Here is a 53,003-nt window from a genome sequence, read left to right as displayed (position 1 = left end):
GTACTGCGCAGCGTCGAACGGCCCGTCTACGACACCCTCATGTCGGACCAGCTCGACACGGCCATCGAGCGGCAGGGCAAGGGCGATCTGGCCACGATGCTCGCCGGCGGCGACACCTGGACCGTCAGCGGCTGATCAAGGACGGCTCGGAAGGCCCACACCGAGGGGAGGGACGCCGGCCGGGCCGGGCCGCGCGAGTGGGTTCGTGAAGTGCGTCACAACGCCGTGGACGGACCTTGACCGCCGCTCGGGGACTCGGGCCGGCAACAGCCCACCCCTGGGGGCCGATCCGAGGGTGCGCCTTCGACGATCCGGGTGATACGCGAGCCCCGCCCGCCCCGGGCGGACTTAGGCTCCCCTTCCCTGTCGCCGGGGTCGGGTGGTAGTGGTGGTGGGGTTCTGCCCACACTTCGGAAGTCCCGCCATGAACCAGGACAACGCCACCGGCCTCACCCCCTTCACGATCGACCTGACGCTTGAGGAAGCCCGTCGCCGGGCCGAGGTCATGGCCGCGCTCGGGCCCGACTGGGATCCGGTGGCCGTGCTCCGCGGCGAGGAGGAGGCGTACGCGCTCCTCTACTCGGGCCTGGACACCGAGCAGCAGCGCACCTACGACCTGCTGGTGGCGGCCGGTGTCCTGCCGGGGGAGGGGCCCGGCCGTGCGGCTGCCCATTGACCCGCAGGCGGACCTGGCCCGCCGCGCCTGGGTGGCCTGCCCCGTCTGCGACGACGCCCGCCACTGCGCGACCTGCGCCGACCGGCGCAACTGCGGCGCCCACTGGCGCTTTCTGATCTCCAACAGCGGGCCGGTCGTCCACCTCCAGTGCCCGCGGTGCACCCACATGTGGTCACTGAACACCAGGCCAGGAGTCACCCGCCGTGACGACGGCACCCCTTCCTGACGCGACGGTCCCCGCTACCCGGCGTCGACGGTCTCCTCGGCCCTGACCGCCGCGTCGAACAGCATGGCGGCCGCCTCACGAGCGGTCGTCGCCGCCGACGGATCCCGGTCCATCCGCGCCGAAACCCCGGCGCCGTCGTACAGAAGGTGCAGCTGCCGCGCCAGACCTTCGAAGTCGGCGACGCCGGCCTCCCGGGCCAAGTCCGTGAACAGCGTTCTCACCCACAGTCGGTACCGGTCCGCGGCACACTGAACGGGACTGCCGGGCCGCGCCTCCGCGCTGGCCATGATGTGCGCACAGCCGTTGAACCCGGGCTCGGTGAACAACCGGCCCTGCGCGTCGAAGACCCCCAGCAGGCGCTCCCGTGGCGTGCGGAACCGGGTCAGGGTGCGCTCGATCCGCGCACGGGTCTCCGCGTGGCGGGCGTCCAGATATGCCCGCACCAGCTCCTCCTTGCTGCCGAACAGGTTGTAGAGCGACGCCTTGGCGACGCCGGCCGTCTGCACGACGCGGTCGATGCCGACGGTCTGCACGCCTTCGCGGTAGAACAGGTCGTCGGCGGCGGCCAGCAGGCGTTCACGCGCGGACGGCTTCGAGGCGTTGACCTTGTCGGGCACGGGCGTTTCCTTCGTTCCGCGGTGATGCGCGGGGCGGTCAGGCGGCTGTCATACCGCCGTCGACATCGAGGATGTGACCGGTGATGAACGCGGCGTCATCCGATGCGATGAACACGATCGCGTCGGCGAGCTCTTCCGAGAGGCCGAGGCGACCGAGCGGTACCCGTGTCACCATGTCCGCCTTGTTCTCCGGCGTGCCGGTGAACCGGTTCAGCATGCCGGTGTCCGTGGGGCCGGGAGCCACGGCGTTGACCCGGATTCCCGACGCGGCGACCTCCAGCGCCACCGACTTGGTGATGCCTTCGACGGCGTGCTTGCTGCCGACGTAGACGGCGGCCCCCGCGCCACCCTTGTGGCCGTAGGTCGAAGAGATGTTGATGATGCTGCCGCTGCCCTGCTCCCGCATGGCGCGGACTTCGTGCTTCATGCTGAGGATGACACCGAGGACGTTCGTCTCGAACGTCTCGTTGTAGGTCTCCGCGGTCTGGTCGGTGATCGGACCGAGCCGGCCTTCGGTGCCGGCGTTGTTCACCGCGACATCGAGACGGCCGAACCGTGTGACGGCCTCGTCGACCATGGCGCGGACGTCGTCCTCGTGGCGGACGTCGGTGTTGATGAACTCGGCCTCGGAACCGAGGGCGCGCAGTTCTTCGGTGAGTGTCTTGCCGGCCTCGTCGCGCCGGCCGGCGACGACCACGTTCGCGCTCTTCTCGGCGAAGGCGACAGCGGCGGCGCGGCCGATGCCGGTGAGTGCTCCGGTTATCAGAACGACTGGCTTGTCCATGAGCTTGGCTCCTGTATACGCGGTACGAGTCCATGCGCGGTACGGGGCAGGTGTCCCGTACGTCAGGTGTCCTGTACCCCAGGTGTCCCGTACCTCAGGTGTGCCGCACGGGTCAGACGGCTGTGCGTCCGCCGTCGACGGGGATCACGGCCCCGGTGATATAGCCCGCGGCCGGCGAGGCGAGGAACGCGATGACGTCCCCGATCTCCTCCGCCTCCGCAACGCGGGACAGGATCGTGGTCTCTCCCAGGGCCGTGAGCCGGTCCCTCGACGAGCCGCCGGTGTAGACCGGTCCGGGGGCGACGGTGTTCACCCGCACCCCCTGCGGGCCGTACTCGGCGGCCCAGGATCGGGTCAGCGCGGCGAGCGCGGCCTTGGTGGCGCTGTAGGCGGCGCCGCCTGCCAGGCCGATCTGCCCGGCCATGCTGCCCAGGTTGATCACGGTGCCCCGGCCCCGCTCGGCCATCTTCGGCGCGAGGGCGGCCGTGAGGTAGTACGCGCTGCGTACGTTGGCGCCGAACAACTCGTCGTGCTTGTCGGGGGGCAGGTCGGCGGTGGGCCCGAACCAGGAGAACCCGGCGTTGTTGACGAGGACCTCGACGTCGCCCGCCGCGGCCGCCAGTTGCCTGACCGCGTGCACGTCGGTGAGGTCGGCGGCGAGGAACTCGGCGCTGCCACCGGCGCTCTCGATCTCCTTGACCACAGCGGCTCCGCGCGCGGCGTCGCGGCCGTGAACCAGGATCTTGAACCCGTCCCGGGCGAGCTTCAGCGCCGCGGCCCGGCCGATACCGGACGTCGCGCCCGTCACCAGGGCTGTGCGTGTCCCGGGCATGATCACCCCTCCTTCCCCTTGATCAGACCGGTCTGTCTTATGTCACTTTCCAGTGAAACAGCGGCATATCGGCTGGTCAAACCGGCATGATTCGCCCGGATGGTCAGGAGAGGTGTCGGTCGTCGTGGCCGATGACGGCGGTCACGCGAACCTCGACACGCATCTTCGGGGCACCGAGGGCCGATACGCCGATCTCGGTCCAGATGGGCGCGCGATCGCCCATGCGCTTGCGGAACTGGTCCACCATGACGCGGTTGTGGACCTCTCCGATGAAGTCGGCGGACTCGGGTATGTGGTACGAGTCCACGGCGATGACGTCACGCCATGTGGCACCGGCCGAGGCGAGGGTTCGCTCGACGTTCTCGAATGCCTGAATGATCTCGTCCTCCAGGGCCTCGGGGAAGTTCCAGTCGTCGTCCCACCCTCCCTGGCCCGAGGTCTCGACGCGATCGCCGGTCCGAACGGCCTGGTGGTAGTGCATGGTGGTCAGTTGCGTCTCGCCGTATCCGGGCGTGGCGAAGAACTCCGGCTTGCCCATGGTGTGTCCCTTTCTTCACTTCACGTGTGAAGTGAACGTAGCACGCTTCACTTCACGCATGAAGTCACAACCGTTCGGTAGGGTGTCGTCATGGCCGCCCCCGCGAACCCGAACCCCGGCGAGGACGCCTCCGGCGAGGCGCTGTGGCTTACCGCGCACGAGAAGGAGGCATGGACAGGACTGGTCTCGCTGGTGCTGCTTCTGCCGGGACGGCTGGAGTCGCCGCTGCAGCAAGGGGCCGGCCTGACCCTCTTCGAGTACCTGACCCTCAGTCACATCTCGGAGGCCCCGGAGCGCCGCATACGGATGAGCGAGCTGGCCTACCTCGCCAGCGGCTCCCTCTCGCGGCTGTCCAACGTCGTCAAGCGGTTCGAACAGCGGGGCTGGGTGGAGCGTTCACCCGATCCCGACGACGGCCGGTACACCGTCGCCGCCCTCACCGATGCCGGGTATGACGTGGTCGTCGCCGCCGCGCCCACGCACGTGCGCTCGGTCCGGCAGTACGTGCTCGACCCGCTCACCGCCGCCGACCAGCAGGCACTCGCCCGGATCGCCGCCAAGCTGCGGGTGCGGCCGGACGACCTGGCCTAGGCCGCCGGCCTCCGGCCCCTCGCACCGTTTCCCTCAGCCCCGGTCCCGTCGCCGGTTACGGACCAAGCGGGGCGGTCATCACGAACCGACGCCCGCACGGCCGGGTGGCACCTGCCGTGCGGGCGCGGATGATCACTTCGTACGGTAGGCGTCGATGATCGTCTGGGAGAAGGTGTCACCCCTCCGGTCCGTGACGTCGGCCCGGAAGGAGACCGAGCCGCCGGCGGCCGGGTTGTCCACCCGTACCGCGCCCTTGTGTGTGACGAGCCGGCTCCACTTCTTGCCGCCGTCGTAGGAGACGGACACCTTCAGCGACGCGAGGTCGCGGCCGGCGGCCGATCCCTGGACGGTGACCGGCACGGACTGCCTGACGCCGGCGGCGGCCGTGGAGTCGAGGCCGAGGTCCGGGGCGTAACGGACCACGCTCGTCGGGACGGCGACGGCCTTTGCCGTGCGGGACGAGGTGAACTCGGCCTGCCAGGTGACGGTCGAGCTGACCGACGCGACGCCGGACGCGGCCCGGCCCACGGTGGTCACCAGGCGGTACCGCGCCTTGTCGGCGGGCAGTTGGAAGCGGGCGGCGTCCAGGACGTCGTCGACGGCCGCGTACTTCCGGCCGTTGCGGTAGAGCGTCGTGGACGCGGATTCCGCGTCGTACACGCTTCCGCCGCTGTGGCCCGCGCCGTCGGCGAAGGGCGTGATCGTGCCGGTCAGTGTGTCGCCGTCCCGGACCAGTCCCTGTCCCTGACCCGTGGCGAGCGCCGGCCCGAACACCCCGGTGTTGACGGTCTCGGTGTACTGGTCGCCCCCTCGGTACGTCCGGCCGGGGATCCGGTATTCGGCCCGGACCGTTCCCGAGTCGGCCGTGAGCTGCTGGGAGTGCGCGCCCCAGCGGTAGCCTCCCTGGAGGTACACCGTCCTCGTGTTCGGCAGGCCGGAGTAGAAACCGACCGCACCCGCCGGGATGTCCAGTGGGGTGGTCCAGTTCAGCCCCAGCGCCCCGGCGACCGACGAGCCCTGCCGTACGGTCAGCTCGGCCAGGTCCGCCGAGGTCACGTGCTGCGTGTGGCCGTTGTAGAAGGCGTCCTTGAGCGTGTCCGCGAGGTGGTATTCGCTGTCGCCGTTGGACCAGTGCGACACGAAGTACGAGGAGGATTCGCCCGGTGGCGGCGGGTCACCGAGCTGGGCGCTGCGAGTATTGGCCAGGTTCGTGCCCAGCCCGAACGCGCTGGTCGTCTCCGTTCCGTGCGCCTTCACCGTGCTGATCAGGAAGGAGGAGTAGCCCTTGGCGTCCGGGTCCGGCAACGACACGTCGATCGGCTTCGCCAGCCGGGCGTCGATCTCCACCGTCATGTCGCGGTCGACCGTCAGCTTCGGCGCGACGAGATAGTCCAGGCCGAATCCACTGGCGTCGTCCCTCGTGAAGGTCTTGCCCATGACGGCGTAGTCGCCGGCGGGCACGCGCACCGTGCTCGTGCCGTCGGCCCCCCGGATCAACTGGTAGTTGTCGTTGCCGATGCCGGTCAGCGTGGCGGCCCAGTCGAGGTAGCCGGGTATCGAGCCGTCGCGGCCGGTGGCTTTGAAGGTGAGGTCGTAGGACTCCGCCGCACGGTCGAGCCCCCCGACGCTGCGCACGGTCTGGCCGCCGCCGGTCGCGGTGACCGTGAGGCTGAAGGCGCCCGAGACGTCACCGCCGACGCGGGTGTCCGCCGTGACGACGACGGTGGAGGTTCCACCGGCCGGGACGGTGACCTGCTGGGTGCTGAGGGTGAACAGCCCCTCGGGAGCGGCGGCTCCCGCCGGGCCGGCGCCCTCGGCGGACAGGGCGAGCGTCACCGCCTGGTCGCCGTCGTTCCGGTAGGCGACCGTCCTGGTCATCGGCTCGTCGTCGGTGTGCGGCCAGAGCACGCGGCCGAAGTTCAGCGAGACCGGCTCCGCGACGACGGTCTGCTTCGTGGCCCGGGTCAGGTCGATCCGGCCGCTGCCCTGCTCGTACGCGCTGTACGCGCCGGGTTCAGCGGAACCGGCCAGCGCGGACTTGATCCGCGCACCGGTCCAGTCCGGATTCCGCTGGGCGAGCAGGGCGGCCGCGCCCGCGACATGCGGCGTGGCCATGGAGGTGCCGCTCATCGTCACGTACCCGGGGGCCGGATGCGGGTACCCCGGCAGGGTGCCCGCGGCCGATGCCGCCGTGATGTCCACGCCTGGCGCGGTCACATCGGGCTTGACGCCCCCGTCTTCGAGGCGCGGCCCCCGGGAGGAGAAGGACGCGAGCGCGTCCTTCTTGTCGACGGCGCCCACGGTCAGCGCGGACTCGGCGACGCCGGGGGAGCCGATGGTGGTGTCCCCAGGGCCGGAGTTGCCCGCGGCGACGACGAACAGCGCCCGGTCGGACAGCGCCTCGACGGCTTCTTCGAGCGGGTCGGTGCCCAGTGTGTCCGTGGCGCCGAGGGACATGTTCACGATGTCGGCGCCCTGTTCCACGGCCCACTCCATGCCGGCGATGATCTCGGAGTCGAGGCCGGAACCCGCGGAGTTGAGCACCTTGCCGATGACCAGGCCGGCACCCGGCGCCACGCCCTTGTAGGCGCCGCCGGAAGCCGCGCCGGTCCCCGCCGCGGTGGAGGCCACGTGTGTGCCGTGCCCGTGGTGGTCCTGGACGTCCGCCTCGGCCGTGAAGTTGCGCTGGGCGACGATCTTGCCGGCCACATCGGCGTGGCCGGTGTCGATGCCGGTGTCCAGGACGGCGATCTTCACCCCTGTCCCGTCGTAGCCCGCCTTCCACACGTCCGGTGCGCCGATCTGCGGCACGCTCACGTCCAGCGAGGCCGTCGCCACGCCGTCGAGCCGGATGGAGGCCACGCCCGGCGCCAGTTCACTCACTCCGGCGGAGGTGTCGGTCAGCGCGGACCACGCCCCGGCCGCCTCCTTCGGCCGCAGGACGAGCGCCTCGCCGTCCAGTGCGTCGAGATCCCGGACGGATGTGCTGGTGTTCGCGTGCAGTCGCGTCCGTGCGGCAGGGTTCTCCGCGGCGTACTCGACGATCACCGGCGTCCCGCCGTCCGCCAGGTCGTCGTACTCGGGACGGTTCAGCTCGGCCGCGTCGAACAGCGACAGGTCGAGGCGACCCGCCGCGATCAGCGGTTCGACGTCCGAGGGGATGACATAGCTGTGCCCGCCGGTCTCACTGATCTGGACGGGTATCGAGGCCCGGCCCTTGGCGGGCGCCACCCCGACAACGTTGCCATCCTTGTCGAGCAGCACCTGATCACCCGTGATCAGGACGATCTTCCGGGCCGCGGCGGACGCGGTCGCCGCAGTCGTCGCTGACGCCGCTGTCGTCGTCCGCACGGTGTCCGCGGCGGCTGACGGGGCGTTGGTGAGCCCCCCTGTCATCCCCGCCACAAGCGTCACGGCCGCGGCTACCGCGACCGCGCCAGGTCTGATACGTCTTCTTGTCGGCACTATCGTCCCTGTCTGCAGGCCCTCTGGGCGTGGGGTATCAACAGATGATCGATCGGCATGCGGGCGACAGCTTGTCCGTCGTGACGAGACCATGTCAATGGCGCCTGTGGGGTGGGACACCCGATGGCCGGCACGGCCAACTGCGGCGCCGGGCAACCCGGTTGACCGTGCGTGCACGGGCGACGCCCGCCCGCCCCCGTTATCAGCGAGGTGGCGGAGGGGCGGCGGCGTGCTGGGGGGAGTGCGCGAGCCGCAGGCGGGGAGCCGGTGGCATGGGCGCGGACGCTTCCGTACCCGGAACGGCGTGGAATGCCTCGACGACGTACGCGGCGAAGCGGCGGGAGGCCGTGAGCCGGGCGGTGCGCGGCGCGTCCTGGACGCCGCGGTGGGCCATGAGCATCAGGATCAGGTCGTCGACGACGAAGCCGGAGCGCATCTGGCCCGTCTCCTGGGCACGCCGGGTCAGTTCCGCGACCGCGCGCAGAATGGGCTCGCGGTCGGCGGCGAAGTCCATGGTCTCGGGGAATGCCGCCATGAAGGCGTCGGCGAATCCGCGGCTGTGGGCGTGGAGTTCGCAGATCTGCTCGACCAGGCTCCGGAATCCGTGCCACGGGTCCGAGTCCGCGAGGGCGTCGCGGACGATGGAGTGGCAGGCTCGCCGCTGCTCGGTGAAGGTCTCCACGATCAGGTCCCGCTTGGTCGGGAAGTGCCGGTACAGCGTGGCGGGGCCGACGCCTGCGTGCCGAGCGATCTCTCGCATGGGCGCGCTCAGGCCCTCCTCGCCGAACACCGCGCGGGCGGCGTCCAGGATCCGGGCACGGTTGTCGCGGGCGTCGGAGCGCACGGTGTGAGGCAAATGGTCGGTCATGGCTTCTCACTTTAGCCAAGCGGACGGGTGCGTCCGTTACGGTCCGATGACGGTGGCGCCGCCCCGCCCCCGCCCCGCCCCGGCACCGCACCGGTGATGCCTCGGCTGAGGGGGCCGGCTCGCCGCCCGCGGCCGACGCGGCCGTGCCCCGTCCGCACACCAGCCCGAGGAGCCACCATGAAAGCCGTTGTGATCAGGACGTTCGGAGACCCGGACGGCCTGGAGGTGGTCGACGTGCCTGTGCCCGTCCCCGCACCGGGGCAGGTACGGATCGCCACGGAGGCGATCGGGGTAGGCGGCGTCGACGCCGTGATCCGCCGGGGAGCGCTCGCCGCCCACGGCTTCCGGGAGGGCCATCTTCTCGGCAGCGAGGTCGCGGGACGCGTCACCGCGGTGGGAGAGGGCGTGGACGCCTCCTGGACAGGGCGGCGGGTGTGGGCGTTCACCGGCCTGTCCGGTGGCTACGCCGAGCAGGCCGTCGCCGCGGTCGACGACATCCTTCCGCTGCCCGACGGCCTGAGCGGCGCCGACGCGGTGACGCTCGGCGGCTCCGGCGTGGTCGCCCACTTCGCCCTGGACCACGCCCGTTTCGTGCCCGGTGAGACGGTCCTCGTGCGCGGTGCGGCGGGCAGCATCGGGATCACGGCGGTCCAGCTCGCGGCCAGGGGCGGCGCGGGCGCGGTGGCGGTCACCACCTCGTCGGCGGAGCGCGGCGGACGCCTGCGCGAGCTGGGCGCGACCCATGTCCTCGACCGCTCGGGCGAGGACGGCCTGGACGCGCCGCTGGGCTTCGACGTGGTGATCGATGTCGTGGGGGGTCCTCAGATTCCTCTTTTCCTGGACAGGCTGAACTCCAACGGGCGGTTCGTGGCCGTCGGCGTGGTCGGCGGGCAGCCACCGGCGGACTTCGGCATGCGGCTGATGGACGCTTTCCGCAAGTCGCTGTCGTTCGCCACCTTCAGCTCCGACACCGTGCCGGGCCCCGACCGGCAGGCTGTGCGGTCGTCCCAGTTCACCGCCGCCGCACATGGGGACCTGCGCACAGTCGTGCACGAGGTGCTGCCGCTCGACCAGGCGGCGTCGGCCCACCGCCGGATGGACGCGGGCGAGGTGTTCGGCAGGATTGTGCTGGCCCCCTGAACCTGGCGGGGACAGCGGGTGGTGCCTGCTGCTCGGCGCCGCCGCGACCGTGAGGGGCGCGGGTCCTGCTCTGAGCCCGGCCCACGGGGCGAGAGGGCTTACGGAGCGTCGCGGCGGCCGGTCCCGGCGAGGACTTTCTGCCGCCGTCGTACGAGGCCACCCGCCGGCACCGGAGCGAGCTGACACAAACTCATGAACGAACGGGAACGGCTCGGTTCAGGCTCCGGTGATGGTCCTGCCCGGCATCGGCTCCGCGAGTTCCGTCCGCCATTCGGGCGCGCCGAAGGAGTCCGCGAAGTACTGCGTCTCGTGGACCACACGCCCGTCGGCGAATTCCATCATGCTCACCGAATAGGCAGGCACGCCGTCGTATGTGATGACGCACTCGCTCATCCACAGATCCCCGCCGCCCACGATCCGGCGGACGGTGAAGTGCCGGCTGGCGGGGTGCCCGCCGCGTTGTGCCGAAATCGTCGCGCGGCCCCGGAACCGTTCGCCTGACTGGGGGTAGTCGAGAATCGCGTCCGCGGCGTAGATGGCGTGTTCCGCTTCGGTATCCCCGCGTTCCGATGCCTGCCAGTGTTCCTCGATCGCGGCCCTCGTCCGGATATCAGGATCCATCGCATTGTCCCTTCCGCAGGCGGCCGAATCGATGGCGCGGTGCCGAGCGGTATCTTCTACGCTGCTCGGCCTCGACCTTTCGTGACAGGCCCATCGGGTCCGCCTGATGGCCCGTCACGGAAAATCGAGGATAACCACGGTGCTCGGGGATCGCATAGGCGCCGCAGAGAAGACCTCGTTTGATGTGATTGTATGTCTTTCTTTCTGGGGCTTTTTCTCACTCTCGGATCTACCTACCTTATTCATGGGACACATCGCTTCGGTGTGCCGCCGTTCGGGAGGGAAATCCATGCTTGTCGTGCGAGCCTGTGCCATCGCCGCTTCCTCTGTCCTGTTCGCCGCCGCCACAGCCTCGGCGCTGGCCGCCAGCCACTTCGACGACGGCAGCTTCGAATACCCGAAGGTGGCGGCCAACACCTTCACCGAGTTGCCCGCGGGGCAGACGATCGGCCCGTGGCAGGTCACCAGAGGGACCGTCGACCTGATCGGCGCCGGGTTCTGGCAGGCGGCCGAGGGGGACCAGTCCGTCGACCTCAACGGCGGCGGTCCTGGCGGGGTGTCCCAGACCTTCACCACCGTCCCCGGCGCGACCTACACCGTCACCTACGCCCTGGCCGGCAACCCCGGAGGCGCGCCGACCCTCAAGACCGGCAGCGCCTTCATCGACGGGCAGAACTTCCAGGACTTCTCCTTCGACATCAGCGGCAAAACGTTCGCGAACATGAAGTATGTCAAGCGGCAGTTCACCTTCCAGGCCACCAACTCCACGACCACCGTGGCCTTCGCCAGCACATCGTCGAACAGCGCGTACGGGCCGGTCGTCGACGATGTCCGGGTCAAGCGCTGCGCCCCCTGCCCGGACTGCGGCAACGACTGACGGCTCGGCACGCGGGCCGGGCAGGAGCACGTGGCCGGCCGGGCCCAGCTCTGCCCGTCAGGGCCTGTCCGGTGGTTTCGCACTCCCGCGAAAGACCACGGACAGGTCCCGACGTCGTCTCCGGGTCCGTGGACCGCCCCGAGGCCGGCAAGCGCGTTGTCAACGCTCACGTGTGACGAGCAATCAGGAGCGCCCGGCAACCAGCCGCAGGCGCGCGGGGAGCAACATCGGCAGCTGTGGCACACCCTCGCTGACCTGCGGAAAAAGGTTGAGGATCGGAGCGCTTACCGTGATCCCGCGCATCCTTACGCCGACTTCACAGAATGGTTTGTGAACGTTCACGACTGTCGCCGCCGGACGAACGCGCATAGATTCCACGGCGACCTGGGAGTGTTCTCCGCCCATCGACCAGTCCGCGGACGACGCCGTCGTCGCTCCAGCGGCCGGTGGGCCGGTGCGCCCCATCAGATGACATGACCCTGAGAACGGATTGCCAGACACATGCGCCGTCACGGCTTACCCGCGGACATATCGATGAACTCCCCCTGGGACAGCCGCTTCGACGCGCCGGTGCCGCGGCATGCCGACCCCGGGGAGCCGAGCCGGGGCGGTGCCGCGTGATCGTCTCACTGGTGGGTGCCGACGGGGCCGGCAAGTCGACCGTCTCCCGACTCGCCACCGAGCGCCTGTGCGCGGGCGGTACGCGGGTCGAGCGGGTGGACCGATGGGACATCATCGACAACGCCGCCTACCCCGCGACCCTGTTCATGCGGCCCGATGTGCTCAACACCCGGCTCTGCGTCGCGGAGATGCCGAGTACGTCCCGGTTCCTCTTCCTGATGTGGTCCATCACCCAGGCGCTCCTGGGCCGTACGCCGGAGGCGGCTCGGCCGGACAAGGTCACACTGCTCGACGGATACTGGATGAAACACGCCGCCGGCGAGATCGTCTACGGCCTGGACAGATCATGGGTCGAAGGCGTTGTCTGCGGCCTCCCGCTCTCCGAACAGGTCATCTACCTGCGGGTCGACCCCAAGTGGGCCTGGGAGCGGAAGGCCGGGCGTGACCTCGTCCCGTACGAGTGCGGTATGGACCCGGAATGCTCGCAGGACAGCTTCCTGACTCACCAGAGCCGCATACTCGGGGTGCTCGACGACTGGGCCGAGCAGTTCGGATGGCTGACCGTCGACGCCGGGGAACCGCTCGACGAGGTGGTCGGCCGGGTCGTCTCCGCCGTGTCCGGGCTGTCCACACCGGACGAGCGGTGAACGCGCCGGTGGTGGCCCCGCCCTCCCGCCCGGACGCGAGAGCCCCGCGCTTCGTCATCGGGACCGGCCGGCAGCCCCGTCTCCGGCGGGCCGCACCCGACGGCCCTGACGGCCCCCACGGCCCCGACGACTTCGCCCCCTGACCCCGGGGCCGTGCGAAGGCCACCCGCGTCAGCGGCGGCGATCACACCTTCACCACCGCTCCACCCCGCTCGCCGGGCATATCCGCGACGACCCGGCGGACCCGGCGCCGACGCGTCCGTATCCGTCTCCGTCCGGCTTCCGGCCGGCGCGCCCCCCCGTGCCGAACGTGCACGTGCCCATCGGCATGCCGTATGACGAGTTCCCCAACGGTCCCCACACCTGCCGCGACGCCTGCCGCGACGCCTGCCGGGACGCCTGCCGTGACGTCTGACCGGGGCGAACCGGAATGCCCCCACTACTCTGATCAAGGAGACCCACCGCATGCGTTCCAACCGACTCGCCATCGTCGGCGCCGGCCCGAGTTGCACCTATGTGCTGGACCGACTCGCCGCGGCGGCGAAGGCGGCGGCCGGGCCGGTGCCCCTCGACATCCACATCTTCGACCGAACGGGGCGGTTCGGCGCCGGGCAGGTCCACAGTCCCGACCAGCCGGTCACCAGCGTCCTCAACCGGATCGCCGGGCAAGTGGCGTTCGCGGCGGACGAGAGCGTCGCCGGCGCCGGGCCGCTGCTGCCGCGGGAGGACCGCCCCACCCTGCACGAGTGGTGCCGCGCCCGGTACGAGGAGACCCGCGACCCCGTCTTCGACCTGGTTGCCGAGGACTCGCCCAGGCGTTACGTCCACGGCCTCGCCCTCGCCGACCGGTTCCAGCGGTATGCCGGAATGCTGAGGGACGTGCCCGGCGTGGAGGTCCACCTGCATCAGGAGGAGGTGACGGACCTTGAGGAACTGTCCGACGGCAGGCTCCGGGTGGTCCGCGGCGACGGCGAGGACGTCATCGACGCCGACCACGTCCTCATGCTGACCGGGCACTCCTCCAACGACCCGGCCCGATACCCCAGGCAGGCCAAATGGTCCCGGTTCGCCCAGAGCCACCAGGCTGTCTTCGTCCCCTCCGTCTATCCGCTGGAGAACGCCTTCGCGCCCGGCCAGGCAGGCCCCGGCACCACCGTCGGCTGTGCCGGGATGGGGCTCACCGGCATCGACGTCATCCTGCACCTGACCGAGGGCAGGGGAGGAGTCTTCACCGAGCGGCCGGACGGCACCCTGGCGTACCGGGCGTCCGGCCGGGAACCCGACTCCATCGTCATGTTCAGCCGTTCCGCGTTGTTCACCTTCACCCGCCCGTTCAACGCCAAGGAGCGCGACACGGAAGGGCTGGAACACCGGGGCGTCTTCCTCACCGAGGAGGCGGTGCGCCGGCTGCGCCGGTCCGCGGGCCGGCCCGTCGTCATCGGCGGCCACGAACAGCGACAGCTCGACTTCCGTGATCACGTCTTCCCCGTCATAGCCCTGGAAATGGCCCAGGTGTACTACGCCACCTTGCTCGGAGACGACTTCGGCCGCCGGCTTGAGGCGGCGGCCCGGCCCGAGTACGAGGCGTTCCTCGCGGACGGCGGCGGCGGCGCCGCGTCGGACACTTCCGTACAGCGCCTTCTCGCCCCGCTGGAAGCCATCGTCGGCCGAGCCGCCGAGACGCTCGACGCGGTCCTGTCCGGCACGCTCGGCCTCATCGAAGCCAAGGAGCGCGACCCGGGCGCGGAAGCGGCGCTGCGCCGTGTCCTGGAGGTGATCTTCGGCCCCGAGCAGGCCGGTGCCATCGCCGCGCGGTTCGACGACCCCGCGGGATTCGCGGACGCCGTCAGGGCCGGAGAATCCCCGTGGCGGCACCCGAAGAGCGTCGCCGGCCAGCGTTTCTCCTGGGACCGTCTGATCCGTCCGATCGACCGCGGTTCCTTCACCACACCCGAGGAGTACCGCGCGGCGATGCTCGACTTCCTCGACCTCGACCGCCGTTGGGCCGTCCAGGGCAACCTGTCCAACCCGGCGAAGGCGGCGGCCGACGGCGTCTGGCGCGACCTGCGGTACGTCATCGCGGCAGCGGTCGACTTCGGCGGACTGCACGCCGCGTCGCACCGTGACTTCCTCGACGTCTTCATGCGCCACCTGAACCGGCTGTGCAACGGGTCCGCGCTTGAGGTCATGGAGAAGGTCCGCGCTCTGATCCGGCACGGCATCGTCGACGTGTCGGCCGGTCCGGAGGCCGATGTGACGCCGGACGAGCGCGGCGGACGCTTCGTCGTGCGCGGCGGCATCACCGGCGCGGTGCTGCCCGTAGACGTCCTGGTCGACTCCCGTGTCCATCCCTTCGACGCCAAGAACGACGTCCTCCCGCTCTACCCGAACCTGCTGAGGCGCGGGCTCGTCCGCACGTGGCGCAACCCCGGCACCGACGGGCCGGACTTCGTCCCCGGCGGCCTCGACCTGACCGAGGACTTCCACCCCGTGCGCGGCGACGGCGGAGTGGAGAGACGGCTCACACTGCTCGGCTGGCCGAGCGAGGGCGTCATGTTCTTCCAGTACGGCGCGCTGCGCCCGAACCAGAACCACCACATCATGCGGGACATCCTGTGCTGGATGCGGGAGTTCTGGGGACACACCGCCAGCGGGACCGGGAGGACTCACCCGGAGGACACCACCTGGACGCGGGTGGAACGACTACGGCACTGGCTGGACGCGAATGCCCACCCGGAGCTGACGGGGGATGTACGGCTGTGGCGCATACTCAAGATCAGTGAGGAAGTCGGCGAGGTCGCCGAGGCGGTGCACGGCGCGACAGGGGCCAATCCGCGCAAGGGCGCGTCGCACACCTGGGACGACGTCCACAAGGAGCTGTGCGATGTCGCCGTGGCGAGCATGATCGCGCTCGCCACCTGCACGCCGGACCCCGCGAAGCTGTTCGACGAACGGCTCCAGCATCTTGTCGACCGTGTGACATCGTCCTGACCCCGTGCCGTGCGCCGATGACACCATGGATCCGGTTCGGCGGACCGCTGGTACGTTTTCACCATGAGCGGATACGGTCAGGGCAGTCCGGGGCAGGTCACGCTCTGCCTGGATTCGCCCCCACGCCTGGTGGACCTCGGCGTGGGGATCCATGGCGTCAGCTCGGACCGTGATGTGTTCGTCCTGCCCGGTCTGTGGCAACTGCATCTGTACCGGTACGCGGCCGATCTCATCGTCGACGGAGCGCCGTACGCCGTGCGGCCGGGCCGGGTGAGTCTCGTACCACCCGGCTCACCGGTCGAGTTCCGCTACCGGGGGCGCTCGGAGCATCTCTACGCGCACTTCGAACTCGCCGACGACGGCGAGCGGTTGACCGTTCCGGTCATGCAGGACGCCGGGGCCGGGGCGCCCGCGCTCAACAGCCGGCTGTCCCAGGCCGTCGCCGCTGCGGCGTACAGCCCGGTCCGCGCGGTCCCGGAGCTGTGGTCGGCACTGTGGCAGGTGGCCATGCTCGGACGGCGGCCCGGCACGGATCAGCCGCACGCGTCGGTCGCCGCCGCTGTGGCGTACATCGAGTCCCGGCTCCATGAGCCGCTGACCGTCCCGGAGGTGGCGCGCGCCGCGAACATCTCGCACAACCACCTCATCCGGCTGTTCCGGGCGGACCTGGGCAGCACGGTGGTCGCGTATGTCCGGCGGCGCAGAATGGACCGGGCACGGCATCTGCTGACGGAGTCGACGCTGGCGATCCCGGCCGTCGCGGCCGCCGTGGGGATGCCGGACCTCCAGGCGTTCAACAAGGCGTGCCGGCGTGAGCTGCACGCCTCGCCGCGCGCCGTCCGTGCCGGTGCGGCGTAACGCGCCCGCCGCACCGGCACAGGCGTTGTCAGGTACGGCCGGAGCCTTGGTAGAGGTCCAGCTCGCCGTCCAACTCGACGGCGAGCACGGTGGCCTGCTCGTCCAGGTCGGCGGAGCGCGGCGCGTCGATCCACAGCACACCGGGTACTTCGTGCAGCCCGCCGACGACACGGTGGCCCAGCTCCGTACCCGTACCGAGGACACGAACGCGTCGCACGGCGTTGCGTACACCCCGTACCGCCACCGACTCACGGGGGATGTCGAGGCAGACGAGGTAGAGGGTGCGGCGGTCCGCCGACAGAGTGCTGGGACCGTAGTGGTGCCCGGCGGGCAGTCCGGCCACCGTCCCGTACACCGCCCGGGAGTGCCGGCCGATCCAGGCGCCGAGCCCTTCGAGCCGCTCCACCTGCTCCGCCGGAATCGTGCCGTCCTCCCGTGGACCGACGCCGAGCAGCAGATTCCCGCCCATGCCGATCGTCTCGGTGAAGTAGCGCACCAACTGCCCCACCGATTTGTGCCGGTGGTCGTCACGCTGGAAGCCCCAGGAGTCATTGACCGTCAGACACAGCTCCCACGGTCCGTCCGGCGGGACGATGGGGACGCCCTGCTCGGGGGTCGCGTAATCCCCGTAACTGAGCATGCGGGCGTTGAGTACCGTCTCGGGGGCGAGCGAGAGGATCAGTTCGGAGAGTTCGCGCATCCCCCACTGCGTCTCGTCGCGCTCCCACTCCCCGTCGAACCACAGCAGGTCCGGCCGGTAGCGGCCGACGAGTTCAGCGACCTGGGCGTCGCGGTACGCGAGAAAGCGCGCCCACGCGTCCAGATCCTCGACCCCGTCCGCGGGAGCCACGAACCGGCTGGTGTTCAGCTCCTCCATTTCCGGGGCCGGGTCCGGGTGCCGCACGCTCGCGTAGTCGGGGTGATTCCAGTCCGAGTGCGAGTAGTACAGCCCGGCCTTGAGACCGTGCTCGCGCAGGGCGTCGGTGTATCCGGCGATGAGATCACGCCCCGCGGGGGTGTGCGCGGGCACATTCAGCCCGGACTCGGCGGTGTCCCACAGGGCCACTCCGTCATGGTGCCGGGCGGTCAGTACGGCATACCTCGCGCCCGCCCGTACGAACAGTTCCGCCCAGGACTCCGGGTCGTAACGGGAGGCGGTGAAACCGTCGAGCTGCCGCATATAGCGCTCGTGGGGCACCTGCCCCGTATAGAACGACCAGGACTCGGGCACTCCGTCCACGGCGTAGACGCCGTAGTGGATGAAGATGCCCAGCTTCGCGTCGGAGAACCACGGTTGCATCGGCATGCGGACGACGCTAGACCCAACCGTCCGCCGCGCGCGTTGTCCGCGGCCACCATCACTGGTCGATTCTCACCCTCCGTCGCCCGGCGGATCAGGAAGGGAACCGCGTGTTCCATCCCAGGGGCGCGTCAACGCGCCGTCGCACCGGCTCGGACGACGTTCGAGGTCACGTACACCTGACGACGCCGCCCGTCCCCCTTCCGGGTGTTACCCGGGCGGATTCGCGGTCCGGGAATCCGGCCGGGCGCATGATTTCCCTCCGGTCGCGTACCGCGGCCCTGAGGAAGGATGGTGGGCACGCCGATGAGTACGAATCGTCGAACGGTTCTGGGTGCGGCCTTGGCCGCGCCTTTGCTGGCCCAGCTCACGGGGACGGCATCCGCTGAAGCCAACGAGAAGTGGGGCACGATCTCCGAGGGCTGGGTCGAGGTCAGGTGGACCGGCCAGGTCCAGGCGGAGCTGGACCGGTTGGGAGCCGTGGTGGAGGCCGTGGCGCCGGCCGAGCTGGTCAGGGACTCCAACGGTTCAGGGGTGCGGTTCCCCGTCCGGTCGGGTACGGGCGATCCCTCGCTGAAGAGCCCGCCGAAGGCCGAGGGCGATGGTGTCCTCGACGGCGGGGTCGTGGTGCGCACGCCCCAGGGGCAGGCCCGGGCCGTCAATCTGCGGGGTGTGCTGAGGGACGGGGTGGCGTCGGGGGAGTGCGAGGTCAACGGCCTCGACGTCGGGCACCGCTCGGTGTTCCGGTGCGGTGTGTCCGAGGGACGGCTGACCACCACCGATGTGCCGGTGGGCCGGCCGCTGAAGGTCAGGATCGACGGCGTGCCGCTGCACCCCACCCCCGAGGCGCTGGAGGTGTACACCGCCACCTTCGGCACACCCGCCCTCACCGCTGACACGGTGCTGGCGCATGTGACCGCCGAAGGCGTGTACACCCCGCCGAAGTAACGATATCGGGGGCCTGCTCCGGCTCAGGGAGCGGGAGCAGGCCCCACCGGTCGGGCAGGACCGGGAATGGTGCCTCCGAAGCGGCGCTGGCGGCCGGCATACGTGGTGAGGGCCTCCCGTAGCCCCGCCAGGCCGAAGTCGGGCCAGGGGGTGGGGTCGAAGACCAGCTCGGCGTAGGCGAGATGCCAGGGCAGGAAGTTGCTGATGCGCTGCTCGCCGGAGGTACGGATCAGCAGATCGACGTCGGGAAGGCCGGGCGCGTACATGTTCCTGGCCAGGTCGGCGGGGCCGATGTCCTCGGGCCGGATCGTCCCCGCGGCCGCCTCGGCGGCCAGCGCGCGGGCGGCGTCGGTCAGTTCGTCCCGCCCGCCGTAGTCGACGCACAGGGTCAGCGACAGCACGTCGTTGTTCGACGTCAGGCTCTCCACCAGCGTCAGCGCGGAGGCGAGTGACGTATCGATACGGTCCCGCCGTCCGCACCAGCGCACCCGCACGCCCAGTTCGTGCAGCCACTCGGTGCCCCGGGCGATCCCGTCGGCCAGTGTGTCGAACAGGGCGGCCAGTTCCTCCTGGGAGCGGTCCCAGTTCTCGGTGGAGAACGCGTAGATGCTCACGTGCCGGACTCCGAGCCGCAGGGCGCCGTTGATCAGGCGCATCGCTGCCTGCCCGCCCGCCTGATGGCCCCGTGAGACCGGCAGGGACTGCCGGGTGGCCCACCGCCGGTTGCCGTCCATGATCACCGCGACATGCCCCGGCACCACATCCGCCACCGGCCAGGCCGGGCGGCGTTGCGCCGCACCGGTCGACGTCAGCGGTTCGATTCCGTCGACGAAGACCCGGGACCTCCGGAGCGTGACCTCGTCGAACTGCATCCACGCGCCCAGCAGCACCGTGTGCAGGAACGGCTCGTACGCGGGACTCACCAGCCCGGCCACCGGCATCGCCTGCTCCAGCAGGTCACGCCACCGCCCGAGCTGGATGTCCACCAACTCGTCCAGTTCAGCACGCCGTTCACCGCGCGGGAGGTCGCCGACCTCCAGTCCCAGCCGCCGCAGATCGGCGCGCGGCAGATAGCACCGGCCGGCGGCGAGGTCGGCCGGCAGGTCCTCGAAGTTGTCCACCAGCTGGCACACCTCACCCAGTGCCGAGGCCGACACCAGCGCCCCTGGTGCGCTCACATCCAGCAGCGACATCCACATCACGTTGGTCGTTCCCGAGATTCCCCGCAGATAGCGCCGCTGCTCCGCGAACGTCTCGAAGACGGGAGGGGCGGCGCAGTCGGCCCGCATGGTGTCGAGGAACTCCTCGACCAGCGCGTGGTCGATCTCCCACCGCCGCACCGTGTCCACGAACGCCCGCCGCAGCGGATGCTCGCTGCGCCCGGTGCGCAGCTCCTCCAGAGTCTCGGAACACCACCGGGCGAACCGTTCCTCGCGTACCTGCTGTGTTCCGCCCTCGTCGGCGATGCGGTCGCTGTGCACCGTGAAACCGTTCACGGCCAGGATGTGGGGACGGATCGCGGCGGGCAGCACTTCGGTCGCCTTCCACATCGGCGCCAGGAACCGCCTGATCTCAGCCGCGCACACCTCGTAGGACGCCCGCGTTTCGGGCGAATCGATGAACGGCGCCTCGTTACCTGACATTCCGTACCTCCCCTTCGATCGCGCCGCCGTGACGAGACGACGCCTCCCCCGCAGCGCGGCAGGTGGCGGCGCCTCCCCAAGCGGCGCCTCCTCACCCGCCCATGACCGGGCGCCGTCACCGTTACCAACGACACGTGGGGCGCGCGGTGCCGGTCCGTACGGCGACCACGGGACCGCGCTCCTCCTTCGCCCGTCCGCCGCCGGCCGTGGCTCAGGGCGCGACGGGCTGCCGGCGGCCGTCGTGGAAGATCATGCCGCTCTCCTTGATGAACGAGGTGACGAGGTGACGAGGTGGACGCGGGGCGTGCCGGAAGCCGGGCAGGTCGGGGAGTTCCTCGGCCGGGCGGCGGTACACGGCGTCGGTGTCGGGTACGGCGACGGTGGCGATCTCGGCGCCGCCGGCCGGTCTCAGCCGGTGAAGCCGGCGCCGGGGGGCGCGGCGGAGATGTGCGTGGACACCGCGAGCCGGCCGAAGCCCGCGCGGCCGTCCATTACGAGTCGGTGGACTGGTTTCTCCGTCGCGGCGGAAGGCTGATCCCTGCGGGAAGAGCCCCGCCCCGACAGGGAGCAGAGGGGTGGTCAGGCCGTGGAGTTGCGCCGTGTGGAATTCAGGGTGCTGGGGCCGGTCGAAGCCGTGGGTGCCGGCGAGCCGCTTCCGCTCGGCGGACCCAAGCCGCGCACTCTCCTGGCGGCCCTCCTGTTGGAGGTGAACACCGCGGTCACCGCCGACCGGCTCTGCGAGGTGTTGTGGGCCGGGAGTCCGCCGGCTTCCGCGCACGCGAACGTACGCAGCTACGCCGCCGGTCTGCGCAGGGTGCTCAACGCGGCCTCCGGCGGTGACCGGCTCAGCCACGGCCGTCAGGGATACCGTCTGCGGGCTCGGCCGGATGAACTGGATCTGCGGCTCTTCGACGACCTGGCCGCGCGCGGCCGGGCCGCCATGGCCGAAGGTGATCATTGGTCGGCGGCCCAGCGGCTGCGCGCCGCTCTGGGCTTGTGGCGAGGTGCCGCCTTTGACGGTCTGCCGCATCACTCCACGCTGCACGTGGAGGCGTCGCGGCTGGAGGAGTCCCGGATCTCCGCCTTCGAGGACCATGCCGCGGCCCGCATCGCCCTGGGTGAGTACGAGGAACTGGTCCCGGAGCTGCGGGCCCAGACAGTGACGCACCCGCTGCGCGAGCGGCTGTGGGGTCTGCTGATCACCGCTCAGTACCACTGTGGACGCGCGGGAGACGCGCTGCACTCGTACGCCCGTGCCCGTCGTACGCTCCGGGACGAACTCGGACTCGATCCCGGAAGCGAGCTGCGGCGGTTGCACCAGGCCGTACTCGCCCGCGACCTCTCCCGGGTGACAGGACCGCCGCCGCGCTCCCACCCCGTACGCCGACTGGACCCGCCGGGCCAGGACCCCGCTGACCCGGACGCGAGACCGAGGTCCGCGGGAGTGTGGCCGATCCGCCAACTGCCCACGCTCATAGCGGACTTCGTCGGACGCGAGAAGCTGCTCACGCACGCGGCCACGCTGTTGGCCCCGTCGAGCGGCCACAGGCCGCCGACGGTGGTACCGGTGGTGATCCTGACCGGTCTGCCCGGCGTGGGCAAGACCACTGCGGCCACCCACCTCGCCCACCGGCTCCGAGGCACCTTCCCCGACGGTCAGCTCTACGTCCAGCTCGACAGCGCTCGCGGACCGCGCCGCACCTCCGCCGCCGTCCTCGCGGATCTGCTCCTCAGCATCGGGGTGCACGGATCGGCGATTCCCGCGGCCGAGTCCCAGCGGGCCGCACTGTTCCGTTCGAAACTCGCGGACCGCCGTGTGCTCGTCGTCCTGGACGACGTCAGGGACACCTCCCAGGTCACGTACCTGCTGCCCGGGAGCGGCGGCTGCGCCGTCCTGATCACCAGTCGGGCGCGGCTCGCCGCCATTCCCGGCGCGCACCTGCTCGACGTGGAACCGCTGGACGACACCGACGGGCGCGCCTTGCTCGACCGCATCGCCGGAACGCGGCGTTTCGCCACCGAACCGGAGGCGACGGGGCATCTCCTCGTCGGGTGCGCCGGCCTTCCGCTGGCGCTCAGGGTGGCCGGGGCCCGGCTGGCCGGGAGCCCGCACCGGCCGGTGCGCTGGCTGGCCGAGCGGCTGGCCGACGAACAGCGCCGGCTCGGCGAGCTGCGCGCGGGCGACCTCGCCATGCGCGCCTGTGTCGCCACCGCGTATCACGGGCTGGCCCCGGACGCCGCCCGGGTGTTCCGCGCTCTCGGGCTGATCCCCACAGGCGAGTTCCCGTCCTGGATACCCGCGGTCATCATGTCCGGTGTGGCCGGGGACGAGGAACCGGACGACAGCGTGGACGACATCCTCGACGCCCTCATCCACGCCAATCTCATCCGGGCCCACCATGTCGGTCCGGAGGGCCGGCCCCGCTACCGCATCCATGATCTGCTGCGCGCCTACGCCGCGGAACGCGCCGCAGAGGAAGAGTCCCCGGCGCGCCGACGGGAGATCGTCGGGCGTGTCCTGGACGGCTGGCTGCACCGGGTCCCCGTCGCGCGGGAGCAGTTGCTCCGCACCGGAGCGGGCGCCGCCACCGCCTGGCTGGAGTACGAGCGCCCCACCCTCGCGGCCACCGTGGAGTACGCCGCGCGCTCCGGCCACGGCGAGCAGGCGAGCGAACTCGTCGCGGCCCTGGACGACATATGCCACCAGTGCAGCTGGCTGGACGACTGGGAGCGTATGGCGCGGGCCGTGCTCGAACGGGCGTCGGCCGAAGGCGACCGCAGGCGCGTCGCGATGGCCCAGGGCTCGCTGGCCCGCGCGGGCGTCGGGCGCGGCCGGGCGCACGAGGCGATGCGCTGGTTCGTCTCCGCCATCGAGCGGTTGGACGAGCTGGGGGAGCGGCGTCAGGCCGCGTACCTGCGCGTCCACAGCAGCTTCGCGATCGCGGACCGGGGCATGACCGAGGACGCCTACACCGACGCGTCCGCGGCCGTCGCCGTACTGAGCGAGCTGGGGGATCTGCGGGGCACCGCGCTGGCGTTGCGCAGTCTGGGCGCGGTGCTGTTCCAGCAGCGCCGCGAGGCCGAGGCGGCGCACGTGCTGGAGAGGGCGCTCGAAGCGGCGGAGCGACTGCGCCAGCCGCTGGTCCTCGCCGATGCCCTGCAAGCACTGGCCGTGACCGAGATCATGCTCGGCCGGTACGCCGCTGCCGCCCGTCGCCTGGACCGGGCGCTGACCCACTACCGCGGGGTACGGCACCGCCCCGGCGAGGCATACGCGCTCTACACCATCGGGCGATTACGGCTGGCCCGGGCCCCGGAGCGGGCCGACGAGGCGTTCGGCCCGCTGACACAGGCCGCGGAGATGTTCTCCGAGCTAGGTGAGCGCCGCGGCGAGGCCCTCACCGCGTTCATGCGGGGCCGCGCGTACGCCGCCCTCGGTGACCGGGAGCGCGCACGGGGCAGCTTCGGCGAGGCGCTCACCGCGTTCCGCGCGCTGCGCATGCCCGACTGGGAGACGCGCACCCGCCACGAACTCGGCGCCTTGGGCTGTTGACCCCGCCGAGGCAGCCGCGACCCGCTGTGACCCTCGGTACCGAAACAGCTTTGTGCGTTCCGTGTGCGTCGTGAGCCCAGGGTGGAGCGAGTCCCCACTCACAGGAGGCACGGTGTTCGAACTTGCCACCCTCGATACCGAACTGGCCGCCATCGAGGTGATCCGCGACGTACTGCTGCACCAGCGCAGACTGCGCGGCAGCGGCTGCACCGGCAGGGTCTGCCTGAGGTGCCTGCGGCACCACCGAGACGCGATAGCGCAAGCCATGGCACGCGGCCGGAGAATCGAGTTCCTGCTCCCGGCCTTTCCCACCAAGTCCCCCAACCCGGCCAAAGTCCTCGGCCCACTGCCCGACATGGCCGAGGAACTCGCCCTGAGATTCCTCGAATCGCTCTGCGAACGCATCACCGAGGTCTACCCGCCCGGTGCCCGCATCCTCATCTGCTCCGACGGGCGGGTCTTCAACGACCTGATCGGGGTGAGCGACGAGAACGTCACCCGATACGCCCACGAGATCAGCCGCATGATCGAGCGGATCGGCGCCTCCCATCTCGGCCAGTTCACTCTGGACGAGGTCCATCCGGGCGCCGGCCACGCCCAGCTGCGCGCGAGGCTCACGGCCGGCCGCGGCCCGAGCCCGGACGAGCTGCGCGCCGAGGTACGACAGGGCGGCCACATGGTCCAGATGTACCGGGGGATCACCCGCTTCATGCTGGAGGACCTGTCCGTCCCCGAGTACACCGGCAGCCGCGCGGCCCTGCAGCGCCACTGCCGCGAACTCGCCTACGGAGTCATCGCCCGCAGCCGCGCCTGGGACGAGCTGCTGGCCGAGCTCTTCCCGGACGCCGTCCGTCTCTCCATCCACCCCCAGCCGTGCGGCACACGCAAGATCGGGCTCCTGCTGGCGGACACCCCCGACGTCTGGCTCACGCCCTGGCACAGCACCGCCGTCGACACAGGCGACGGGCTCTTCACGCTGATGAAGCGTGCCGAGGCCGAGGCGGCGGGAGGCCGGCTGGTGACCGCCCACGGACGCCCCAGCCACTTCGTACTGCCCCGGGCCCACGCCGCGGAACCCACCCCCTGACAGGAGCCTCACCATGACCGTGGACAACACCCTGCTCAGCGACCAGCGCCTGAGGACCACCGCCCTCGAACCCTTCGGACTCGCCCTCCACGCCGTCGACCGGGACCGTCCGCTGACCGACCTGCCCGTCGCACCCCTGCGCGCCCTCGTACGTGAGCACCGCCTGCTCCTGCTCCGCGACTTCGCGGCGTTCGCCGAGCCCGCCGGACTCTCCGCGTACGGCGCGCGATGGGGGCAGCTCAGCGTCTGGCCGTTCGGCACCGTGCTGGAACTCGTCCAGCAGCCCGACCCGGCCGACCACATATTCGACCACAGCCACATGCCGATGCACTGGGACGGCATGTACCGGGAGCACATCCCCGAATTCCAGATCTTCCAGTGCGTCCACGCACCCGGTGAGGGCAACGGCGGCGAGACCACCTTCTCCGACACCGCCGCCGTGCTCGCCCACGCCGATCCCGCCACCCGCGCCCTGTGGTCACGGGCCACGGGCACCTACCACCGGAAGATGGAGTACTACGACAGCACCTGCGTCTCCCCGGTGGTGACGGCCCATCCGGTCCACGGCACGCCCGTCATCCGCTACAACGAACCCACCGCGGAGGCCGGCGAGACCTTCGTCAACCACCCGGACCTGGAGTTCTCCGGCCTCGCCGACGAGCCGGAACGCGCCGAACTCCACCGCGGCCTGCGCGCCGCCCTGTACGACCCGGCCCACCTCTACGCACACGTCTGGCGGACCGGCGACCTGGTGGTGACCGACAACCACACCCTGCTGCACGGCCGCAACGCCTTCACCAGCGGAGCGCCCCGGCACCTGCGCCGCGTCCAGGTCCTCGGCGACCCGCCGCTCGCCAACCCGGGGCTGGTCCGATGACGACGACTCAGCCGCCGAAGACCACCGACGCCCTGATGACCGGGGCCGCGTACCTGGACAGCCTGCGCGACGGCCGTGCCGTATACGTGGACGGCGAGCAGGTCGAGGACGTGACCACGCATCCCGCCTTCCGCAACTCCGCCCGCTCCATCGCCCGGCTCTACGACGCCCTCCACGACCCCGCCACCGCCGGCGTACTCACCGGGACGGACCCGGACACCGGCATCCGCACCCATCGCTTCTTCAAACCCAGCCGGTCCGCCACCGACCTCGTCCGGGCCGGAGAGGCGATCGCCACCTGGGCCCGCACGAGCTACGGCTTCCTGGGCCGCACCCCCGAGTACAAGGCCGCCTTCATGGCCGGACTCGGCGTCAACGCCGACTACTACGGCCCGTTCGCCCCCAACGCCACCGCCTGGTACCGCAGGTTCGCGAGCAGGGCGCTCCACCTGAACCACGTCATCATCAACCCGCCGGTCGACCGGAAACGCGCCATCCACGACATGGGCGACGTCTTCGTACACGCGGTGCGCGAGACCGACGCCGGGGTGGTGGTCAGCGGAGCGAAGATGCTCGCCACCGGATCCGCGCTGACGAACGCGGGTTTCGTCGCCCCGGTCGGCTCGGCCCAGCTGGAAAAGGGCAAGGCGGAACGTTTCGCGCTCGTCTTCTTCGTCCGGATGGACAACCCGGGGGTACGGCTCATCTGCCGCACCCCGTACGAACGGCGCGCCGGGAGCCCCTTCGACTCTCCGCTGAGCAGCCGCTTCGACGAGAACGACAGCGTGCTGCTGCTGGACGAGGCGCTGATCCCCTGGGAGGACGTGCTCGTCCACCGTGACATCGAGCGCGCCACCGGCTTCTACGCCGGCTCCGGCTTCCCCAACCTCTACAACTTCCAGTCCGGGATACGGCTCGGCGTCAAGCTGGAGTTGATGGCAGGGCTCCTCTCCCGGGCCACCAGGGCCAACGGCACCGACGTCTTCCGCGGGGTGCGGGCCGGCCTCGGTGAACTCCTCACCCTGCGCGACCTGGTCCGGGCGCTGACCTCCGCCATGGCCCACGACCCCGAACCAGGACCGGGCGGCACGGTCCTGCCGCGCCTGGAACACGCGTCCGCGATGCGGATGGCGGGCCCCTACATCTGGAACAGGGTGCACGAGCTCTTCGAGAGCCTGCTCGGCGGCGCGCCGCTGGCGGTCCCCTCCAGCGCCCGCGACCTCGCCCATCCCGAACTGCGCCCGCTCATCGACCGCTACTACCGGGGCGCCGACACCTCGGCGCTGGAGAGGATCAAGCTCTTCAAGCTGGTCTGGGACGCCATCGGCACCGAGTTCGGGGCCCGCCACGAGCTGTACGAGCGCAACTACTCCGGCAACGGCGAACAGGTCCGGCTGGACGCGCTGCGCTGGGCCATCCGCCGAGGCAGCCTCGGCCGCTACGAGGAGCTGGTCCAGGAGTGCCTGGACGACTACGACACCGACGGCTGGCGCCGGGGCCCCTGGCTCGGCCCCGAGCAGGACTGAGAAAGGAGCGGACCATGTGCGGCATCACCGGATGGATCGACTTCTCCCGTGACCTCACCACCGAGTCCGGCACGCTCGACGCCATGGTGCGGACGCTGATCCGCCGCGGCCCCGACGCCGGCGGCGGCTGGCTCGACACCCACGCCGCGCTCGGCCACCGGCGCCTCGCGGTCATCGACCCGCGGGGCGGGGCCCAGCCCATGGCCACCCCCGAGCGCGGCCCACGCGGCGACCTGCCACGCGCCGTGATCTCCTACGGCGGCGAGATCTACAACTATCGCGAGCTGCGCGGTGAACTCTCCCTGCACGGGCACCGGTTCGCCACCTCCAGCGACACCGAGGTGGCGCTGCGCGCCTACCTCCAGTGGGGTGATGACTTCGTGCACCGCCTCAACGGCATGTACTCCATCGCCATCTGGGACACCGCGACCGAGGAGCTCCTCCTCGTCCGTGACCGTCTCGGGGTCAAACCCCTCTACTACCACCCGACCCCGGGCGGTGTGCTCTTCGGGTCGGAGCCCAAAGCCATCCTGGCCCACCCGCTGGTGCGGCCGCGCGCTTCCGCGGAGGAACTCTGCGACGCGCTGCTCTTCCTGCGCACCCCCGGCCGGGTGCCGCTGCGCGGCATGCGGGAACTCAAGCCCGGCCATCTGCTCCGGGCCGGCCGTGCGGGTCTGCGCGAAGAACGGTACTGGGCCCTTGAGGCCCGCCCGCACACCGACAACCTGCCCACCACCATCGCCACCGTCCGCGAACTGCTGGACGACATCGTGCCGCGGCAGATGGTGGCGGACGTCCCCTTGGTCGCGCTGCTCTCCGGCGGTCTGGACTCCAGCACCGTGACCGCCCTGGCCCAGCGCGTCCGCGCCGCCGAGGGCGGGCGGATCTCCACCTTCGCCGTCGACTTCACCGGCCACAGCGAGAACTTCCGCGGTGACCCCATCCGCCCCACCGCCGATGGCCCCTACGCCCGCGCGGTCGCCGAACACGTCGGCAGCGCACACCACACGATCACCCTGGACCGGGCCCGGCTTCTCGACCCTGCCGTGCGCCGGACCGTACTGGAGGCCTGGGACCTCCCGTTCAACTTCGCCGACCTGGACGTCTCGCTGCACCAGCTCTTCGCGGCCGTCCGCGAGCACGCCACCGTCGCACTCTCCGGTGAGGGAGCCGACGAGGTGTTCGGCGGCTACCTCTGGTTCTCCGACCCCGTCGCGCGGGCCGCCGAGACCTTCCCCTGGCTGGAGCTCGGCGCTCACCGCGGCCTCGACCCCCGCGCGCTCTTCCGCCCCCGGTTCGTGGAGGGCATCGACCTCGCCACGTACCAGGCCGACCTGTACCGCGGCGCGCTGGCCGAGGTGCCCCGCCTCGACGGCGAGGGCGCCGAGGAACGGCGCACGCGGGAACTCGGCTACCTCACGCTCACCCGCTGGCTGCCCATCCTCCTCGACAAGAAGGACCGGATGGGCATGGCGAACGGCCTGGAGGGGCGCGTGCCGTTCTGCGACCACCGCCTCGTCGAGTACCTCTTCAACGTGCCCTGGGCGATGAAGACCTGCACCGGCCAGGAGAAGGGCCTGCTCCGCGCGGCCGCCGCCGACCTGCTGCCGCGGTCCGTACTGCGCCGCACCAAGGCCGCCTACCCCTCCATCCAGGACCCCGCCTACGACCGCGCTCTCCTCGGCGGCCTCACCGCCGCGGCCTCCGGCGACGACGCCCCGCTCAGCGGCTGCCTGGACCCGGAAGCGGTACGCCGGCTCACCGACAGAACGACGACCGGCACCCTCTCCGAGTTCGAACGCATCCTCCTGGAGTCCACCGTCCGTCTCGGCGACTGGCTGAGCGCCTACGGCGTGGATCTCGACCTCGGCGCCGACCACCTCACCCCCCAAGGAGCGAACTGATGTCACCGCGGAACAGGACACCCATCCCGGTGATCCAGGCGATCGAGATCCGGCGGACCGGCGGCCCGGACGTCCTTGTCCCCGTCGACAGGCCGGCTCCCGGCGAGCCCGGCCCGGGGCAGATCCTGGTCGAACTCGCCGCCGCGGGCGTCAACTTCATCGACATCTACCGCCGCGAGGGCCGCTATCCGCTGCCCCTGCCCGCCGTGCCGGGTGAGGAGGGCTCCGGCACCGTGCTGGCCGTGGGCCCCGGCGTCACCCGGTTCTCGGCCGGCGACCGCGTCGCCTGGACCACCGTCCTCGGCAGCTACGCGGGGCAGGTCCTCGTGCCCGAGGAGAAAGCCATCGCCGTCCCCGACGACGTCGACCTGCGCATCGCCGCCGCCGCACTGGTCCAGGGCATGACGGCCCACTACCTGGTCAACGACTCCTACCGGGCCCGGCCCGGCGAGAGCGTCCTGGTGCACGCCGCCGCGGGCGGAGTGGGACTGCTCCTCACCCAACTCCTCAAACGGCGCGGAGTGCGCGTGATCGGCACGGTCTCCAGCCAGGAGAAGGAGAAGTCGGCGGCCGGGAACGGCGCGGACGACGTCATCCGCTACGACCGCTGCCAGGACCTCGCCGCCGAGGTCCGGCGCCTGACCGGCGGTGACGGCGTGCACGCCGCATACGACGGTGTCGGCGCCGCCACCTTCGACGCCAGCCTGGACAGCCTGCGCCGCCGGGGCACGCTGGTCCTCTTCGGCGGCGCCAGCGGCCCCGTGCCACCCGTCGACGTGATGCGGCTGCTCTGGGGTGGCTCGCTGACCCTCACCCGTCCCTACCTGGAGCACTTCCGGGCCACCGTCGAGGAGTTCACCTGGCGGGCCGGAGAGGTCTTCGCGGGCATCACCGACGGCACCCTGCGCGTCACCATCGGCGGCACGTATCCACTGGCCCGGGCCCGGGACGCACACGCCGACCTGGCCGCCCGCCGCACCACGGGCAAGCTGCTCCTCGTCCCGTAGCCGCCGTTCCATATCCGCCGGTCCGTAGCCACCGGTCCGTAGCCACCGCTCCGTAGAAACCCTTCCGTTCCGGGACGACTCTCTTCCAGAAAGGCGACACGCCCATGGGCGCCATCGTCGGCGCGGGACTGCTCTCCCACGCCCCCGTCATCATGTTCCCCGAATCTCAGCGCGTCGAGGCCAACGGCGGCCGCGACTTCACCCTCGCCACCGGCCTCGCCCGACTCCGCCGCGAGGTGGTCGACACCACCGACCACGACGCCGTGCTGGTGCTCGACACCCACTGGGCCACCACCACCGAGACCGTCATCACCGCCCACCACCACAGAGCCGGACGCTTCACCTCCGACGAGATGCCCAGCGAGGTCAGCCAGGTCCCCTACGCCATCCCCGGAGACCCGGAACTCGCCCACGCCGTGGCCGCGGCCGCCGAGAAGGACTCGCTCTGGCTCAGCGCCAACGACGACCCCCACCTCCCGATCCACTACGCCACGCTCAACCTCTGGAGCTATCTCGGCCGCCCCGACGTGCCGTGGCTCTCCATGTCGGTCTGCCAGACCGCGACCACCGAGGACCATCTGCGCCTCGGAGCGGTCGTCGCCGAGGCTGTCGACGGGATCGCCCGGCGGGTGCTGGTGCTGGCCTCCGGCGGCCTCTCGCACGGTTTCCGGCCCCTGGCCGAACTGCGCGACCGGATGGCCGGCGACCCGGCCAACATCGTCAGCCCCGCGGCCCGCGCCGCCGACGAGCAACGCGTCGCGTGGCTGGAGGCCGGCCGTCACGACCGGGTCATCGCGACCATGCCGGAGTACCGCCGGCACTCCCCGGAAGGCGGCTTCGGCCACTATCTGACGCTCGCGGGCGCCCTCGGCGGACCCGGGTGCACCGCGTCCGCGCGCCGCTACAGCGAGTACGAGAACGCCATCGGCACCGGCCAGGTCCATCTCTGGTTCGACCACCCCGCCGACGGCTGGACCGACTGACCCGCGCACCACCCTCGTTCATCCGACATCAAGGAGACCCGGTGGCGATCGATCCGCAGCAACTCCGCACCTGCCTGGGCCACTTCGCCACCGGCGTCACCGTCGTCAGCTGCATGGCGGGCGACGCCCCCCACGGCGCGACCGTGAACGCCTTCACCGCGGTCTCCCTCGACCCGCCGCTCGTCCTGGTCGCCCTCTCCCGTACCTCGAAAGCGGCCCGGCTGCTGACCGGCCGGCCGTTCACCGTCAGTGTCCTGTCCGAGGAGCAGCGAGACCTCGCTCTACGGTTCGCGGGCAGTCCGGAGGCCTCTGGCCCTTCCCCTTCCTGGCTGCCCGCGCCATCCGGTCTGGCACCCGCCCTCAGCGGTTCTCCTGCCACCTTCTCCTGCTCACCCTGGGCCACGTACGACGGCGGCGACCACGTCCTCTTCGTCGGCCGCGTCGAACGGCTCGCGTATCACCCCGAAGCCCGCCCGTTGCTCTTCTACCGCGGTTCCTTCCACCCGGCGCTCACCCGTGGCCCACATACCGGCGATATGACTGTGGCTGTCCTGAGACATTTCCCGCGAAGGCGGGCGGGCAGGAATGGTGTCGACCATGGTCCTGACGGCGCACACGCGCAGGACCATTGAGCAAGGCAAGGAGCGTTCATGATGCGTACCAACCGGAAGATCGCCGCCACTCTCGCCGCCACTGTGCTGGTGGGCACCGCCGGTGCGGGATTCGCGCAGGCTTCGCCGGCAACGGGCAGGAGCGCGGCCCCGTCCGCCTGCCGTCCGGCCAATCACACCGCGAAGATCACTGACGCGCCCGGCAGCGCGGGGCATCGTCACTACAGCGTCACACTGACCGCGGCGCGCGGGTACGAGCCGTGCCGGCTGGCCGGTTCACCCACCGACGTGCGGTTCTCGGACCACGGTTCGGACAGCGGGATCGCCGCCGGCCGCTACGGCGACCAGGACACCGTGGTGACCTTCGGTCCGGGCCACCCGGTGCACTTCGACATCCAGGTTCCGAACAGCGGCCGCGGTACCCCCGCGAACGAGGCATCGTTCACGCTGCAGGCTCCTGGCGGGCAGATCCCCGGCACGTCGTTCGCCGAGGGCACGCTCAGGGTGGCCGCCGGCACGCTCATCGGACCGGTCCAGCGCGGCGCCTGACCTGGTGGGGGCATTACCGGGAGGGCCTGTCTTCTTCGCGGATGTGCTGGGCCCGTCCGAAGGCGACCGGCGTGCTGTGAGGGGGTGTGAACCGTACGCGGTCACGCCTCCTCGGGGCCCGCCGCCCGCTTGCGTGGTCTCTGCCACGAGATGCCATGGACGCCGGCGGGACAGCGCCCGGGCGCCGAATGGACGGAGTGTGAGGCGTCCGGTGCCACCCGATGGTTGTACGACGCCTCCGCCTCGTAGCTCTCGCGGTAGTAGCGGTGACAGAACTCCGGCAGCGCCGCCGGGTGGAAGTAGACGTGGAGCAGGTAGTCGCGCAGCCGGGTGCGGGTCCGGCGTTCGTAGTGGTCGTCCAGTCCGTCGCCGGACTCGACGTGCACCGTGTAGTCGATGACGACGGTCTCGTTCTTCGCCAGTCTCCGGCCGAATCTCACATCGATGACCACGGTGCCGACGCGCGGCAGAAAGCGCATCGCCCCCGGGATGCCGCAGCGCACGTCGGCACGGACTGCCCGGACGCCACTGTCGAAGGTGTGGACGGTGGTGAAGCGGTCGGCGCCCTCGCGAGTCGCTCGCATCACCTGGTGGATGGAGAGGGAGCTGAGCCGGAAGTGTTCGTCGATGGTGACGGTCTCGCGGATGCTCAGGACGCCGGTGTCCTCGTTGAGAGCGGCGAAGTCCGCCCCGAGAACCTGTTCCGCCAGTGAGTTCTTCCCGAAGACACGGCGGGAGGCTGTCAGGTCGTGAGCCGGAGGCGCCATCCGTCCGCGCGGACGGTACGGGCGCAACGCGGAACGCAGTGTGCCCGGTGGCAGTGCCAGGATGGACTCCAGGGCGTCGACGGCACGCAGCGAGTCGGCGCGTTCCGGTTCGCTTCTGCCGCGCTGCCAGTAGCTGAGTGTCGTCAGGCTGATGCGGATCCCGCGCGCGGCGAGCCGGTGGCGTACCCGCTCCAGCGAGAGTCCGCTCGCCCTGATCGCCTGCTGGAACACGTCGGCGAACGGGGGCGTTTCGAGCGTCTGCGGCCCGGCGGACCGCGGGGGACGGGTGTGGGGGGTCAAGGATCCGGCTTCCGATGGCGTCCGGCCGGTCGTGCGAGGGGGAAGAACCGGCGGAATGGGGAACGGGCCGCTCACCGTAACCGATGGGCGGCCCGTTCCGGCAGACGAAAAGATCAATCCGTCAGCCTCGGTGATCAGTTGGTGTTGAGAGTGAGCCCGTAGTGGTCCAGGGCGTCGTCCAGGGGCTGGAAGTACGACGAGCCGCGGGAGTTCACCGTGCCGTCGCACCTCTGGGCGGTGGGGCCGCCCGATGTCATGCCCTGAGCCTGGTCGCCGGAGATGTACGCGCCGCCGCTGTCGCCGCCCTGCGTGCAGACCGAGGAACTGCCCAGTCCGGTGACGACGGTCTGGGGGCCGCCGTTCGGGTCGGAGTAGGTGACGGACACGTCGTACGAGTCGATCTTTCCGCAGGTCCATTGTGTTGTGCGGCCCGACTTGCACACATCGGCACCGACAGGGGCGCGCTCGGCACCCGCCACGGCGACGGTGCCCGCCCTGCCCCAGGTGCCGACCTCGGTGGCTATGGAACTGCTCTCGTCGACGGCCGCGATGCCCATGTCGACACTGTCCTGGCCGAGTGCGAACCGGCTGTCGGTTCCCTCGGCGAAGCGTTCCCCGTTGTGCGACAGAACGGGCAGGTTCTCGATGCAGTGGCCGGCCGTGACGAGGAACTGCCGGCCGGAAGCGTCCCGGGCTCCGTATCCGACGGAGCACACGTAGCCGTCGAAGGCCATCTCGTCTCCGGGGGAGACGACGCCCTGAGGACTCAGCTTCTGCGAGGCGTTCACCACGCGAACCGCGTCCCCGTGGGCCAGGGCGGCCTTCAGGAAGGACTTGGCCGCGGTGCTCCTGTCGCTGTTCACCTTCACGGTGACGGTGTCGGATGCGAGATCGACGGCCCAGGCGCTGATTCCGGTGGGCGTCTGAGCGAGCGCCAGCTTGTCCAGCGCGGCCTTGACGCCGTTCAGGGTGCCTTCGCCGTGCTCGGCGACGCGCGCGTTCAGACCGGCGCCCTCGATGCGCTTCTCGGCGGCGCTTCCGACGGCGTTGACGACGAGGTCGCCCTTCTTGTCGAAGTAGGTGCCGTCCATGGCGACGCCCTGCTCGCCGAGAGACGACAGTCTGGCCTGCTGGTCCGCCTGGCGGTCGAGCCGGTCCGTCGCGGCGCTCTCGCTGACTCCGAGCGAGGTCGCCAGCGCCTTGACCATTCCCTGGTCGTAGCGCGGAGTGGTGTTTTCGAGCGCCTGCCCACTGGCGGCCGTGGTGAGGGACAGCAGCGCGCCCGCGGCGGCGGCCGCGAAGATCTTCCGGGAGATTCCCACAGATGTTCCTTCCGGTCTCGGAGCGCACGGCCGTACATGGGGATCACGACGGCGCGGAAGGACCGCGTCGTCGGGTGACCGTGCGTCCGGCGTCCGGCGAGGTGATCGCCGGACACTGCGGGAACTGTGGCCTGTGATCGCGGCCGGTACAAGGCAGTCTTCTCCCCCTGAATTTCACAAAGTTGGGGCTCTCTGTTGAAAAACGTTCCGTGCGCCCGCCGTCCCGAGGAGCCGTACACACCGGTTACGGCACGACGGACGGCACACGAACCGGCCATGGCCCGCAAGCGCTGGCAGGGGTATGTACGACGATTCCGGGGAGCGGCGACGGTCACGGAGTTCGCGGCTCGGGACCCTCGTCGCGGGCGGAGTCCCGCTCCAGGATCGCTCACCGCGGACGAGCGATCTGATGGGCGTGCGATCCGCCGGGCCCGCGCACGCCGATGCGTGGGCCGCACGGGCCGCGAACGCCGCCGGGCCGTGTCACTCCTTGTAGGCGACGTATCCCCACTGGTCGACGTCCGGGTCCAACGTCCCTTCGGGATACCACCTGTTGATGGGGCCGAGACCGGGCGGGGGGATGCTCAGGCCGGATGCCATCGCCAGCATCTCTTCGGCGGTGCTCGCCACGTACGGGATCGTGCCGGAGGCCGCGTAGGACTCGTTCGCCGCGTTGACGGCCGGCGAGGCCAGCGTGGTGCACAGGACCAGGCAACTGCCGGGGGCCAGACGGCCCATGTAGCCCCGCACCAACCGCGCGGCCTCGATGGGGTCCTGGACGTGTCCGATGGTGGAGAGCAGCAACAGCGCGACGGGGCGCCCCAGATCCAGCGTCCGCGCCGCGTGGGCGAGAACTGTGCCGGGCGCGGTCAGATCGGCGTCGACGTAGTCGGTGGCGCCCTCCGGCGTACTGGTGAGCAGGGCGCGGGCATGGGACAGGACGATCGGGTCGTGGTCGACGTACACGATCCGGGCATCGGGGGCGACGCTCTGGGCGACCTCATGGGTGTTGTCGGCGGTCGGCAGACCGCTGCCGATGTCGAGGAACTGCCGTACCCCCGCCTCGCCGGCCAGATGACGGACCGTACGCCCGAGGAACGCGCGGCTCGCGCGGGCGATGTCGACCGCCGCGGGCCACTCGGCTTTGATCTGCTCACCCAGCCGCTGGTCCGCCTCGAAGTTGTCCGTCCCGCCCAACAAGTAGTTCCAGAACCTTGCGGAGTGCGGCTTCTCGGGCTGGAGGTCCAGGTCCGGCGTGATGTCGTCGGTCATCGGTGCTTCCTTCCGGGCAGCTTCGTCGAAGGTCGCGGTCATCCCGGGAGGCTACCCACGTGATCGGTGCATGCACCGGGGGAGAGGAGGGCGCGGTGGATTGTGCCGGGTGGGGGACGGCACGAAGGCGGCTCCCGGCCGTCCCCCGGGGTGGTGCTGTGCTTACGCCTCGTCGCTGACGAGGATCGCGGTCGCGGGGCAGACGGCGGCGGCTTCGCGCACCGCGGCGTGCTGCGCCGGGGCGGGTTCGGGGGTGAGGAGGATGACGACGCCGTCGTCGTCACGCTGGTCGAACACCTCCGGGGCGACCAGCACGCACTGTCCGGCGCCGCAGCACTTGTCCTCGTCGACGGTGACCTTCATGGGGCTCCTTGCTTCCTGAGAGATTGTCATGACCCAGGTGGGGACGGAGAGTTACCAGCGGACGGGCAACTGGCGCAGTCCGCCCACCAGGAGTCCCTCCACCCGCTCCAGGTCTTCCGCGGGTACCGCCAGGTCGAGGGTGGGCAGCTTGCGCAGCAGTGCTTCCAGGACGACCTGCAGTTCGGTGCGGGCCAGCGCCTGCCCGATGCAGGAGTGCGGGCCGGCACCGAAGATCAGATGGGGGTTGGGGGTGCGGGCGAGGTTCATCTCCTCGGCGTCGTCGAAGACGTCCGCGTCGCGGTTGGCCGCCGGCATGCTGCAGATCACGGTGGTGCCGCGCGGCACCGTCTCGTCGCCGATCTCGATGTCCTCGCTGATGTAGCGCCTGAGGCCGAAGCCGAGGTTGGTGTCGAAGCGGAGTGCTTCCTCGACGGCCGTGCGTACGAGCGTGGGGTCGGCGAGGAGTTGTTCCCAGCGGCCGCGGTCGGCCAGGAGCATGGCCACCATCTTGCCGATCATGTTGGCGGTGGTCTCGTGTCCCGCGACCAGAAGGCCCATGCCGGTGGCCACGAGTTCGGAGTCGGAAAGCCCGTGGCCTTCGCCCTCGCCCTCGCTCTCCTTGATCATCATGCTGAGGAGATCGTCGCCCGGGTTGTTCCGCTTGGCGGCGATGTGTTCGGACATGTACTGGATGAACTCGGTCTGCGCGGTCTCGATCTCCTCCTTGGAGAAGCGGGTGAGACTGAGCATCGCGTCGGACCAGTGGGAGAAGCGGTCCCGGTCGGTCGCGGGCACGCCGAGCATGTCGCAGATGACGTACACGGGCAGGAGGAAGCCCACGTTCGCTTTGAGGTCGGCGGGGTGGCCGAGCTTGACCATGTCGTCGATGAGCTGGTCGGCCGTGGCCGTCATTTTGGGCCGCAACGCTGTCATGCGCTTGGCCGTGAACCACTTGCTGACCTTGCGCCGCCACTGCTGGTGTGCCTCTCCCTTGACGGGCAGGGAGAGCGCGTTGTTGCTGGTGACAGCGGACCCGCCCGCTCCGTCGGGCGCGAGGCGGGCCGCGTTGTCGGCGGCGGTGGGGCGGGCGAAGCGGGGGTCGGACAGTAAGGCCTTTACGTCCTCGTACCGGGTGAGGAGTGTCGCGTGGTCGCCACTGGGCAACTCGACGCCGGCGACCGGGCATTGCCGGCGCAGGCGTTCCCATTCGGCCGGCGCCTCCAGCGGCCCCTCGACGGACAGGGGGTAGTGCACGGTCTGTTCGCTCTGGCTCATGTGAAATCTCCCTTGTCAGCGGTGGTGTTCTCGTCCGACGGCCGATGCCGTCGTCCCGCTCGGTCTTGTCGGTGGTTTCCCCTTTCCATGTGCGATCCGGCCCCGAGATCCACCGGAACGCGGTCCGCTGTCACGGCCGGCGCGTCGCGGGGGATGGCGAGTGTCAGCAGGGCGGCGGCCAGGGCGGCGGCGCCGCCGATGAGGGCCGCGACACGGAAGCCGTCCTGCGTGGGAACGGAGTAGCCGCCGACGGTGTGGCTCAGCTGGGCCAGGACGACGCCGGTGACGGCACTGGACACCGAGAGCCCGATGGAACGCATCAGGGCGTTGAGACCGTTGGCCGCCGCGGTCTCGGAGCGGGGAACGCCGGACATGATGATGGCGGGCATCGCGCCGTAGGCGAAGGCCACACCGATACTGACGACGCTGCTGAAGATCACGATGCCGAGGACCGAGTCCATCAGGGGAAGCGCGAGTGCGTAGCCGAGGGCGACGATCAGGGCCCCGGTCAGCAGCGAGGTCCGTGGTCCCGAGCGGGCGGACAACCTGGCCCCGAGCGGGGAGAACGCCATCATGGCGAGTCCGGTGGGCACCATCCACAGTCCGGCCGCGAGCATGGACTGGCCCAGACCGTAGCCGAGTGACGTGGGCAGTTGCAGAAGCCGGGGTGCGATGAGGGACTGCGCGAACATCGCGAAGCCGATCAGGACCGAGGCCAGATTGGTCAGCAGGACACGGCGACGGACGGTGGCCCGCAGGTCGACCAGCGGGTGGGTGGTGCGCAGCTCGAACCATCCCCAGGCGAGGAGAATGACGACAGCAGCCGCGAGCAGGCTCCCGGTCGTCGCGCTGGTCCAGCCCCATTCGGCGCCCTTGGACACGGCGAGCAGCAGGCAGACGAGTCCGGTGGCGAGTCCGAGTGCGCCCGGGATCGAAACGGCCCTTCGCGGCCGGCGGGACGGGCGGCAGACAGCGCGCGACGGCGAGGCCGATCAGGGCGCTGACAGCGGCCGATCCCCAGAACAGCACGTGCCAGTCGACGTTCTGAACGACAGCCGCCGACAGGGGCAGCCCGAGCGCGCCGCCGATGCCCAGTGACGAGCTCATGAACGCCACCGACGTGCCCATGCGCTCGGGCGCGACGACATCGCGCATGGTGCTGATCCCGAGCGGGACGACGCCCATGCCGACGCCCTGCACGGCCCGGCCCGCCACCATGGGGACGAGCGAGCTTGTCAGGGCACAGATCACGGATCCGGCGACGAGCAGGGCCACACAGACCAGCAGCAGACGGCGCTTGCCGTACAGGTCGCCCAACCGCCCGAAGACAGGAGTCGCGACGGCTCCCGTGAGCAGAGGCGCGGTGATCACCCATGAGGCGCTGGAGGCAGACGTGTGCAGCAGCTCCGGAAGTTCACCGACCAACGGGATCATCAGCGTCCCCATCAGGGAAGCCACGATGCCCGCCGCGGCCAGGGCGGCGGTGACCGCACCGGAGCGCGCCGCGGGTGCGGAGGCAGTCATGGAAGTGCACGCTACACAAGAAATGCATGATGCACAATGAGTGCATTGTGCAAGCGAGGTGCATGGTGCACTTCGTGGCGTATGGTGGACGCGTCCCCTGGGGAAGTCGAAGGCGACGGAAGTCGAAGGCGGTTGACATGGATGCCGAACAGGCCGGGGAGCGTCTCGAACGGGAACTGCTGATCCTCACGCGGCACCGCGAGATGACGGCACCCCGCCGTCTGCACGGCGGTGATGCCCTCGACCGCAGCGCCTACGTGCTCCTCAACCGGCTCGAAGCGCAGGGCCCCATGTCCGTCGCGGATTTCGTCGACGCCTTCGGCCTGGCCGCCTCCACCTTCACCCGGCAGACCGCCGCCCTGCTCAGAGACGGACTCGTCGAACGGATGCTGGACCCCGCCGGAGGTGTCGCCCGCAAATTCCGTATCACGCGGAAGGGCAGGGACCGTGTCACCGCGGACCGGGAGAAGGTCGTCGCGGGGCTGGCCGAAGTGGTCGCCGACTGGCCACCCGAACGCCTCGGCCGTTTCCTCGACGACCTCCAGCGGTTCAATACGGACATCGAACGCCTCACCGGCAGAGCCTGGCCCCGCCAGCTCTCTCAGGGAGCCGCGTTCCCCTCTCCCTGAGGTCGCTCCGCCCGCGGCGGCCTGCCGCTGAGCGGGTTCAGGGTTCCCCCTCCCGCTCCTGTGCGGCCGGCTATGCCGTATGTGCCGCCGGGAGTACCGGCGTCAGAGTGTCGTGGTCTCCAGCTCGGTGGCTTCGGCGGGGACGGCGGCGGGGGTGGGCTCGCCGGTGGCGTCGGTCAGCGACTTGGCGAAGCAGCGGCTGAGGTTGTGGAAGCGGTAGTGGCCGAACTTGGCGCAGGGTTCGTATCCGCTGGAGACGTAGAGAGAGATGGCTTCCGGCTGTTTGGTGCCGGTCTCCAGGACCATGCGCGTGCGGCCCGCGGCGCGAGCGTTGTCCTCCAGGGCGGCCAGTATCAGCCGGGCCAGACCATGCCCGCGCGCCTCCGGGGTCACGTACATGCGTTTGATCTCCGCGTCACCGTCGGCGTATCCCTCGTCGTTCTCCTCCTGGGTGCGCCAGCCGCCGGTGGCGACCGGGGCGCCCTGGTCGTCGTAGGCGATCAGGTAGAGGCCCTGAGGTGGTTCGAACATGCCGGGGGCGAGAGGTGTGACGTCGCCGTCGTCCCCGTATCGCTCGGCGTACTCCAACTGCACGCGATCGTTGAGCTTGACGGCGTCGGGGTGACCGAAGGAGACGGTTTGAATATTCATGCCATAGACCGTACTTGTATCCAGCGAAATGGGTGAGTCACATCATCTCATCGTCCAGGTGATCGCTCGCCCGGGGGTGCCGGAGTTCGGTCAGGGCCTCATCGGGTGGCCATGGACTTGTCGAATATCGATATGCCGTTCTAGTCTCGCGCACGTCGTAGACGTATCGAAAGTCGATAGGGAGAGGTGTATGAACACACGGCTCACGAGGACTCTGGCCTCGGTGACCTTTGTCCTGGCGGTACTCAGCGGGCTTGCCTTCCTCGGTACGGCGGTCACGCGCATGCTCGACGACGGAGCGGTCTGCGTGCAGACGGGCTTCTGGAGCAATGCCTCACTGGAGCCGGACAGCCTGCCGATCAGCAAGGGCGTGGAAGCGTCCAGCAGTGCCACGCGCCTCTGCCAGGACGGTCCCTCCGTGGGGCAGCGCGCCGCCGACCTCGGGGGCGAACTGCCCTGGCTGCTGTTCGGCTCCCTCGCGCTGCTGCTCTTCTCCCAGCTGCTCAAAGCCGTTCTCTCGTGGGGCCCGTTCACCAAGGCGGTCGCGCAACGGCTCACCGTCGTCGGCTGGTTCGTCGCCGTGGGCGCACCGCTGGCCGGCCTCGTCGCCGGCTGGTCACAGTCCTGGCTCGTCGGGAGCATGGCGCCGATCGTGGGTTCCGGACCGACGCTCTCCGGCTCGCTGGTGCTCGTCCTCCCCGGCCTCGCGGCAGTGATCATGGGGAAGATAATGCGCGAGGGCGTGCGCATGCGAGAGGACCTCGAAGGGACCATCTGATGCCCGAGGAGGAACTCCACGCGATCCAGATCCACCTCGACCGGCTCCTTGCCGAGCGCGGCATCACGCTCACCGAACTGTCCGCACAGGTGGGCATCACCGTCGTCAACCTGTCCGTACTCAAGAACGGGCGGGCCAAAGCCATCCGCTTCTCGACCCTGTCGAGGATCTGCGAAGCCCTTCGGTGCCAGCCCGGAGATCTGATCACCTACAAACCCGCCGGACCCACTCGGTGAGATGAGTGCCGTCTCCTCGGCGCGTGTGCGCGGGACGGCCTCATGAGTTCCGTACCGGCCGGTGCGGCTGCTCCGCGGCGGCCCGCTCCGGCGGCCCCCAGGTCTCCTTCGTGGTGGCCACCCCGAGCAGTCCGATGAGGCCGATGGCCACATAGAAGCCCGCCGGCCCTGTCCAGCCGGACGACTCGGCGAGCAGCACCGCGAGGAACGGTGCGAATCCGGCGACGGACGCCGCGATCTGGTACCCCAGGGAGGCGCCGGACGTGCGGGTGTTGGTCTTGAACAGTTCCGCGAACCAGGCCGCCTGCGTACCCGTCAGGGCGGCGTGGATCAGGCTGATGGCGATCAGGAAGGTCAGCACGATGAGGACGGGATTGCCGGTGTTGGCCATCAGGTACATCGGGAATCCGAAGGCGACGGCCAGCAGGCATCCGGCCAGGTACAGCGTCCGCCGCCCGATCCGGTCGGTGAGCGCGCCGGAGAGCACCGTCGTACCGACGGCGAGCAGGCTGGCGACGACGATGCCGGCCAGCGCGACCCCACGGTCGTCCGCGTCGCGGTCGGTGATGTACGACAGGAGGTAGGTGGCCGTCAGGTAGTACGCGCAGGACTCGACGACGCGCAGGGCGATGATGCGCAGGATGTTGCGCCAGTCGTCCCGCAGCACGGTCAGGACCGGGTTCCTCACCGTCTCGCCGCTCGCCTTGCTCTGCTCGAACTCCGGCGATTCCGTGAGTTTCACGCGGACGACGAGGCCGACGACGATGAGTACGGAGCTGGCGAGGAACGGGATGCGCCAGGCCCAGTCGCTGTCGAGCGAAATGGACAGCAGGAAAGCGATGTTGGCGAGAGCGATGCCCAGCGGGTTGCCCGCCTGAGGTATCGCGGCGTACAGACCGCGCCGCCTGCGCGGAGCATGCTCGTACGCCATCATCACGGCGCCGCCCCACTCCGCGCCGAAGGCGAGGCCTTGGACGCAGCGGATCAGGACGAGCAGGATCGGGGCGGCGATACCGGCCTGCGCGTAGGTGGGCAGCATGCCGATCAGGACGGTGGCGATGCCCATGGTGAGCAGGGCGGCGACCAGAACAGGCTTACGGCCGTACTTGTCGCCGAGATGACCGCCGATGGCACCGCCGATCGGCCGCATCAGGAAACCGACGCCGAGCGTGACGAAGGCCAGAAGAGTGCCGACCACCGGGTCGGACTCGGGGAAGAAGACATCGCCGAAATAGAGGGCGGACGCGGTGCCGTACGCGACGAAGTCGTAGTTCTCGACACATGTCCCGGCGGCGGCTCCGAGTGAGGTCCTGAGCTTGCCCGGTGAGCCGTCCTGGCCGGGCGCGGCGGTGGTGCTCTCGGACGGCGCGCTGCTCTTCGCGCTCATGCCGTATCTCCTTTGATCAGCGGTACGCGCGGTACGGGGTTCTGCCGCGGGGCGGTGTTCGTGCCCGCCCCGGCGGGGAGCCGGGGCCCCGGCCCGGGGAAGGGACGGGACCGGCTGTGTGCGGGGGACGGGCGCGTCAGGCTTCCGTGGTGAGTTCGCGGGCCGACCTCAGCTCCAGCTCACGGAGCTTGGCGACCCGGCGGACGGTGTCCGCGGTGTTGTCGAACGTGGCGCCGAGGAACGCCTCGATGACCGCGCCCGCCATCGCGGGGCCGATCAGCCAGGCGCCCATCGCGATGGCGTTGGCGTCGTCGTGCTCGACGGCCTGATGGGCCGAGTACACGTCGTGTCCGAGACCGCAGCGGATCCCGGCGATCTTGTTGGCCGCCATGAGGGCGCCCGCGCCGGTGCCGCACACGAGCACCGCGCGGTCGGCCTCGCCGGTGCGTACGGCGTCGCAGGTGGCGAAGGTGATGTCGGGAAAGTCGACCGGCGCGTCGCTGTCGGTGCCGCGGTCGAGCACCTGGTGACCGAGGCCTTCCAGGATTCCGCGTACATGCTCCTTGAGCGCGTATCCGGCGTGGTCGTTGCCCAGAGCGATTCGCATATGTCAGTCCTCGGGAGGGATGGGCGGGCAGGTTCACCGCCCTGGCGTGCGATGTGCTCAGGTCTCCCGGCCGGGGTTGCTCACGCCGGGGTCGCTGACGCTTCCCCGCACGTCTTCCCGAGCGCCTCCCCGGATGTCTCCCCCGCGCGTACCACCCGACGACTCGCGTACGACGAGGCGCGCCGGCAGGACCACCGAGGACGGTGTGCCTCCCTCGACGGCGTCCAGGAGCAGCCGCATCGCCGTCGAGCCCATGGCCTCGGCGTCGTGCGACACGACGGTGAGGGGAGGGTCGAGTTCGGAGAACCATTCGATGTCGTCGAAGGCCACCAGGTCGACGTCCACACCGATCCGCAGCCCCCGGCGGCGCAGCGTGCCGAGTGCCCCGACCGCCATGAGGCTGTCCGCGGCGAGCAGCGCGGTGGGCGGTCGCGCCCCGGACAGCAGCCTTTCGGCGGCCGCGTAACCACTCGCGGAGCGGAAGTCCCCGGAGGTGATCAGCCCGGGATCGCTGTCGAGTCCGTAACGCCGGACGGCGTCCACGAAGGCATCGTGGCGGGCACGGCCGGTGGATATGGAGAAGGGGCCACCGATATAGCCGACGCGGGTGTGTCCGCGGTCGGCGAGGTGGGCGACAGCCTGGTCGATGCCGCCGGCGTTGTCGCTGGTGACACTGGGCACCTCGAATCCTTCGACGGTCCGGTCGACGAAGACGAGAGGCAGCTTTGTGGCAAGGGCGCGCAGATTGGCGCTTCCCTCGCCCTGTGGAGCGATGATGATGCCGTCGACCCGCTGGGTCAGAAAGCTCTCCAGATAGGTGTCCTGCTGCCGGGGGTCCTCATTGGCGTTGGCGAGCAGGGTGACGTACGACGAGCGCAGGGCGGCCTGTTCGGCCCCGTGCGCGACATCGGCGAAGAACGGGTTGCGCACATCGGAGATGAGCAGTCCGACCGTCTGGGAACGGGCGGAGCGCAGGGAACGGGCGCGGGCGTCGGGCCGGTAGCCGAGATCTTCGGCAGCGGCCCGGACGCGTTCGCGGGATCTGGCGGACGTGGAAGGGTTGCCGGAGAGCACTCGGGAAGTCGTGGCGACGGACACGCCGGCGCGCGCGGCGACGTCCTTGATGGTCACGGTGCTGTCCATGGGCCTCTCGATCGTGACGAGGGGGTGCGGCGTCTGCTGCCTGGAATCGTTTCCGTGGAAACGATTCCGGTCAGGATCCTGAGGGCTACTCCCGCCTGCGTCAAGGGGGTTGGACCGATCCTTCACGCCCCATGAGCGTTTGACGCTCCCGATCCGCCCGGTCCGGACAGTCCGGAGATCAACCGCTGTACGCGCCGCTCGATCTCGTCCCGGATCGGCCGTACCGCGTCGACGCCCTGGCCCGCCGGGTCATCGAGCTGCCAGTCGAGATACCGCTTGCCGGGGAAGACCGGGCAGGTGTCCCCGCAGCCCATGGTGATGACCACGTCGGACGCCTGGACCGCCTCGGTGGTGAGGACCTTCGGAATCTCGGCGGAGATGTCGATACCCCGCTCCTCCATCGCCTCCACGACGGCCGGGTTCACCGAGTCGGCGGGCGCCGACCCGGCCGAGCGGACCTCGATCTGGTCACCGGTGAGATGAGTGAGGAAGGCGGCGGCCATCTGGGAGCGGCCGGCGTTGTGGACGCAGACGAACAGCACGGAGGGGCGTGGCGTGGCAGTGGGCATGGCGGGAGTCCTTGCGGATGGGAGGGGCGGTTCCGGGGGTGTGGTGAGAGTGGCGCCGTCCGTATACGCCCTAGGGGGAGGTGAGTTCGGGCTCGTCGTGCGGGACGGCGACATGGTCCGCCAAGCGCGCGGGGCGTCCGTACACGACGGCCACCGCGCCGAGCCCGAGCGCGGCTCCGAGCAGCTGGGCCGCGATGAACGGGCCGAGGGAAGCGGGTGCGATCCCGGCGAAGGTGTCGGTGAAGGCGCGGCCGACGGTCACCGCGGGGTTGGCGAGGAGGTGGAGGACGTGAACCAGTAGGCGGCCCCGATGAACGAGGCCACGGCGGCCGGGGCCAGTGCGGCGCCGCCGATGCGTTCCAGGCCGAGGACGAGCAGGATGAGCCCGGCGGTGGCGACGACCTCGCCCAGCCACAGATGCCCCGCGGAGCGGTCGTGCGTGGAGAACTTCATCAGCGGCTCGGCGAACATGGCGTTCGCCAGGACCGCCCCGCCGATCGCTCCGGTCACCCGCGCGAGTATGTACGCGGCGACTTCGCGCAGGGCCGGGCCGGTCCGGTCGCGGCGGCCGGCGCACCAGGCGGCGAGGGTGACGGCAGGGTTGAAGTGTGCGCCGGATACCGGACCGAGCAGTGTGATCAGCACGGCCAGTCCGAAGACGGTGGCGAGGGAGTTGGCGAGCAGTTGCACGCCGACATCCCGCGACAGCTCGGCGGCCTGGATGCCGGAACCGACGACCACCGCCACCAGCAGCCCGGTCCCCAGGGCTTCCGCGGCGACGCGGCGGCCGAGTGGCGCGCTCACGCGCGCGCTCCGGCGGGGCGCGGCGTGGTCAGGAACGCGGCGAGCCGGTCCAGGACACCCGGCAGCAACCAGTAGTACACCCACGTTCCCCGTCGCTCGCAGTCGATGAGACCGGCCTGACGCAGCAGCTTGAGGTGGTGGGAGATCGTCGGCTGGGACGGCTCGAACGCCGGGGTCAGCTCACAGACGCAGACCTCGCCGCCCTCCCCGCGCGAGGCGATCATCGACAACAGCCGCAGCCGCACCGGGTCACCCAGGGCCTTGAACGCCTTGGCCAGCTCCCCGGCGCGCTCCTCGTCCAGGGGTGCGGCGGACAGCCCCGGGCAGCAGGCGGCGTCCTGACCGACCGTCTCACGTTCTTGATTCGACATGCCTCTATGTTGACGTTCTTCGATTCAAGGCCCAAGGTTGCATCAAAGAACGTCAATACAGGCCGTTCCGGGGTACTGCCCCCCGGTCACTCAGGAGTGCGTGATGAGCGAACAGACCGCCATGAGCGAACAGACCACAGACCTGCGCGAAACCGTCCGCCGGCGGTACGCCGCGGCGGCCGTGAAGGTCACCGAAGGCGGCACCGCCTGCTGTGGGCCCGAGCCGGTCGCGGCTTACGCGAGCTTCGGCTCCGCCCTCTACGCCGCCGACGAGCGCGACACCCTGCCCGCCGAGGCCATCGCCGCCTCCCTCGGCTGCGGCAACCCCACCGCCGTCGCCGAACTCCGCGCCGGCGAGCGCGTTCTGGACCTCGGCTCCGGCGGCGGTATCGACGTCTTGCTCTCCGCCCGCCGCGTCGGCCCCGGCGGCAAGGCGTACGGGCTGGACATGACCGAGGAGATGCTCGCCCTCGCCCTGGCCAACGCCGGCAAGGACGGCGCGACGAACGTGGAGTTCCTCAAGGGCGCCATCGAGGCGATCCCGCTGCCCGCGGGCACCATCGACGTGGTCATCTCGAACTGCGTCATCAACCTCTCCACCGACAAGCCCACCGTCTTCGCCGAGGCGTTCCGCGTCCTCAAGCGCGGAGGCCGGATCGGCGTCTCCGACGTCGTCGCCGACGACGCCCTCACCCCGGACCAGCGCGCCGAGCGTGGTGACTACGTCGGCTGCATAGCCGGCGCACTGTCCTTCGCCGAGTACCGCCAGGGCCTGGAGGCCGTCGGGTTCACGGACGTCGAGATCAGCCCGTCCCACCCCGTCGCGGACGGCATGCACTCCGCGATCATCCGCGCCGCCAAGCCGCTGACCACGGACGCCTCCCAGGAGACGGCGGAGTCCGCCACCACGTACCGCCGCCTCGACGCGTGCTGTGGCCCGGCCGAGACCTCCGCGGACCGCGGGCGATTCCCGACGGGCTGACGTCGCCCGGCACGAGGATGTCGTGCGTCGAGCCGCCGGTACCGACACCACCGTCGCGTGCCGGCGGCGGGGCGTGTGCGGCGCGGCAGGCCTGTGGAGCCGCAGTGTGTCGTCTCGTGGCGGCGGACCGGGGTGGGGAAAACTGGCTGCCGAGGACAACCGCCCGGCGAAGGGGACCGCACGATGACCACGGACACTCACCCGGCTCCCGTTCGGGTCCTGGTATTCGGCGCCGCACTGCGCGCCGGGTCCACCAACGCGCGGCTCGCCTCGCTGGCGTCGAACCTGATCGCCGGGACAGGCGCCGAGGTCGACCTGGCCAGGATGGCGAATTTCGAGATGCCGCTGTACGACGGGGATGTGGAGGACTCCGAGGGGCTGCCCGCCGGCGCCCTGGCCCTGTGCGAACGACTCAAGCGCTGCGACGCGTTCGTGATCTCGTCGCCCGAGTACAACGCCTCCGTTCCAGGACTGCTGAAGAACGCCATCGACTGGGTCTCCCGGGTACGGCCGCAGCCGTTCAAGACCAAGCACGCGCTGCTGCTCTCGTCCTCCCCGTCGATGATCGGCGGCAACCGCGGCCTCTGGGCGCTGAGGGTCCCGCTGGAACACCTGGGGACACGGGTCTACCCCGACATGTTCAGCCTGCCCCGCGCGCACGAGGCCTTCACCGAGGACGGCCGACTCGCCCACCCCGGCTCCCAGGAGCGGCTCGCCGAGACCATCTGCGGATTCATGCGGCTGGTACGTGCCGACGTGGAGTTCGTATGCCTGCGGCGCCGCTGGTACGAGTTCCCCGGCGACCGCACCGACGCACCGGTCACGCACCGGAGCGAGGCCTGACCCGCGTTCGCCGTGTCCAGCCCGCGGCGGGAGGCGGATACCGGATCTCCGGTCCTCCGCGCCGCGGGTCCGTGGGCCCGCACGCAAGGCGACCGCGATCGCCGGGGACGGCGAGCACGGCAGCGCTGCGGTCGCGGCCCGGTCAAGAACGGCTCGGTCAGGGCCGGTCCCGATGGCGAGCGGGCTCGTCGCCCTCGCGGTGGAGCACCAGGTGCTCGTGGTGGAGAACGCCGTCGCGGATGTCGCCGGTCGCGGTGAAGCCGGTGTCGTCGACGTAGTCGATGTGGTCGCCCGTGACGGTGTAGCTGCCGGTGTAGGCGCTGCGGCGGTCGCCGCGGGCCTCGTCGTAGCGGCCGTCCGCCAGGAGCTCCTGGCGGATGAATCCGTCGGCGGTCACCCACATGCCGACGTACGGGTGCGCGGTGCGGGACGTGTCATCGCTGGTCATGGGTCTACGGTCCACCTGGCTGCCGGCAGTGGCCAGGCCGCCGTCTTCCCAGGTGGGGGGCTCCTGGGTGTGGCGCACCCAGCATCGCGCGCGACTGGGCCCTTCATGCGGTACGACAGCGGCGCGGGCCCGTCGGGAACGTACCCCTCGCTCGCGGCAGCACGGACCGTGGGTGCGCTACACCTGGGGACACCGCGGCCTGGTTCCGGTTCCGCCGCGCGGCAAACCTGGGGGTCAGGCAGCCGTTGCGGGTGCCGGACAACTCGCCTCGGACGCACGCCGGCCCGTACCTCTCGCGGCGGGCACCACGAGGCGACCTTCCCCGAGGAGCACGCCATGAGCATCACCGACACCGCGGACTGGAACCCGGAGACCCTCGACGAGATCCTCTCGAACGACGAGGGGCCCCCGTCCTGTTCACCAACGCCCGCATTCTGACGATGGACCCGTTGATCGGGACCATGACCGGCGCCGATCTCCTGTACGTCGGCTCCCTGATCGTGGGGGTCGGACCCGCCATCGTCACCGCCGCCCAGGACGACAACGCCATCGTCGTGGACTGCACGGGCATGACCATCGCCCCCGCCGTGGTGGACACCGTGGCGCCGGCCGGTGGCCGCGGACACCGCTCGGAGTACGTCGCGACGCTGACGCCCGGCAATGCCTGCGACTTCCTGGTGGTGCCCGACGAACTCGCCGCCGACGTGCGGGACGCGGTGGCCACGGTCATGACCCGGCCGGGGCGGGTCCGTGCGCTTGTCGCGGCCGGCCGGCCGGTGCTGTGGGCCGGCCGCGACGTTCCCGGCCGGGCCACCGCCCCCGAGGCGGGCGTCCCGGCCGCCGCGGATCCGACCGGCAGCCCGCGCATCGGCGTCTGGATCGACAGGAACGACTTCCCGCACCAGGAACTCACCGCCGACGGCCGCTACGACGAGCCCCGGGGCGGGCGCCCGCACGCCTACCGGGGCCGCTACTGGATCGACGGCGACCGTATCGACTACCTGGACGACCTCGGCTTCTGGGTCTACGGGGAGTTCCGGGGCGACGAACTCCACCACGCGGGCTACGTCATGAAGCTCGGCTGACCCGGCCTCCGGCCGGCGCGCCCACCCTTCCCAGCCGCTCAGGCTCATCCCCGGCCTCCCCGGCCGATTTCCGTCGTACAGAGAGAAGATCCCCCATGAACGTCAACGACACCACCAGTGCCGCCGTGCTCGAAGAGGTGTGGCGCAGGCCCGCCGACCGGCGGCGCGTCCTCTTCACCGGCGCGACCATCGTCACCATGGACCGTGATCTGGGCGTCATCGACGGTGGAGACCTCCTCATCGAAGGCGACACCATCACCGGCGTCGGCCGCGACCTCGACGCGGGTGACGCCGTGGTCGTGGATGCCGGCGGTACGGTCCTCACCCCCGGCTTCGTCGACACCCACCGGCACGCCTGGGAGGCCCAGTTGCGCCGGATCATGCCGGACGTCGACGACCTCGGCGGCTACGTCATGGCCACCCTGGCCGGATACGCCACCGTCTACCGGCCCGAGGACATGTACACCGGCACCCGCCTGGCCGCCCTGACCGCGATCGACAGCGGCATCACCACCATGCTCGACTTCTCCCACAACTCCCGTACCCGTGAACACTCCGACGCGGCCATCGAGGCACTCCGCGACACGGGCATCCGGGGCGTACACGCCTCCATGGGCCCGCACTTCGGCGACTGGGGCCGGCAGTGGCCCGGCGATCTGACCCGTATCAAGGAGCAGTACTTCAGCGGCGACGACCAACTGCTCACGCTGCGCCTGGCGGCCCTGGCCACCGGAGAGATCGCCGGACCGGCGCTCGCCTACGGACCCGAACTCGCCCGTGTGGCGAAGGACTTGGGTATCGGAGTGAGTGTGGACGCCGTTTTCGGCACGTCCTCCTCGGAGGCGGTCCTGCGCTGGGCCGAGAACGGCATCCTCGGCCCCGATGTCACCCTGATCCACTCCACCGGACTGACCGCCGAGGCATGGCGGGCCATGGGAGCGACCGGCACCACCGTGGCGCTCGCCCCCACGTCCGACGCGCAGATCGGCCTGGAGACCGCGATCCCCGCCGTCGACGAGGCACTCGCGGCCGGGATCCGTCCCGGACTGAGCATCGACGTCGAAGTCGCCCTGGCCGGCGACATGTTCACCCAGATGCGGGCCCTGCACGCCATCCAGCGGATGCGCGCGGTCAACGCCGCCTATGGCACCGACCGGCAGCCCTCCCGCATCACGACCCACGACGTCCTCGACTTCGCCACCCTCCAGGGAGCCCGCACCAACGGCCTGAACGATGTCACCGGCTCACTCACCCCGGGCAAGAAGGCCGACCTCCTCGTCATCCAGGCCGAGGACCTCAACAACATGCCCCTCAACGACCCCATCGGCACGGTCGTCCTGGGCTCCGACGCCCGCAACATCAGCGCCGTTCTCATCAACGGCGAACCCCGCAAGTGGGACGGACGCGTCCTCGACGTCGATCTGGCCGCCCTGCGCGGAGAGGTCCACACCTCACGTGCGTACGTGCTGAACACCCCGCCCGCCTGAGCGGCCTCCCCCGGGGCCGAGGCGGGCCACGTTCGCGCTTCGGGGCCGGAGGTGGTCCGCCGGGCTGCGCCGGTCGTATCCTCCCGAGGTGGTGGAGACGACCGTTCGCTCCGGCTGCGCTTCCCATATTCTGTCGGCCGCCCGGGGCAAGGTGCCGGGCCGCTTTGATGCCGGTGCGACGCGTCATGTGACGCCTCCGGTGGTCATCCTGAACGGCCGGTGACGGACGAGGCCCTACGCGGCGGAGCCGCCCGTACGAGCTAGCACGACTCCTCCAGGTAAGTGCGCGCCAGCGCGCCGGCGCGTGTGAGCCAGTCGGTGAGTACGGCGATCTCGTCCGGCGAGTAATCCACGCAGAGCTCCGCCAGCAACGTGTAGTACGGCCCGTAGACGGCCCGCACGCGTTCGGCGGCGGCCGGGACCGCGGTGACGCGCACCCGGCGCCGGTCGTCGGGGTCCGGGCGGCGGACCACGAAGCCGCCGCGCTCCAGGCGGTTGAGGATGCCCGTCACCGCACCCGTCGTGACATGTGCGCGCCCGGCCAGGTCGCCGGCGGTGACGGGGGCACCCTCGGCCTCCAGGACATGCGCGAAGCAGACGAGGTCCTTGACGCTCAGCCCCAGATTCCTGGCGAATTCCTGACGGCCGACGAGGTTCGTCGCGACGAGATCGTCCAGCGCGCCGATCGCGTCCGCGGCGGAGGCGGTGGGGCGGGGCTTGCCCTCCATTGATATTCCTTAGTGCGTAAGATAAATTCCTCACTTGCTAAGACATCATAGCCCGCAGGTGCTGGGAGGCAGGCACATGAGTGGACACCACGACGAGGGACACACCATCGCGGGATGGGCCGGGTCCGCGGTCGCCATGGTCGGGTCCGCGGCCATCGGCGTGGGTGTCATCGGCTGGCGCCCGGGAATCTGGTGGGGGCTGATAGCCCTGGTGGCGGCGACGCTGATCACGTGGGGCCTTCATCTCGCGGGGTGGGGCAAGCCGCCCAGCCCGCGCGGCGCCGGCCAGCGGGGACTCACGGTGCGGGACCACTCCGCGCGTGAGGGGCACGCGAACTGCCACGGATGCCGACTGGCAGGCCGGCGCGGCGGGCGGTCGTTGGGCATGTCCGGTGATTCCTGAGCGCAGGCCGTAGGACAGGGGCCGCCGGGGCCTTGTCCGTCGAGAGCGGCCCGCTCCCAGATGCAGCCGGACCGACACCCGAGGAGAGTGGGAGCACCAGGAGCTTGTGTTTCTGGCGGAGTGCGGCCCGGCGGCCGCCCTTCCCGAGGGAGCACCGGCCAACTCCGCGCGATCGCTGCGAGGTGCAGCCCATGCTGGTCATCGGACTTCTGCTGATGGCGGCCACGGCCGCTTTTACGGCGCTACTCATCGCCTTCAACCTCTCCGGGGGGCCGGATTACGCCGTGACGTTGTTCGGCAGTACACCGTTCACTCTCAACGCGCTGGGTGCTTTTCTGAGCGGGATCGCCCTGGCGCTGATCTTCGGTCTCGGGCTGTGGCTCCTGCTGGGCGGCGCCGCTCTCCTCGCCCGCCGGAGCAGGAAGCGGCGCGCGTCGCGCGCGGCGGTGGCCGAGCGCGACGAACTCAGAGGACAGCTCGACGATTCCCGCACGGCACCGCCCGAGGCCGACCGTACGGGAGCGGGCACCACCACGCCTTCCTCGTCGGCTTCGCGCCGCCCGGCGCACCGCTTCCACCTGCCACGACACGGTCACTGAGGCATGTCGGGGAGTGGGGGGGGGGGGGGGGGGGGAGGGGGGGAGGGGGGGGGGGGGGGGGGGGGGGGGGGGGGGGGGGGGGGGACGTAC

52 protein-coding genes and 3 pseudogenes are annotated in these 53,003 nt (G+C 70.6%); 29 read left to right on the top strand and 26 right to left on the bottom strand.

What is annotated here, in order from left to right; translation table 11 throughout:
• From ACZ7LS_RS14330 to ACZ7LS_RS14320, 3 genes and pseudogenes are all read left to right on the top strand, one after another.
• Positions 1 to 135, top strand: a pseudogene (locus tag ACZ7LS_RS14330) (2-oxoacid:ferredoxin oxidoreductase subunit beta); the annotation flags it as partial.
• Positions 136 to 424: 289 nt separating this feature from the next.
• A complete protein-coding gene (locus ACZ7LS_RS14325) occupies positions 425 to 676 on the top strand; it encodes a DUF6400 family protein (RefSeq protein WP_382528975.1) in 252 nt (83 codons plus the stop codon).
• Positions 660 to 902 (top strand): hypothetical protein, encoded by a 243-nt coding sequence (locus tag ACZ7LS_RS14320; RefSeq protein WP_129771365.1) that lies wholly within the window; start codon positions 660 to 662, stop codon positions 900 to 902. The genes ACZ7LS_RS14325 and ACZ7LS_RS14320 overlap by 17 nt, the downstream gene beginning before the upstream one ends.
• A gap of 14 nt (positions 903 to 916) precedes the next feature.
• Here ACZ7LS_RS14320 and ACZ7LS_RS14315 read toward each other — a convergent pair whose 3' ends face one another.
• The 4 genes from ACZ7LS_RS14315 to ACZ7LS_RS14300 form a co-directional block, all read right to left on the bottom strand.
• Positions 917 to 1,519 carry a TetR/AcrR family transcriptional regulator gene (locus tag ACZ7LS_RS14315; RefSeq protein ID WP_382528971.1) on the bottom strand — a complete coding sequence of 201 codons (603 nt, stop codon included), beginning with the start codon at positions 1,517 to 1,519 and terminating at the stop codon, positions 917 to 919.
• A 37-nt stretch (positions 1,520 to 1,556) separates the two neighbouring features.
• On the bottom strand, positions 1,557 to 2,303 hold the full coding sequence (locus ACZ7LS_RS14310) for an SDR family NAD(P)-dependent oxidoreductase (RefSeq protein WP_382528967.1): 747 nt from the start codon (positions 2,301 to 2,303) through the stop codon (positions 1,557 to 1,559).
• A 112-nt stretch (positions 2,304 to 2,415) separates the two neighbouring features.
• Positions 2,416 to 3,135, bottom strand: a complete 720-nt coding sequence (locus ACZ7LS_RS14305) for an SDR family NAD(P)-dependent oxidoreductase (RefSeq protein WP_382672808.1) — start codon at positions 3,133 to 3,135, stop codon at positions 2,416 to 2,418.
• 103 nt (positions 3,136 to 3,238) lie between these two features.
• Positions 3,239 to 3,673, bottom strand: coding sequence for a Rid family hydrolase (locus ACZ7LS_RS14300; protein WP_385134486.1), 435 nt, complete (start codon positions 3,671 to 3,673; stop codon positions 3,239 to 3,241).
• Between the two features lie 90 nt (positions 3,674 to 3,763).
• Between ACZ7LS_RS14300 and ACZ7LS_RS14295 the strand changes: the two genes are divergently transcribed.
• Positions 3,764 to 4,264, top strand: a complete 501-nt coding sequence (locus ACZ7LS_RS14295) for a MarR family winged helix-turn-helix transcriptional regulator (protein WP_382528960.1) — start codon at positions 3,764 to 3,766, stop codon at positions 4,262 to 4,264.
• 132 nt (positions 4,265 to 4,396) lie between these two features.
• On the opposite strand, the gene ACZ7LS_RS14290 is transcribed toward ACZ7LS_RS14295, so the two are convergent.
• Both ACZ7LS_RS14290 and ACZ7LS_RS14285 read right to left on the bottom strand, forming a co-directional pair.
• Complete coding sequence (locus tag ACZ7LS_RS14290; protein WP_385134484.1) at positions 4,397 to 7,660, bottom strand: S8 family peptidase; 3,264 nt, start codon at positions 7,658 to 7,660, stop codon at positions 4,397 to 4,399.
• A 271-nt stretch (positions 7,661 to 7,931) separates the two neighbouring features.
• A complete protein-coding gene (locus ACZ7LS_RS14285) occupies positions 7,932 to 8,597 on the bottom strand; it encodes a TetR/AcrR family transcriptional regulator (RefSeq protein WP_385134482.1) in 666 nt (221 codons plus the stop codon).
• 177 nt (positions 8,598 to 8,774) lie between these two features.
• Between ACZ7LS_RS14285 and ACZ7LS_RS14280 the strand changes: the two genes are divergently transcribed.
• Positions 8,775 to 9,737, top strand: a complete 963-nt coding sequence (locus tag ACZ7LS_RS14280) for a zinc-binding dehydrogenase (protein ID WP_382672794.1) — start codon at positions 8,775 to 8,777, stop codon at positions 9,735 to 9,737.
• 216 nt (positions 9,738 to 9,953) lie between these two features.
• Here ACZ7LS_RS14280 and ACZ7LS_RS14275 read toward each other — a convergent pair whose 3' ends face one another.
• Positions 9,954 to 10,358, bottom strand: coding sequence for a nuclear transport factor 2 family protein (locus ACZ7LS_RS14275; RefSeq protein ID WP_382528949.1), 405 nt, complete (start codon positions 10,356 to 10,358; stop codon positions 9,954 to 9,956).
• Positions 10,359 to 10,647: 289 nt separating this feature from the next.
• On the opposite strand from ACZ7LS_RS14275, the gene ACZ7LS_RS14270 reads away from it, so the two are divergent.
• The 4 genes from ACZ7LS_RS14270 to ACZ7LS_RS14255 all read left to right on the top strand — a co-directional run bounded on the left by ACZ7LS_RS14270 (position 10,648) and on the right by ACZ7LS_RS14255 (position 16,352).
• On the top strand, positions 10,648 to 11,235 hold the full coding sequence (locus ACZ7LS_RS14270) for a choice-of-anchor C family protein (RefSeq protein WP_382528946.1): 588 nt from the start codon (positions 10,648 to 10,650) through the stop codon (positions 11,233 to 11,235).
• 632 nt (positions 11,236 to 11,867) lie between these two features.
• The gene (locus ACZ7LS_RS14265) at positions 11,868 to 12,503 is read left to right on the top strand and encodes a nucleoside/nucleotide kinase family protein (protein ID WP_385134479.1); all 636 of its coding nucleotides are present in this window, start codon (positions 11,868 to 11,870) and stop codon (positions 12,501 to 12,503) included.
• A 465-nt stretch (positions 12,504 to 12,968) separates the two neighbouring features.
• Positions 12,969 to 15,494: an FAD/NAD(P)-binding protein gene (locus tag ACZ7LS_RS14260; RefSeq protein WP_385134477.1), complete on the top strand. Its 2,526-nt coding sequence runs from the start codon at positions 12,969 to 12,971 to the stop codon at positions 15,492 to 15,494.
• 63 nt (positions 15,495 to 15,557) lie between these two features.
• Positions 15,558 to 16,352 carry an AraC family transcriptional regulator gene (locus tag ACZ7LS_RS14255; protein WP_385134475.1) on the top strand — a complete coding sequence of 265 codons (795 nt, stop codon included), beginning with the start codon at positions 15,558 to 15,560 and terminating at the stop codon, positions 16,350 to 16,352.
• A 28-nt stretch (positions 16,353 to 16,380) separates the two neighbouring features.
• Here ACZ7LS_RS14255 and ACZ7LS_RS14250 read toward each other — a convergent pair whose 3' ends face one another.
• Positions 16,381 to 17,658, bottom strand: a complete 1,278-nt coding sequence (locus ACZ7LS_RS14250) for an alpha-L-fucosidase (RefSeq protein WP_382528936.1) — start codon at positions 17,656 to 17,658, stop codon at positions 16,381 to 16,383.
• A gap of 336 nt (positions 17,659 to 17,994) precedes the next feature.
• On the opposite strand from ACZ7LS_RS14250, the gene ACZ7LS_RS14245 reads away from it, so the two are divergent.
• On the top strand, positions 17,995 to 18,600 hold the full coding sequence (locus ACZ7LS_RS14245; RefSeq protein WP_382672776.1) for a hypothetical protein: 606 nt from the start codon (positions 17,995 to 17,997) through the stop codon (positions 18,598 to 18,600).
• Positions 18,601 to 18,623: 23 nt separating this feature from the next.
• Here ACZ7LS_RS14245 and uppS read toward each other — a convergent pair whose 3' ends face one another.
• Both uppS and ACZ7LS_RS14235 read right to left on the bottom strand, forming a co-directional pair.
• Positions 18,624 to 20,243 carry a polyprenyl diphosphate synthase gene (gene uppS, locus ACZ7LS_RS14240; RefSeq protein WP_385134473.1) on the bottom strand — a complete coding sequence of 540 codons (1,620 nt, stop codon included), beginning with the start codon at positions 20,241 to 20,243 and terminating at the stop codon, positions 18,624 to 18,626.
• Positions 20,244 to 20,454: 211 nt separating this feature from the next.
• Complete coding sequence (locus ACZ7LS_RS14235; protein ID WP_382672770.1) at positions 20,455 to 20,598, bottom strand: hypothetical protein; 144 nt, start codon at positions 20,596 to 20,598, stop codon at positions 20,455 to 20,457.
• Between the two features lie 246 nt (positions 20,599 to 20,844).
• On the opposite strand from ACZ7LS_RS14235, the gene ACZ7LS_RS14230 reads away from it, so the two are divergent.
• From ACZ7LS_RS14230 to ACZ7LS_RS14190, 9 genes are all read left to right on the top strand, one after another.
• Positions 20,845 to 23,796 carry an AfsR/SARP family transcriptional regulator gene (locus tag ACZ7LS_RS14230; RefSeq protein ID WP_385134471.1) on the top strand — a complete coding sequence of 984 codons (2,952 nt, stop codon included), beginning with the start codon at positions 20,845 to 20,847 and terminating at the stop codon, positions 23,794 to 23,796.
• A 112-nt stretch (positions 23,797 to 23,908) separates the two neighbouring features.
• Positions 23,909 to 24,883 (top strand): L-tyrosine/L-tryptophan isonitrile synthase family protein, encoded by a 975-nt coding sequence (locus tag ACZ7LS_RS14225; protein ID WP_382672764.1) that lies wholly within the window; start codon positions 23,909 to 23,911, stop codon positions 24,881 to 24,883.
• Positions 24,884 to 24,896: 13 nt separating this feature from the next.
• Positions 24,897 to 25,760 (top strand): TauD/TfdA dioxygenase family protein, encoded by an 864-nt coding sequence (locus tag ACZ7LS_RS14220; RefSeq protein ID WP_385134469.1) that lies wholly within the window; start codon positions 24,897 to 24,899, stop codon positions 25,758 to 25,760.
• A complete protein-coding gene (locus tag ACZ7LS_RS14215; protein WP_385134467.1) occupies positions 25,757 to 27,286 on the top strand; it encodes a 4-hydroxyphenylacetate 3-hydroxylase family protein in 1,530 nt (509 codons plus the stop codon). Before ACZ7LS_RS14220 ends, ACZ7LS_RS14215 begins: the two co-directional genes overlap by 4 nt.
• Positions 27,287 to 27,300: 14 nt before the next feature.
• Positions 27,301 to 29,190: an asparagine synthase (glutamine-hydrolyzing) gene (gene asnB / locus ACZ7LS_RS14210; protein WP_385134465.1), complete on the top strand. Its 1,890-nt coding sequence runs from the start codon at positions 27,301 to 27,303 to the stop codon at positions 29,188 to 29,190.
• A complete protein-coding gene (locus ACZ7LS_RS14205) occupies positions 29,190 to 30,197 on the top strand; it encodes a quinone oxidoreductase family protein (protein WP_382672754.1) in 1,008 nt (335 codons plus the stop codon). The genes asnB and ACZ7LS_RS14205 overlap by 1 nt, the downstream gene beginning before the upstream one ends.
• 104 nt (positions 30,198 to 30,301) lie before the next feature.
• Positions 30,302 to 31,180, top strand: coding sequence for a DODA-type extradiol aromatic ring-opening family dioxygenase (locus ACZ7LS_RS14200; protein WP_382528908.1), 879 nt, complete (start codon positions 30,302 to 30,304; stop codon positions 31,178 to 31,180).
• Positions 31,181 to 31,221: 41 nt separating this feature from the next.
• Positions 31,222 to 31,812: a flavin reductase family protein gene (locus ACZ7LS_RS14195; RefSeq protein ID WP_385134463.1), complete on the top strand. Its 591-nt coding sequence runs from the start codon at positions 31,222 to 31,224 to the stop codon at positions 31,810 to 31,812.
• Positions 31,813 to 31,830: 18 nt separating this feature from the next.
• Complete coding sequence (locus tag ACZ7LS_RS14190) at positions 31,831 to 32,340, top strand: DUF4232 domain-containing protein (RefSeq protein ID WP_385134461.1); 510 nt, start codon at positions 31,831 to 31,833, stop codon at positions 32,338 to 32,340.
• Between the two features lie 101 nt (positions 32,341 to 32,441).
• On the opposite strand, the gene ACZ7LS_RS14185 is transcribed toward ACZ7LS_RS14190, so the two are convergent.
• The 7 genes and pseudogenes from ACZ7LS_RS14185 to ACZ7LS_RS14155 all read right to left on the bottom strand — a co-directional run.
• Entirely contained in the window at positions 32,442 to 33,407 is a 966-nt protein-coding gene (locus ACZ7LS_RS14185) for an XRE family transcriptional regulator (protein ID WP_385134459.1), read from the bottom strand.
• A 134-nt stretch (positions 33,408 to 33,541) separates the two neighbouring features.
• A complete protein-coding gene (locus ACZ7LS_RS14180; RefSeq protein WP_382672745.1) occupies positions 33,542 to 34,729 on the bottom strand; it encodes a S1 family peptidase in 1,188 nt (395 codons plus the stop codon).
• A gap of 483 nt (positions 34,730 to 35,212) precedes the next feature.
• Positions 35,213 to 36,001 carry an SAM-dependent methyltransferase gene (locus ACZ7LS_RS14175; RefSeq protein WP_385134457.1) on the bottom strand — a complete coding sequence of 263 codons (789 nt, stop codon included), beginning with the start codon at positions 35,999 to 36,001 and terminating at the stop codon, positions 35,213 to 35,215.
• A gap of 162 nt (positions 36,002 to 36,163) precedes the next feature.
• A complete protein-coding gene (locus tag ACZ7LS_RS14170) occupies positions 36,164 to 36,364 on the bottom strand; it encodes a ferredoxin (RefSeq protein ID WP_382528890.1) in 201 nt (66 codons plus the stop codon).
• A gap of 51 nt (positions 36,365 to 36,415) precedes the next feature.
• Positions 36,416 to 37,639, bottom strand: a complete 1,224-nt coding sequence (locus tag ACZ7LS_RS14165; protein ID WP_385134455.1) for a cytochrome P450 — start codon at positions 37,637 to 37,639, stop codon at positions 36,416 to 36,418.
• The gene (locus tag ACZ7LS_RS14160; protein WP_385134495.1) at positions 37,636 to 38,571 is read right to left on the bottom strand and encodes an MFS transporter; all 936 of its coding nucleotides are present in this window, start codon (positions 38,569 to 38,571) and stop codon (positions 37,636 to 37,638) included. Before ACZ7LS_RS14160 ends, ACZ7LS_RS14165 begins: the two co-directional genes overlap by 4 nt.
• 34 nt (positions 38,572 to 38,605) lie before the next feature.
• Positions 38,606 to 39,073: pseudogene (locus ACZ7LS_RS14155) on the bottom strand (MFS transporter); the annotation flags it as partial.
• 227 nt (positions 39,074 to 39,300) lie between these two features.
• On the opposite strand from ACZ7LS_RS14155, the gene ACZ7LS_RS14150 reads away from it, so the two are divergent.
• Positions 39,301 to 39,792: a MarR family winged helix-turn-helix transcriptional regulator gene (locus ACZ7LS_RS14150; RefSeq protein ID WP_382528881.1), complete on the top strand. Its 492-nt coding sequence runs from the start codon at positions 39,301 to 39,303 to the stop codon at positions 39,790 to 39,792.
• Between the two features lie 102 nt (positions 39,793 to 39,894).
• Here ACZ7LS_RS14150 and ACZ7LS_RS14145 read toward each other — a convergent pair whose 3' ends face one another.
• A complete protein-coding gene (locus tag ACZ7LS_RS14145; RefSeq protein WP_385134453.1) occupies positions 39,895 to 40,443 on the bottom strand; it encodes a GNAT family N-acetyltransferase in 549 nt (182 codons plus the stop codon).
• Between the two features lie 190 nt (positions 40,444 to 40,633).
• On the opposite strand from ACZ7LS_RS14145, the gene ACZ7LS_RS14140 reads away from it, so the two are divergent.
• Together ACZ7LS_RS14140 and ACZ7LS_RS14135 are read left to right on the top strand one after the other, a co-directional pair.
• Positions 40,634 to 41,221: a DUF2975 domain-containing protein gene (locus ACZ7LS_RS14140; RefSeq protein ID WP_382528875.1), complete on the top strand. Its 588-nt coding sequence runs from the start codon at positions 40,634 to 40,636 to the stop codon at positions 41,219 to 41,221.
• The gene (locus ACZ7LS_RS14135) at positions 41,221 to 41,457 is read left to right on the top strand and encodes a helix-turn-helix domain-containing protein (RefSeq protein ID WP_382672731.1); all 237 of its coding nucleotides are present in this window, start codon (positions 41,221 to 41,223) and stop codon (positions 41,455 to 41,457) included. The genes ACZ7LS_RS14140 and ACZ7LS_RS14135 overlap by 1 nt, the downstream gene beginning before the upstream one ends.
• A gap of 40 nt (positions 41,458 to 41,497) precedes the next feature.
• Here ACZ7LS_RS14135 and ACZ7LS_RS14130 read toward each other — a convergent pair whose 3' ends face one another.
• The 6 genes and pseudogenes from ACZ7LS_RS14130 to ACZ7LS_RS14105 all read right to left on the bottom strand — a co-directional run bounded on the left by ACZ7LS_RS14130 (position 41,498) and on the right by ACZ7LS_RS14105 (position 46,338).
• Entirely contained in the window at positions 41,498 to 42,844 is a 1,347-nt protein-coding gene (locus ACZ7LS_RS14130; protein WP_382672728.1) for an MFS transporter, read from the bottom strand.
• Between the two features lie 136 nt (positions 42,845 to 42,980).
• Positions 42,981 to 43,451: an RpiB/LacA/LacB family sugar-phosphate isomerase gene (locus tag ACZ7LS_RS14125; protein WP_382881194.1), complete on the bottom strand. Its 471-nt coding sequence runs from the start codon at positions 43,449 to 43,451 to the stop codon at positions 42,981 to 42,983.
• A gap of 57 nt (positions 43,452 to 43,508) precedes the next feature.
• A complete protein-coding gene (locus ACZ7LS_RS14120; protein ID WP_382881191.1) occupies positions 43,509 to 44,594 on the bottom strand; it encodes a LacI family DNA-binding transcriptional regulator in 1,086 nt (361 codons plus the stop codon).
• 122 nt (positions 44,595 to 44,716) lie between these two features.
• Positions 44,717 to 45,163, bottom strand: coding sequence for an arsenate reductase ArsC (locus tag ACZ7LS_RS14115; protein ID WP_385134450.1), 447 nt, complete (start codon positions 45,161 to 45,163; stop codon positions 44,717 to 44,719).
• Between the two features lie 70 nt (positions 45,164 to 45,233).
• Positions 45,234 to 46,069: pseudogene (locus ACZ7LS_RS14110) on the bottom strand (aquaporin).
• On the bottom strand, positions 45,964 to 46,338 hold the full coding sequence (locus ACZ7LS_RS14105) for an ArsR/SmtB family transcription factor (protein ID WP_382672718.1): 375 nt from the start codon (positions 46,336 to 46,338) through the stop codon (positions 45,964 to 45,966). The pseudogene ACZ7LS_RS14110 and the gene ACZ7LS_RS14105 overlap by 106 nt, the downstream one beginning before the upstream one ends.
• 121 nt (positions 46,339 to 46,459) lie before the next feature.
• Between ACZ7LS_RS14105 and arsM the strand changes: the two genes are divergently transcribed.
• Complete coding sequence (gene arsM, locus ACZ7LS_RS14100) at positions 46,460 to 47,320, top strand: arsenite methyltransferase (protein WP_385134493.1); 861 nt, start codon at positions 46,460 to 46,462, stop codon at positions 47,318 to 47,320.
• 183 nt (positions 47,321 to 47,503) lie between these two features.
• Positions 47,504 to 48,163 carry an NADPH-dependent FMN reductase gene (locus tag ACZ7LS_RS14095; RefSeq protein WP_382528852.1) on the top strand — a complete coding sequence of 220 codons (660 nt, stop codon included), beginning with the start codon at positions 47,504 to 47,506 and terminating at the stop codon, positions 48,161 to 48,163.
• Positions 48,164 to 48,320: 157 nt separating this feature from the next.
• Here the strand turns inward: ACZ7LS_RS14095 and ACZ7LS_RS14090 are convergent, their stop codons facing one another.
• Entirely contained in the window at positions 48,321 to 48,611 is a 291-nt protein-coding gene (locus ACZ7LS_RS14090; RefSeq protein ID WP_382879124.1) for an Atu4866 domain-containing protein, read from the bottom strand.
• 440 nt (positions 48,612 to 49,051) lie between these two features.
• Between ACZ7LS_RS14090 and ACZ7LS_RS14085 the strand changes: the two genes are divergently transcribed.
• The 3 genes from ACZ7LS_RS14085 to ACZ7LS_RS14075 all read left to right on the top strand — a co-directional run bounded on the left by ACZ7LS_RS14085 (position 49,052) and on the right by ACZ7LS_RS14075 (position 51,406).
• A complete protein-coding gene (locus ACZ7LS_RS14085; protein WP_385134447.1) occupies positions 49,052 to 49,696 on the top strand; it encodes an Atu4866 domain-containing protein in 645 nt (214 codons plus the stop codon).
• A gap of 95 nt (positions 49,697 to 49,791) precedes the next feature.
• Positions 49,792 to 51,183, top strand: a complete 1,392-nt coding sequence (locus ACZ7LS_RS14080) for an amidohydrolase family protein (protein WP_385134445.1) — start codon at positions 49,792 to 49,794, stop codon at positions 51,181 to 51,183.
• A gap of 88 nt (positions 51,184 to 51,271) precedes the next feature.
• On the top strand, positions 51,272 to 51,406 hold the full coding sequence (locus ACZ7LS_RS14075; RefSeq protein WP_385134443.1) for a hypothetical protein: 135 nt from the start codon (positions 51,272 to 51,274) through the stop codon (positions 51,404 to 51,406).
• A gap of 37 nt (positions 51,407 to 51,443) precedes the next feature.
• Here the strand turns inward: ACZ7LS_RS14075 and ACZ7LS_RS14070 are convergent, their stop codons facing one another.
• Entirely contained in the window at positions 51,444 to 51,911 is a 468-nt protein-coding gene (locus ACZ7LS_RS14070) for a MarR family transcriptional regulator (RefSeq protein ID WP_382528837.1), read from the bottom strand.
• A gap of 76 nt (positions 51,912 to 51,987) precedes the next feature.
• Between ACZ7LS_RS14070 and ACZ7LS_RS14065 the strand changes: the two genes are divergently transcribed.
• Together ACZ7LS_RS14065 and ACZ7LS_RS14060 are read left to right on the top strand one after the other, a co-directional pair.
• Complete coding sequence (locus ACZ7LS_RS14065) at positions 51,988 to 52,314, top strand: HGxxPAAW family protein (protein ID WP_382528834.1); 327 nt, start codon at positions 51,988 to 51,990, stop codon at positions 52,312 to 52,314.
• A gap of 191 nt (positions 52,315 to 52,505) precedes the next feature.
• On the top strand, positions 52,506 to 52,913 hold the full coding sequence (locus ACZ7LS_RS14060) for a hypothetical protein (RefSeq protein ID WP_382528831.1): 408 nt from the start codon (positions 52,506 to 52,508) through the stop codon (positions 52,911 to 52,913).
• Positions 52,914 to 53,003 lie beyond the last annotated feature (90 nt).

The organism is Streptomyces sp. NPDC039430, assembly GCF_055639435.1.
The sequence above is the reverse complement of the archived record's forward strand: the minus strand, read 5'-3'. Positions and strand labels throughout refer to the sequence as shown.

What these genes read in the sequence shown, in the direction of transcription:
- ACZ7LS_RS14325 (WP_382528975.1), top strand. Translation starts at nt 425, where the DNA reads ATGAACCAGGACAACGCCACCGGCCTCACCCCCTTCACGATCGACCTG.
- ACZ7LS_RS14310 (WP_382528967.1), bottom strand. Translation starts at nt 2,303, where the DNA reads ATGGACAAGCCAGTCGTTCTGATAACCGGAGCACTCACCGGCATCGGC.
- ACZ7LS_RS14305 (WP_382672808.1), bottom strand. Translation starts at nt 3,135, where the DNA reads ATGCCCGGGACACGCACAGCCCTGGTGACGGGCGCGACGTCCGGTATC.
- ACZ7LS_RS14300 (WP_385134486.1), bottom strand. Translation starts at nt 3,673, where the DNA reads ATGGGCAAGCCGGAGTTCTTCGCCACGCCCGGATACGGCGAGACGCAA.
- ACZ7LS_RS14295 (WP_382528960.1), top strand. Translation starts at nt 3,764, where the DNA reads ATGGCCGCCCCCGCGAACCCGAACCCCGGCGAGGACGCCTCCGGCGAG.
- ACZ7LS_RS14290 (WP_385134484.1), bottom strand. Translation starts at nt 7,660, where the DNA reads ATGACAGGGGGGCTCACCAACGCCCCGTCAGCCGCCGCGGACACCGTG.
- ACZ7LS_RS14285 (WP_385134482.1), bottom strand. Translation starts at nt 8,597, where the DNA reads ATGACCGACCATTTGCCTCACACCGTGCGCTCCGACGCCCGCGACAAC.
- ACZ7LS_RS14280 (WP_382672794.1), top strand. Translation starts at nt 8,775, where the DNA reads ATGAAAGCCGTTGTGATCAGGACGTTCGGAGACCCGGACGGCCTGGAG.
- ACZ7LS_RS14275 (WP_382528949.1), bottom strand. Translation starts at nt 10,358, where the DNA reads ATGGATCCTGATATCCGGACGAGGGCCGCGATCGAGGAACACTGGCAG.
- ACZ7LS_RS14270 (WP_382528946.1), top strand. Translation starts at nt 10,648, where the DNA reads ATGCTTGTCGTGCGAGCCTGTGCCATCGCCGCTTCCTCTGTCCTGTTC.
- ACZ7LS_RS14260 (WP_385134477.1), top strand. Translation starts at nt 12,969, where the DNA reads ATGCGTTCCAACCGACTCGCCATCGTCGGCGCCGGCCCGAGTTGCACC.
- ACZ7LS_RS14255 (WP_385134475.1), top strand. Translation starts at nt 15,558, where the DNA reads ATGAGCGGATACGGTCAGGGCAGTCCGGGGCAGGTCACGCTCTGCCTG.
- ACZ7LS_RS14250 (WP_382528936.1), bottom strand. Translation starts at nt 17,658, where the DNA reads ATGCCGATGCAACCGTGGTTCTCCGACGCGAAGCTGGGCATCTTCATC.
- uppS (WP_385134473.1), bottom strand. Translation starts at nt 20,243, where the DNA reads ATGTCAGGTAACGAGGCGCCGTTCATCGATTCGCCCGAAACGCGGGCG.
- ACZ7LS_RS14220 (WP_385134469.1), top strand. Translation starts at nt 24,897, where the DNA reads ATGACCGTGGACAACACCCTGCTCAGCGACCAGCGCCTGAGGACCACC.
- ACZ7LS_RS14215 (WP_385134467.1), top strand. Translation starts at nt 25,757, where the DNA reads ATGACGACGACTCAGCCGCCGAAGACCACCGACGCCCTGATGACCGGG.
- asnB (WP_385134465.1), top strand. Translation starts at nt 27,301, where the DNA reads ATGTGCGGCATCACCGGATGGATCGACTTCTCCCGTGACCTCACCACC.
- ACZ7LS_RS14205 (WP_382672754.1), top strand. Translation starts at nt 29,190, where the DNA reads ATGTCACCGCGGAACAGGACACCCATCCCGGTGATCCAGGCGATCGAG.
- ACZ7LS_RS14200 (WP_382528908.1), top strand. Translation starts at nt 30,302, where the DNA reads ATGGGCGCCATCGTCGGCGCGGGACTGCTCTCCCACGCCCCCGTCATC.
- ACZ7LS_RS14190 (WP_385134461.1), top strand. Translation starts at nt 31,831, where the DNA reads ATGATGCGTACCAACCGGAAGATCGCCGCCACTCTCGCCGCCACTGTG.
- ACZ7LS_RS14175 (WP_385134457.1), bottom strand. Translation starts at nt 36,001, where the DNA reads ATGACCGACGACATCACGCCGGACCTGGACCTCCAGCCCGAGAAGCCG.
- ACZ7LS_RS14170 (WP_382528890.1), bottom strand. Translation starts at nt 36,364, where the DNA reads ATGAAGGTCACCGTCGACGAGGACAAGTGCTGCGGCGCCGGACAGTGC.
- ACZ7LS_RS14165 (WP_385134455.1), bottom strand. Translation starts at nt 37,639, where the DNA reads ATGAGCCAGAGCGAACAGACCGTGCACTACCCCCTGTCCGTCGAGGGG.
- ACZ7LS_RS14150 (WP_382528881.1), top strand. Translation starts at nt 39,301, where the DNA reads ATGGATGCCGAACAGGCCGGGGAGCGTCTCGAACGGGAACTGCTGATC.
- ACZ7LS_RS14145 (WP_385134453.1), bottom strand. Translation starts at nt 40,443, where the DNA reads ATGAATATTCAAACCGTCTCCTTCGGTCACCCCGACGCCGTCAAGCTC.
- ACZ7LS_RS14140 (WP_382528875.1), top strand. Translation starts at nt 40,634, where the DNA reads ATGAACACACGGCTCACGAGGACTCTGGCCTCGGTGACCTTTGTCCTG.
- ACZ7LS_RS14135 (WP_382672731.1), top strand. Translation starts at nt 41,221, where the DNA reads ATGCCCGAGGAGGAACTCCACGCGATCCAGATCCACCTCGACCGGCTC.
- ACZ7LS_RS14130 (WP_382672728.1), bottom strand. Translation starts at nt 42,844, where the DNA reads ATGAGCGCGAAGAGCAGCGCGCCGTCCGAGAGCACCACCGCCGCGCCC.
- ACZ7LS_RS14125 (WP_382881194.1), bottom strand. Translation starts at nt 43,451, where the DNA reads ATGCGAATCGCTCTGGGCAACGACCACGCCGGATACGCGCTCAAGGAG.
- ACZ7LS_RS14120 (WP_382881191.1), bottom strand. Translation starts at nt 44,594, where the DNA reads ATGGACAGCACCGTGACCATCAAGGACGTCGCCGCGCGCGCCGGCGTG.
- ACZ7LS_RS14115 (WP_385134450.1), bottom strand. Translation starts at nt 45,163, where the DNA reads ATGCCCACTGCCACGCCACGCCCCTCCGTGCTGTTCGTCTGCGTCCAC.
- ACZ7LS_RS14105 (WP_382672718.1), bottom strand. Translation starts at nt 46,338, where the DNA reads ATGTCGAATCAAGAACGTGAGACGGTCGGTCAGGACGCCGCCTGCTGC.
- arsM (WP_385134493.1), top strand. Translation starts at nt 46,460, where the DNA reads ATGAGCGAACAGACCACAGACCTGCGCGAAACCGTCCGCCGGCGGTAC.
- ACZ7LS_RS14095 (WP_382528852.1), top strand. Translation starts at nt 47,504, where the DNA reads ATGACCACGGACACTCACCCGGCTCCCGTTCGGGTCCTGGTATTCGGC.
- ACZ7LS_RS14090 (WP_382879124.1), bottom strand. Translation starts at nt 48,611, where the DNA reads ATGACCAGCGATGACACGTCCCGCACCGCGCACCCGTACGTCGGCATG.
- ACZ7LS_RS14085 (WP_385134447.1), top strand. Translation starts at nt 49,052, where the DNA reads ATGGACCCGTTGATCGGGACCATGACCGGCGCCGATCTCCTGTACGTC.
- ACZ7LS_RS14080 (WP_385134445.1), top strand. Translation starts at nt 49,792, where the DNA reads ATGAACGTCAACGACACCACCAGTGCCGCCGTGCTCGAAGAGGTGTGG.
- ACZ7LS_RS14070 (WP_382528837.1), bottom strand. Translation starts at nt 51,911, where the DNA reads ATGGAGGGCAAGCCCCGCCCCACCGCCTCCGCCGCGGACGCGATCGGC.
- ACZ7LS_RS14065 (WP_382528834.1), top strand. Translation starts at nt 51,988, where the DNA reads ATGAGTGGACACCACGACGAGGGACACACCATCGCGGGATGGGCCGGG.
- ACZ7LS_RS14060 (WP_382528831.1), top strand. Translation starts at nt 52,506, where the DNA reads ATGCTGGTCATCGGACTTCTGCTGATGGCGGCCACGGCCGCTTTTACG.